We start from the raw sequence: 54,910 nt of genomic DNA on the forward strand, positions 1-54,910 counted from the left end.
CTTCATGGCCCGCGCCGGTGAGCTGGGCGCCGACCAGGCGCTGACCTTCCTCCGCGAGGTCGACTCCATCAACATGCGGCGCCGCGGCCACATGGTGGAGCTGGCCAGGGAGGCCGTCGGCGGCGACTCGTTCCTCGGCAAGCGGGTGGGCGTCCTGGGCGCCACCTTCAAGCCGGACTCGGACGACGTACGCGATTCGCCCGCCCTGAACGTCGCCGGGCAGATCCACCTCCAGGGCGGCCAGGTCACCGTCTTCGACCCGAAGGGCATGGACAACGCCCGCCGCCTCTTCCCCACGCTCGGCTACGCGGACACCGCCCTGGACGCGGTGCGCGGCGCCGATGTGGTGCTGCACCTGACGGAGTGGAGCGAGTTCCGCGAGCTGGACCCGGTGGCGCTGGGCGAGGCCGCGGGCCGCAAGCTCATCCTGGACGGGCGCAACGCGCTGGACCCCGCGGTGTGGCGCGAGGCCGGGTGGACGTTCCGGGCGATGGGACGGCCGAAGGCCTGAGCACCTGAGCCCTCTCAGCCCTGCCTCGCGCGGTACGCGCGCATCTTCGCGCGGGCGCCGCACACCGACATCGAGCACCAGCGGCGGCGTCCCGCCGGGCTGCGGTCGTAATAGGCCCAGCGGCAGTCCGCCGCCTCGCACACCTTGAGCCGGTCCCAGGTCCCGTCCGCAGAGGCGGCGGCGATGGCCGTCGCGACCCGGGCGGTCAGTCCGGGCGGCTCCTCCACCGCGCACAGCACCGCCGCACCCGCCTCGTCCACGCGGACGCGCAGGGGCGCCCGGGCCAGCAGCCGGTCCAGCAGGGACACCGGGCCGCCCTCGGGCGGGCGGTGGCCCGCGTGGGCCAGGCAGACGGCGCGCAGGGCCTCGCGGAGCGCGCGGGCCGCCGGGACGTCCGGCCCTGCCAGGGCGAGTTCGGCGCGCCCCTCCGCCGTGTCGAGGGTGTCCGCGCCGGTCTCCACGTCCAGGGTGTTGACCAGGGCTTCGATCAGCGCGAGTCCGCCGGGCGCGGAGTCCCTCTCATTCATGGTTGCGACGTTACCTCCATTGAGGGAGCATGCAGTAACGGTTACTGGTTGAGGCGCATTGTCGGTAACCACATGCCCGCATCTGCCCAAGGAGGAAGCGTCATGGCCGTAGCCGCACTCGGTGCCGTCGTCCTGGACTGCCCGGATCCCACCGCCCTGGCCCATTTCTACGCCGCGCTGCTCGGCGGGAAGGTCGAGCAGCAGGAGGACTGGGTGGATCTCACGGGGATCACCGGCACCCCGCTCGCCTTCCAGGCCGCGCCCGACTTCGTACCGCCGCGGTGGCCGAATCCGGACGGTTCTCAGCAGTTCCATCTGGACCTGACCGTGCAGGATCTGGACGCGGCGGAGCGGGAGGTGCTGGCTCTGGGGGCGACGGTGCTCGAAGCGGACGACCGGGAGCGGACCTTCCGGGTGTACGCCGATCCGGCGGGGCACCCGTTCTGTCTCTGCGCCTGCTGACCGCCGGGCTTCAGACCGTCGGCGCGTCCAGCTGTTCGATCGTGGCGTGCGACGGGCCCCGGCGGGCGGACAGCTCGCGCGACACGTCCTCGGCGGCGCGCAGCACCCGTACCGCGTTCTGCCAGGTGAGCCTGGCCAGGTCGGCGGCGGACCAGCCCCGGCCGAGCAGCTCCGCGATCAGGTTCGGGTACCCCGCGACGTCCTCCAGGCCCTGCGGGAGGAACGCGGTGCCGTCGTAGTCGCCGCCGATGCCGATGTGGTCGATCCCGGCGACCTCGCGCATGTGGTCGAGGTGGTCCGCGATCGTCGCCACGGTCGCCATCGGGCGGGGGTTCGCCGCCTCGAACGCGGCGTGGACCTTCATGCCCCGCTCGGTGGTGTCCAGGTGGTGCAGGCCCTGGGCGCGCATGTTCTCGTCGGCGGCCTGCGTCCAGGCGACGGCCGCCGGCAGGACGAACTTCGGTACGAAGGTCGCCATGGCGATGCCGCCGTTGGCCGGGAGCTGCGCCAGGACGTCGTCGGGGATGTTGCGCGGGTGGTCGCAGATCGCCCGCGCGGAGGAGTGCGAGAACATCACCGGCGCGGTGGACGTGGCGAGCGCGTCGCGCATCGTCGTGGCCGCCACGTGCGAGAGGTCGACCAGCATCCCGGTGCGGTTCATCTCCCGTACGACCTCGTGGCCGAACGGGGAGAGCCCGCCGACGCCCGGCTCGTCGGTCGCGGAGTCCGCCCAGGCGATGTTGTCGTTGTGGGTCAGCGTCATGTAGCGGACGCCGAGCGTGTGCAGGGCGCGCAGGGTGCCCAGCGAGTTGTTGATGGAGTGGCCGCCCTCGGCGCCCATCAGGGAGGCGATGCGGCCCTCGGCGCGGGCCGTCTCCATGTCGTCGGCGGTCAGCGCGCGGCGCAGGTCGGCGGGGTACCGGGCCAGCAGCTCGGCGACCGCGTCGATCTGCTCCAGGGTGGCGCTGACGGCGTCCTCGCCCGCCATGTCGGACCGTACGTAGACGGACCAGAACTGGGCCCCGACGCCGCCCGCGCGCAGCCGGGGGATGTCGGTGTGCAGATGGGCCGACTGGTCGGTGGCGATGTCGCGGGCGTCCAGGTCGTAGCCGACCTGTTCGCGCAGCGCCCACGGCAGGTCGTTGTGGCCGTCGACCACGGGGTGCTCCGCGAGGAGTTCCCCGGCCTTCTCCAGCTGGTCCATCGCTGCCTACTTTCCGAAGCCGAAGGAGTCCGCGCCCCGCACCTTGGTGCGCAGCCGCTTGCCCTTCTCGGTGGCCTGGTCGTTGAGCTCCTTCTGGAATTCGACCATGCGGGCCTGGAGCTCGCTGTCGTGGGCGGCGAGGATGCGGGCCGCCAGCAGGCCCGCGTTGCGCGCGCCGGCGACCGAGACGGTGGCGACGGGCACCCCCGCGGGCATCTGCACGATGGAGAGCAGGCTGTCCATGCCGTCCAGGTACTTCAGCGGCACCGGTACGCCGATGACCGGCAGCGGGGTGACGGAGGCGAGCATGCCGGGCAGGTGGGCGGCGCCGCCCGCTCCGGCGATGACGGCCTTCAGGCCGCGGCCCGCGGCGTTCTCGCCGTACGCGATCATCTCGCGCGGCATGCGGTGGGCGGAGACGACGTCGACCTCGTAGGGGATCTCGAACTCGTCGAGGGCCTTGGCCGCCGCTTCCATGACGGGCCAGTCGGAGTCCGAGCCCATGACGATGCCGACGACCGGTGCGGCGGAGGCGGGGGAAGTCATTCGGTGATCGTTCCTCGCAGGTAGTCGGCCGCGTGCCGGGCGCGCTCCCGCACGTCCGCCAGATCGTCGCCGTAGGTGTTGACGTGGCCGACCTTGCGGCCGGGCTTCACGTCCTTTCCGTACATGTGGATCTTGAGCTGCGGGTCGCGGGCCATGCAGTGCAGGTACGCCTGGTACATGTCCGGGAAGTCGCCGCCCAGGACGTTGCTCATGACCGTCCAGGTGGCGCGCGGGCGCGGGTCGCCGAGCGGGAGGTCCAGGACGGCCCGGACGTGGTTGGCGAACTGCGAGGTGATCGCGCCGTCCTGCGTCCAGTGCCCGGAGTTGTGCGGGCGCATCGCCAGCTCGTTGACGAGGATGTGACCGTCGCGGGTCTCGAAGAGTTCGACGGCGAGGTGTCCGACCACGCCCAGCTCGGCCGCGATCCGCAGCGCGAGCTGCTGGGCCTCGCCGGCGAGCCGCTCGTCCAGCTCGGGGGCCGGGGCGATGACCGTGTCGCAGACGCCGTCCACCTGGATGGACTCGACGACCGGGTAGGCGACCGCCTGGCCGTGCGGCGAGCGGACGATGTTGGCCGCCAGCTCCCGTACGAAGTCGACCTTCTCCTCCGCGAGGACCGGGACACCGGCCCGGAAGGGGTCGGCCGCCTCCGCCTCCGAGCGGACCACCCAGACGCCCTTGCCGTCGTAGCCGCCGCGCACGGTCTTGAGGATGACGGGGAAGCCTCCCGACCCGTCGCCCGGCCACCGCCCCTCACCGAGGCGCTGCGCGCCGCCCCCGCTGATTTCGTGCGCGAAGGCCGCGGCGTCGGCCGGGTCCTTCACGATGCGGTGGCGGGGGCAGGGCGCGCCGATCTCGGTGAGCTTGGCGCGCATCACCCCCTTGTCCTGGGCGTGCACCAGCGCGGCGGGGCCGGGGCGCACGGGGATGCCGTCCGCCTCCAGGGCCCGCAGGTGCTCGGTCGGCACGTGCTCGTGATCGAAGGTGATCACGTCACAGCCGCGCGCGAAGGCACGCAGCGTGTCCAGGTCGCGATAGTCGCCCACGACGACTTCGCTCACGACCTGGGCCGCCGAGTCCTGAGCGGTGTCGCTGAGGAGCTTGAACTTGATGCCGAGGGGGATGCCCGCCTCGTGGGTCATACGGGCGAGCTGACCGCCACCGACCATGCCGACTACCGGGAACGTCACTCCTCCAGGGTATCCGCACGCCTCGGGGGCTCCCGACGACGGCCCGAGGTGTCCGGCCCGCCACACCCGTACCCGTACTCATGGGCGGCCGACGGGCGGGCTGGTTAGCATGGCCGGGTTGACGGAACCTGAAGACGAACCGACAGACGGGCTGAGCAATCACCATGAGTGAACGGGGCGCACTGCGGGCCCGGCTGGATGTGCTGGCCCGGGAGATCGCCAAGTTCGGCGTGGTCGGCGCGGTCGGTCTGGTCGTCAATATCGCGGTATCCAACCTGCTGTGGCGCTACACGGACATCCCGACGGTCCGGGCGGGCCTGCTGGCCACGTTCGTCGCCATCCTCTGCAACTACGTCGGGTTCCGGTACTGGACGTACCGGGACCGCGACAAGAGCGGGCGGACGCGGGAACTCACGCTGTTCCTGCTGTTCAGCGCGGTGGGGGCGGTCATCGAGAACGGGATCCTGTACGCGGCGACGTACGGGTTGGGCTGGAACAGCCCGGTCCAGAGCAATGTCTTCAAGATCGTCGGGATCGGTGTCGCGACGCTGTTCCGCTTCTGGTCGTACCGGAGCTGGGTGTTCAAGGCGCTGCCTGACAAAGAGGGCGTGCTGAGCGAGGCGGAGGCGCCTGTGCCGCCTGCGGTCTCCGTGCCGGTACCGGTGCCCGCGCCCGCGTCCCCGCCCGCGGTGCGGGTCGAGGCGGATACGGCTCAGCGGTAGCCCCGGGTGCGTCCGGGGGGCGCTTTGCCCTCAATCGCCGGACGGGCTTGATACGGCCGCACGCGGCTTGATGGGCCGTACCCGGTTGACCGAGCTCGGCCTGTCCGGTCACCTCACCGGGCGTTCCGGTTCTTTTCTGTTCAGGGCCACCCGGCTGAGGAACAGGGCGAAGACCGGGGGCTGCTGCTGGAGCAGTTCGAGGCGGCCGCCGTCCGCCTCCGCCAGGTCCCGGGCGACCGCGAGGCCGATCCCCGTGGAGTTGCGGCCGCTGATGGTCCGCTCGAAGATCCGCGCGCCCAGGTCCGCGGGGACTCCGGCGCCCTCGTCCGTCACCTCGATGACCGCCTGGTTGCCGGTGACCCGGGTCCGCAGGGCGACCGTGCCGCCACCGTGCATCAGGGAGTTCTCGATCAGCGCGGCCAGCACCTGCGCCACCGCGCCCGGGGTGCCGACGGCCCGCAGTCCCTGCTTGCCCGAGCGGACGATGGCGCGGCCCTCGCCCCGGTAGGCCGGGCGCCACTCCTCGATCTGCTGCTTGACCACCTCGTCGAGGTCGAAGACGACGGCCGAGCCGGTCCGCGGGTCGCGGGCGTTGGTCAGCAGCCGCTGGACCACGTCGGTGAGGCGCTCGACCTGGGTGAGGGCGATGTTCGCCTCCTCCTTGACCGTATCCGGGTCGTCGGTGACCGAGATCTCCTCGATCCGCATGGAGAGCGCGGTCAGCGGCGTACGGAGCTGGTGGGAGGCGTCGGCGGCGAGCCGGCGCTCCGCCGTCAGCATCCGGGCGATCCGTTCGGCGGAGGAGTCGAGCACATCGGCGACCCGGTCCAGCTCCGGCACCCCGTACCGCTTGTGGCGCGGGCGCGGGTCACCCGAGCCGAGGCGCTCCGCGGTCTCGGCCAGGTCGGTGAGCGGCGAGGTCAGCTTGTTGGCCTGGCGCACCGCGAGCAGGACGGCGGAGACGATGGCCAGCAGCGCCACCGCACCGATGATCATCAGGGTGCGGCCGACCTCGCGGGTGACTGCGGAGCGGGACTCCTCGATGGTGACCCGCTCGCCGTGCTCCCCCACCTCGGTGGCGCTGATCACACTGCCGCTGGGGCGCTCCCCGACCTCGATCGGTTCGCGGCCGACCATCTTCACCAGGGCGTAGCGCTTGTCGTCGACCTGTTCGGCCAGCACTCCGGGGTTGATCCGCTCGGAGCCCAGGAGCCGGCTCTCGATGACGCTGATCACGCGCAGCGCCTCCGAGTCGACGCTCTCCTGGGCGCTACTGCTGATGGTGCGGGCCTCGACGATGACGAGGGAGACGCCGAAGACGGCGATCACCACGAGCACCACGGCGAGGGTGGAGTTGATCAGTCTTCGGCGCATGACTGTTTCTGTACGTCAGCTCTTCTCGAAGCGGAAGCCGACGCCCCGGACGGTGGCGATGTAGCGCGGATTGGCCGCGTCGTCCCCGAGCTTCTTGCGGAGCCAGGAGATGTGCATGTCGAGGGTCTTGGTGGACGACCACCAGGTGGTGTCCCAGACCTCGCGCATCAGCTGGTCGCGGGTGACGACCCGGCCCGCGTCGCGCACCAGGACCCGCAGCAGGTCGAATTCCTTGGCGGTGAGCTGGAGTTCCTCCTCGCCCATCCAGGCCCTGTGCGACTCGACGTCGATCCTGACGCCGTGGGTGGCGGGCTGCGGGGCGGGCTCGGTGGCCCCGCGGCGCAGCAGCGCCCGGACCCGGGCCAGGAGTTCGGCCAGCCGGAAGGGCTTGGTGACGTAGTCGTCGGCGCCGGCGTCGAGGCCGACGACCGTGTCGACCTCGTCGGCGCGGGCGGTCAGCACCAGCACCGGCACGGTGTGGCCCTCGGCGCGGAGCCTGCGGGCGACTTCGAGGCCGTCCATCCCGGGCAGCCCCAGGTCGAGTACGACCAGGTCGATGCCGCCCTGGAGGCCGGCGTCGAGAGCGGTCGGACCGTCTTCGCGGACCTCGACCTCGTAACCCTCCCGACGCAGGGCGCGGGCCAATGGCTCCGAGATGGATGCGTCGTCCTCGGCGAGCAGTACACGGGTCATGGGGTGATGGTAGTCCGCGCAGCGGACAAGGAGTGCGGTGATCCAAAAGCCCTTCGGGTCTGCGTCCCGTTCAGGTCCAGACCTTCGAATGTGGGAGTGTGGTTGCACTCCTACCTGTGATCCATGTCTCAAGTCCTTTCATATCCACTTCTGTCGTGTCGTATGGTGTCTCAACGCCTGTTGCACTACTCAAAGACCTTTGGGCAGCTATTAGCGCCCAGGGTCTCTTTTGTGTGCGGGGTCGGTACCCGCCGGCCCGGAAGTCGAAGTCCCCAGTGAACGACCCAGTGAATGACCTGCGGGCCGGGCCCGGAACGCCAATGAAGGCACCGGGCGTGGATCCCGACGCGGTGGGCGTACCCGCGTCGGTGCCGGCCTCCCCCCACCGGGCGCGTACCGCTTCACGAGGCGCCGCGTCCCGAGCAAGCAAGGATCGACCATGGCGTCCAGCCTGACGAAGGACCCTGCCAGCCCGCCTGGCACAGAGAAGACCTTCTTCGGCCACCCCCGCGGCCTGGCCACGCTCTTCATGACCGAGATGTGGGAGCGTTACAGCTTCTACGGGATGAAGGCACTGCTCCCGCTGTACCTGATCGCGCCCGGCGGCCTGCACATGAACGCCGCCACAGCGACGACGATCTACTCCGCCTACATGGCGATGGTCTACCTGCTCACCATGCCGGGCGGCTGGCTCGCCGACCGCTTCTGGGGGCCGCGCAAGACGGTCGCCATCGGTGGCGGTGTCGTCATCCTCGGCCACATCACGCTCGCCGTGCCCAACTCGGCGACGTTCTTCGCGGGCCTCGCCCTCGTGGCGCTCGGTTCCGGCCTGCTGAAGGCGAACATCTCCACGATGGTCGGCCACCTCTACAAGGGCCCGAAGGATCCTCGGCGCGACGGTGGCTTCACGCTCTTCTACGTCGGCATCAACGTCGGCGCCTTCCTCGCCCCGCTGACCATCGGCACCGTCGGCGAGAACGTCAACTGGCACTTCGGCTTCGCGCTCGCCGCGGTCGGTATGGCGCTGGGCCTCGCCCAGTTCATGCTCGGCAGCCGCCACCTGAGCCCGCAGAGCGATGTCGTCGCCACCCCGGCGACGGAGGAGGAGAAGCGCTCGGCCCTGCGCAAGGGCCTGATCTGGCTGATCGTCGCGGTCGTCTTCTACGGCCTGCTCGCCGCCACCGGCAACTTCGTCGACTGGGCGGTGCTGCCGATCACCATCGCCGGTCTGGTCATCCCGGTCGCCGTCCTGGTCCGCATGAAGCGCGACAAGGAACTGACGAAGACCGAGCAGTCCAAGCTGTCGGGCTACATCTGGTTCTTCGTGGTCGCCGCCGTCTTCTGGATGATCTACGACCAGAACGGCTCGACCCTGTCGATCTTCGGTGAGAACTCGACGACGAACAGCCTCCTCGGCTTCGACTTCCCCACGTCCTGGTACCAGTCGCTGAACCCGATCTTCGTCATGGCGGCGGCCCCCGTGATGGCCTCGGGCTGGCTGTGGCTGAACAAGCGCGGCAAGGAGCCCAGCACCGCCGTCAAGTTCGCCTCCAGCCTCGTGCTGATCGGGGTGTCCTTCGTCGTCTTCCTGATCCCGCTGATCGACACCGCCGCCAACGGCGGCCGGGTCAGCCCGATGTGGCTGGTGGCGATCTACTTCATCCAGACCGTCGCGGAGCTCTGCCTCTCCCCGGTCGGCCTGTCGGTCACCACGAAGATGGCCCCGGCGAAGTACAGCTCCCAGATGATGGGCGTCTGGTTCCTCGCGGTCACCGCGGGCGACTCGGTGACCGGTCTCCTGACGTCCCCGCAGCTCGGGGTCGATCTGAACACCTCGGGCGCCGTCGCGGTCGAGGCGGTCCTCGCCGTCATCGCCGGTGTCGGCATCTGGATGTACCGCAGGAAGGTCACCCAGCACATGAGCGACGAGAGCTGATCGCGCCGCACGCACCGGACAGGGGCCGCCGCACCGGGAAATCGGTGCGGCGGCCCCTGCCGTACGCGTACGCTCCTCGGCTCAGCGGCCGGAACGCAGCCTGCGCCACGGGGTGAACGTGAACACCGCGCCGCCCAGCAGGATCGCCGTACCGGCGACCAGGCCGAGTGCGCGCAGGGCGCCGTTGTCCTCGGCACCGGTGGCCGCGAGTCCGCCGCCGGAGGCCGTACCGCCGCCCGCCGCGGCCGCCGCTCCGCCGGAGCCCGAGGTGTCGCCGCCGCCGGACGCGCCGCCCTGCTGGGCGGTGGTGTCGAGTTCGAGCGACGCCTTGACGGCACCCTTCACCGTGCACGGGATGTTGATCTTCGAACCGCCGAGCGTGACGTCGATCGTCAGGGTGCCCGGAGTGAGGGTGGACTTGCCGGAGGCACCCGGCTTGTACGTGCCGGTCATGTCGGGCAGGTCGACCGGCTTGCCCGTCTTCAGCGGATCGGGGTTCCCCGGCCCGGTGACGGCGACGGAGCCCTTGTCGGCGCCGCCGATGACGATCTGCATGGACGGCTTGAGCGCACCCGCGGGCAGGTCGGCCGGGCTGTCCATCACGCCCTTGGCCGTCTTGACCGTGAGCCCGTAGCTGCCGCCGTTCTTCTTGGCGTTGACCGTCACCTTGGACTCGATGGAGGCGGGTCCGGGCGACTTGCAGGCGAAGTTGACGGCGACCTCCTTGCCCGGGAAGTCGGTGGCACCGCCGGTGCCGCCCGAACCCGCGGTGGCGCCCCCGGCGTCCGTACCTCCGGTGTCACCCCCGGTGGCAGTGCCTCCGGTGTCGGTGCCGCCCGCGTCCGTACCGCCGTCGGTCGTACCGCCTGCGTCGGTGCCTCCGTCGGTCGTACCGCCCGCGTCCGTACCACCGTCGGTCGTGCCGCCGGCCGTGGTTCCGCCGCCGTCCGTGACCTTGATCGTCGCGCCCGGCTTCACCGTCTCCTTCGGGGTGCACTTGGTGTCCGTGGAGATCGGCTTGGAGACGTTGATGTTGTACGCGTCCGGCGTCAGCGTCAGGTCACCGGCCTTCTCCAGCTTCAGCGATCCCTTCATGTCCGAGAGGAGCATCGCGGAGTTCTTGGGGATCGGCGGGTTCTGCCGGGGTCCCTCCATCTTCAGGTCACCGGTGGCGGCGCCGCCCAGCTTGATGGTGCCGGTCGGCTGGACCGTGTCCTTGCTCAGGTCCAGGACATCGGGGTTCTTGGAGGCGGCCGCGACCGTCTTCCACACCACCTCGACGGTGTCCCCGACCTTCGCCTGGGCGGGTGCGGTCAGCTGCACCTGGGTGGTGCCCTCCACGGGCGGCAGTCCGGAGATGGCCGGGGGTATGCACTCCGTCTTGTACGAGATGTCGGCGGCCTGGGCAGGGCTCGCGGCCAGCAGCATGCCCGCCCCGCCGATCATCATCGCGACTCCCGCCGCGACCGTCCTGCGTTGCGTACTCACGAATGTCCCTTCGTCGTCGGTCTGTGCTCTGACGGTGCGGAATCAGGGGTGAACCACGGCAGCGCGGCCGTGGTGGTGCTGCCCGTGCCCGCCGCGGGCGCGGGGCCCTCGGACGGCGCGGGTGTCCGCCGCAGCTTCGGCAGCCGGGCCGTCACGTCGGCGAACCGGTCGGGGCGCCGGCGCGGCCGGGCCGCCGCGTGCGCGGAGCGCGGCCGCACCTTGTCGACGACCGCCATGCCGATACGGAACACGGCGGCGGGCACGACGAGGCAGAGCAGGATCCAGAAGAGCGTCACGCCCCACGGGCGGCCGACCCCCCACGGCTGTTCGGCCAGCACCTTGGTGCCGTACTTCAGCGAGACCTGGTAGTCGCCGTGGGCACCCGCCGTCAGCTCGACGGGCAGTTCGATCCGCGCCTTGCGGCCGGGCTCGACGGTGCCGCGCCACTGCCGCTCCTCCCACTGCGGGGCGTAGACGCCGTGGGCGGTGCCGACCTGGAAGACCGGGTCCTTGACCGGGGCGGAGCCCAGATTGCCCACGGTGAGGACGAGCCGGCGGGACGGCGGGGCGCCGAACCAGGTGAGAATCCCGCTGTCGCCCTCCAGCCGGGTGGTGGCGAGGACGGCGAGCTTCCCATCACCGTCCTCCTTGGGCAGTGCGGCGACGGGATGTCCGGCGACGACGAACGCGGCGTCGGCCACGGACTGGTCCCCGGTGACCGTCGCGACGTGCACCACGCAGGGGCACGGTACGGGCGGCTCCGCGACCGGCAGCTTCTTGCTGAACGCGCCCTTGGAGTCGGTGGTGACGGCCCTGCCGTCCGCGTTGGCGCAGGAGTTGGTGCCGCCGATCACCCCCCGGTCCGGGCTGGACCGCCCGCAGACCAGCATCATCAGCAGGGTGTCCGGCCGCCAGCCGGTGCCCTTGACGGTGATCTCGCCGCCCTTGCCCGCCTGCTTCCCGGAGAGCGTGACCGCCGGTTTCGGGTCCGCCGCGCTGCGGCCGGTGGCGTGCGCGCCGGTCGCGGTCAGCAGCAGGGCGGGCAGTATCGCGGTCAGCAGGGCGGCTAGGACGTGTTTCGAGAGGAGCGCCGTCCGCCCGCGGCCGTCGCTCCGGAGTGCCGCCGGTCCGGTCCGTCCCGTCACGATTCCGCTCCCGCCTTCACCAAGTGCCTCTCGTCGGAGTGCTGTTGCAGGTCCGGGGACGGGGCGACCCCGGTACCGGTGGAGCCGTGCCCGTCGCGCCGTGCCGCTCGCCGCCTCCGGTGGGCGTAGGTGCCCGCGGCGGCCCCGGCCAGGAGCAGCAGCGCGCCCCCGGTGAGCGGCAGCCACGGGACGAAGAGCGCGGAGGCAGTCGCCTCGCTGTGCGCGCCGCCCGCGGCACTCACGCGCAGCCGGACGGTGGCGGAGTCGAGGGCGGGGGTGTCCCGCCACGGTTCGGTGAGCCGGACCCGCTGTCCGGGCAGCAGCTCGACGGGCAGCGTGCGGGCGTCGCGGCGCAGCAGCGTGCCGAACACCCCGTCGGCGCTGACGGCGAGCCGGGGTGCGAGGACCGCGTTGCCCCGGTTGACCAGCGTGTAGTGGATGGTGCCCCCGGCCACCTCGACGTCCTCGACCGTGAGCGCGGCCAGCGTCGGCCCGCCGACCCGCAGCTGGATCCGGACGCCTACGGAACGGCCGCCGCTCTCCGCGACGATCGCGCCCGGGTGGTCACCGGGCAGCGCGTCGTTGGGCACCGTGACGGACACGGGCACCTCCGCGCGGGTACGGGCGGGCACGGTCACCTTGTCCGTGGCCGTCCGCAGCCAGGCCCCGGTACCGGTGGAGCCGTGCGCGCCGCGTACCGCGAAGCCGCCCTTCGCGGTGTTGTACGCGTCGGCGCCGCGCAGCCGTACGGTCAGCGGGTCCGGGCCCGGGTTGGTGACCGAGAGCCGGTCCTGGAGGACGCTGCCGGGCAGGCCCTCCAGGTAGAAGTACGGTCTGCCGCCGTCCCGGCCCGCACCGTTCGCCGCGGGCTGCGCCGTCCACGCCGGGGCGGCCGGGTGCTCGGTGGCACCGGCCGCCGCGGTCATGGCGGCGGCCCACCACAGGGCGGCGAGCAGCGGTACGGCAAGGGCGAAGCGGGTGAGGTGACCGGTCAACGGCGGCATGGGCGGCTCCCTGGTGCGTGACGGCGGCTGCGCTGCGGTTCGCGGGGAGTCAGCCCGTGGCCCGCTGCCCCCGCCGGGTGAGCCACAGCACCCCGGCCGCGCCGGACAGCAGCACCGTCCCGCCGAGCGTGCCGAGTGCGACCGCCGAGTCGAGCGGGCCGGTCTTGGGCAGCGAGGACCCGCCGTCCGGCGTGCTCTGACCACCGCCGCTCGTGCTTCCGCCGCCGCTCGCGCTTCCGCCCGCGGCCGTGACGTCGAGGGAGAGCGAGGGGCCCGGGTTGTTGGACGGGGTGCAGGTCGTCGTCGTACCGAGTGCCTTGATGGTGAGCACTCCGGCGGTGAAGTCGACCTTGCCGCTCTTCTTCGGGGTGTACGTCCCCGACAGATCACTGATCTTGATCGGGCTGTTGGCGGGGATCGCGGCGGAGTTGGCGGCTCCGGCCACCTGGACCTGACCCGGGTCCGCGCCGCCCACCTTGATCACCGCGCTGGGGTTCATCGCGCCCTTGCCCAGTTCGACCGGGCTGGAGGAGACGCCCTTCTGGAAGGACATCGTGAGCTTGTAGCCGCCGCCGCTCTTGACGCTCTTGATGTCGATGGGCGACACGGCGGCCTTGTCCCCGATCGGGGTCTTGCACTTGTAGTTGACGTCGACGACCGTCGCGTGGGCGGCGGGCGCGACCATCAGCACCACCGCCCCCGCCAGCCCGGACGCCAGCGCGAGAGCTGTTCGCTTCTGGTACGACACCTCGAATTCCCCTCATGCCGGGAGTCGCCGTGCGCCGCTTCCGTGCGGCCCAAATAGCTGACGACACATCAGATTTGGCGCTCAAGGTACGCCCGGGGCCTTGTGGAGGGAAGACAAAGAGCGCGCCGATCCGGCGCGCTCTTCGAGGTGCGTGGGGCCCGAGGGGTACGGCCCCGGGGGCGGGCGGGGAGAGACCCCGGGCTATACGGGGGCGGCCAGCTCCGCCCAGACGGTCTTGCCGGGTTCGCCCGGCACCCGTACGACTCCCCAGTCCAGGCAGAGCCGCTGCACGATGAACATGCCGTGTCCGCCGGGCCGGCCGGCCCGGTGCGGGGTACGCGGCGCGGGCTGTCCCGCGCCACCGTCGACGACCTCGACCCGCAGCGCCTTCGACGTGCGCCCGATACGCAGCTCGTCGGGGCCCTCCGCGTGCAGGCACGCGTTGGTGACCAGCTCGGAGACGACCAGCAGGACGTCCTCTGCGGCTGCCCGGCGGTCGGCGGTCGAGGCGGGCAGCCAGCCCCATTCCTGGAGCGCCGTACGGGCGAAATCACGCGCCGTCGGCACGATGCCGCTCACCTGCCGCAAGGACAGCGTGCGCCACTGCCGCTCGCCCGGACCCGCCGGGCCGTCGGAGGAAGCGCCGGGGCCCGCGTCCGCGCCGGGGCCCGCGTCGGCATGTGCACCCACGCCCGCGCCCTCCGGCTCGCGGCCGAGGTCGCCCGGCGGATGCTGCCGGGTGGTGCTCATCAGCGCTTCACCTCACCGATTCACCATGTCGCCATTGAACAGATACAGATACACATACGCATTACGGACAGGGACGCCGGTACGGGCATCGGGCGGATACGGAGCGTGCGGTTCGCCGCGAGGGCTCACCGGGGTGTCTCCTGCCCGGCGGAATCGTGACAACACCCACTTCGGCTACGCAGATCGCGTGACACGAGCAACACACGAGACGTACGGGGTGGCAGAACGCGCCACGATCAGTCTTCCAGGGCCTCTTCGAGGGAGCCGTGAACGGTGAAAACCGCTTCGGCCCCGGTGATCTCGAACACCCGCGCCACCACCGGCAGCATTCCGGCCAAATGGACCCCTCCCCCGGCCGCCTCCGCCTTGAGGCGGGCACCGAGCAGCACGTTCAGCCCGGTGGAATCACAGAAATCGAGTCGCGAGCAGTCCACCACCAGGCGCGCACGCCCTTGCTCGACCGCGCTCTCCAAGGGGCCGCGCAGCAGGTCCGCCGTGTGGTGATCCAGCTCACCCACCGGCGTCACAACCTCACTGCGGCCCACGGTGCGGGCCTCGACCTGAAGCCGACCCCGGTTCGCGCTGCCGACCGTCCCGCGGTCCATGCCCGTTCCTCTTCGCCGATCGTCACTGTCCGCACAGCTATGCGTGCAGATGCGTTGCAGCTGTCGCTGACGTTCTTGAAAGAGTACGCGTTCTGTGCGCCACGCGGTAGCCGAAGACCTCAACAAACCGGACATATAGCGGTAATTGGAGCTTGTAACCAGCCATACGGACCGGGTAAGGGTAGGGGGACACCCAAAACATGGCCGGCTTTGGAGGCGCCGCTTCACCGCAGGAACACGTATAGGCATCGGCAGCCATATGCCGAGAACGATGGAGGAGACCATGTCACCCCGGCTCGACGAACCGCGTACCCACAACGCGACGTCAGCATGTCCTCAGGGACTGACCGAATCAGACTCCCCTGCCGCGGCCGTCCTGGACGGCACGCGCTCAAGCACCACCAGCAGTGATCACGGCGATACCGACAGCACCACCGGCGCACTCGTGGACCTTCCCGAGATCCCGCCCGCCTCCGAGATGGGACCGCTGGACGCCAGGGCGCTCTCCAAGACGCTCTTCGCCCGGCTCGAATCCCTCGAAGAGGGCACCCACGAGTACTCGTACGTGCGCAACACGCTCGTCGAGCTGAACATGGCCCTGGTCAAGTTCGCCTCCTCCCGGTTCCGCTCCCGCAGCGAACCGATGGAGGACATCATCCAGGTCGGCACCATCGGCCTGATCAAGGCGATCGACCGCTTCGAGCTCAGCCGGGGCGTCGAGTTCCCGACCTTCGCGATGCCGACCATCGTCGGTGAGATCAAGCGCTTCTTCCGCGACACCAGCTGGTCCGTGCGCGTGCCGCGCCGCCTGCAGGAGCTGCGGCTCGACCTGGCCAAGGCGGGCGACGAGCTCGCCCAGCAGCTGGACCGCGCGCCCACCGTGGGCGAGCTCGCCGACCGCCTGGGCATCAGCAACGAAGAAGTCGTCGAGGGCATGGCCGCGAGCAACGCGTACACCGCGAGTTCGCTGGACGCCAAGCCCGAGGAGGACGAGAACGACGGCGCGCTGGCCGACCGGATCGGCTACGAGGACCACGGGCTCGAGGGCATCGAGTACGTCGAGTCCCTGAAGCCGCTGATCGCCTCGCTGCCCGGCCGCGACCGGATGATCCTCTCGCTCCGGTTCGTCGCCAACATGACGCAGTCGGAGATCGGCGAGGAGCTCGGCATCTCGCAGATGCACGTCTCCCGGCTGCTCTCGCGCACCCTGGTCAAGCTCCGCAAGGGCCTGACGCTGGACGAGTGAGCGGGCACCTCGCGGCGCGCCCGCGAGGACTGCCGGACAAAGGGCCTGCCCCGCCGAGGGGCAGGCCCTTCCGCGTTGCCGAGCCCGTATCAGCCGGCCATGCCGGTGCGCTCGCCGCGCCGCCAGACCTCGTGCACCAGCGGTACGCCGGGCCGGTAGGCGAGGTGGACGTGGCTGGGTGCGTCCAGGACCACCAGGTCGGCACGGGCGCCGGGGGCGAGGCGCCCGATGTCGGTGCGCCGCAGGGCCGCGGCGCCGCCCGCGGTGGCGGACCAGAGCGCCTCGTCGGGGGTCATGCCCATGTCGCGCACGGCGAGTGCGACGCAGAACGGCATGGACGAGGTGAACGAGGAGCCCGGGTTGCAGTCCGTGGAGAGCGCGACGGTGGCGCCCGCGTCCAGGATGCGGCGGGCGTCCGGCCAGGCGGCGCGGGTGGAGAACTCGGCGCCCGGGAGCAGCGTGGCGACGGTGGCGGACTGGGCCAGGGCGTCGATGTCGGCGTCGGTGAGGTGGGTGCAGTGGTCGGCGGAGGCCGCGTCGAGTTCGACGGCGAGCTGGACGCCGGGGCCGTGGCCGAGCTGGTTGGCGTGGACGCGGGGGTGCAGGCCCTTGGCGCGGCCCGCCGTGAGGACGGCACGGGCCTGGTCGCCGTCGAAGGCGCCGCGTTCGCAGAAGACGTCGATCCAACGGGCGTACGGGGCGCAGGCGTCGAGCATCGGACCGGTGACCAGGTCGACGTACCCGGCCGGGTCGTCCGCGTAGTCCGGGGAGACGATGTGGGCGCCCAGGAAGGTGACCTCTTCGGTGTGGCGGGCGGCGATGCGTAGCGCGCGGGCCTCGTCCTCGACGGTGAGGCCGTAGCCGGACTTGGTCTCGAAGGTCGTGGTGCCCTGGCGCAGCGCCTCGGCGAGGTAGCGGGCGACGTTGGCTTCGAGCTCGTCGTCGGTGGCGGCGCGGGTGGCGGCGACGGTGGTGCGGATGCCGCCCGCGCTGTAGGCCCGCCCCGACATCCGGGCGTTGAACTCCTGGGTGCGGTCGCCCGCGAAGAGCAGGTGCGAGTGGGAGTCGACGAAGCCGGGGATCACGGCCCGGCCCGCCGCGTCGACGGCGTTGTCAGTGGCGGGTGCTTTGCTGGATTCACCGGTCCAGACGACGTGGTCGCCCTCGATGACGACGGCCGCGTCCTGGATCAGTCCGAGGGGGGAACCGTCACCGAGGGAGGGGTCGTTGGTGACCAGTGCGGAGATGTGGGTGATGGCGGTCGTCGTCATCGGGGGACTGCTCTCCTTGCGTCGGGGCGGCGGAGGGTTCGGGGCCGCGCCGGTCAGTGGTGCAGGGCGGCGATGGCCTTGGCGAGTGCCGCCGGGACGTCGGGGACCAGTGCGTGCTGTCCGTCGCGCACGATGTGCCGTCCGGCGACCACGGTATGGCGCACATCGGCCGCGGAGGCGGCGAATACGGCTGTCTCCGCAGCAAGTCGCGGCACCGGCCCGGCTGTTCTGACGGAGTCCAGGGCGACCGTCGCCAGGTCGGCGGGCGCGCCCGGTTCGAGGATGCCCGCCTCGGGCCGGCCGAGTGCGGCGTGGCCGTCGGCGGAGGCGGCCCGCAGCAGGGCCGCCGCGGTCCAGTGGCCGCGGGTCCTGGTGCGCAGGCGCTCGTTGAGCTCCATCGCGCGCGCCTCCTCGAAGAGGTCGATCACGGCGTGGCTGTCGCTGCCCAGCGAGAGCGGGGAGCCGGCGCGCTGGAGGGCGACGGCGGGGCCGATGCCGTCGGCGAGATCGCGCTCGGTGGTCGGGCACATGCAGGTGCCGGTGGCCGTGGAGCCGATCAGCGCGATGTCCTCGGCCGTGAGGTGGGTGTTGTGCACCCCGGTGGTGCGCGGGCCGAGCACCCCGTGGTCGGCGAGGAGCCGGGTGGGGGTGCGGCCGTGGGCTGCGAGGCAGGCGTCGTTCTCCGCGGTCTGTTCGGAGAGGTGGACATGGAGCGGCGCCCGCCTCTCCCGCGCCCAGGCCGCGACGGTGTCGAGCTGCTCTGCGGGCACGGCGCGCACGGAGTGGACGGCCGCACCGATCAGGGCGTGTTCGTCGCCCTTGAGGAGGGAGGCGCGCTCGGCCCAGGCGTCGGCGGTGGTGTCGGAGAAGCGCAGCTGGTGGTGGTCGGGCTTCAGGTACTGGGAGGGGCGGCGGCCGAACCCCGCGGCGAGGTAGGCGGTGTCCAGCAGGGTGATCCGGATGCCCGCCTCGCGCGCGGCCTCGATCAGGGCGGCGCCCATCGCGTTCGGGTCGCTGTACGGGGTGCCGCCGGGCGCGTGGTGCAGATAGTGGAACTCACCGACCGCGGTGATGCCGGCCAGGGCCATTTCGGCGTACACCGCACGGGCCAGTTCGTAGTACGTGTCGGGGGTGAGCCGGGCCGCGACCTGGTACATGGTCTCGCGCCAGGTCCAGAAGGTGCCGGAGCCGACCTGGACGGTGGAGCGCAGGGCGCGGTGGAAGGCGTGCGAGTGGGTATTGGCGAGGCCGGGCAGGGTGAGCCCGCGCAGCACGGTGGCGCCGGGCGGCGGGGAGTCGACGCCGGTCCGCACCCCGGCGATCAGCCCGTCGGACACCTCCAGGACGACGCCCGGCTCGACATGGGTGCCGAGCCAGGCGTGCGAGAGCCAGTACGTCGCGGTGACGGGCTTGCCCGTCAGCTCCGTGGCCGGTTCCGTCGTGGACTCTGTCGGGGGCTCCGTTTTCAGCGGCACGCGAGACCTTCCAGTACATCGGCGAGTGCGATCACCCCGGCCACGCAGTCGTCCTCGGCGGCATGCTCGGCCGGCGAGTGCGAGATCCCGGTGGGGTTCCGGACGAACAGCATGGCGGTAGGGGCCGAAGCGGACAAAATACCCGCATCGTGTCCCGCTCCCGTGCCGAGCACGGGGACGGCGCGGCCGTTGCCCCGGGCGGCGCCCTTCAGGATCGTGCCCAGCTCGTCGCGCAGGGCGTGCTGGAACTCCACGACGGGCGTGAAGGACTCCCGTACGACGTCGAGATCGATTCCGGCCCGTTCGGCGTGTTCCCGGGCGGCCCGCTCGATCCCGGTGACGACGGTGTCCAGGGTGTCCTGGTCGGCGGCCCGGGAGTCGAGCCAGCCGCGCACGAGCGAGGGGATCGCGTTGACGCCGTTCGGCTCGACGGCGATCTTGCCGAAGGTGGCGAGGGCGCCGGCCAGCTCCGCCTCCCGGCGGGCGGCCAGCACCGTCTCGGCGTACGTGAGCATCGGGTCGCGCCGGTCGGCGAGGCGGGTGGTGCCCGCGTGGTTGGCCTCGCCCCGGAAGTCGAACCGCCAGCGGCCGTGCGGCCAGATCGCGGAGGCGATGCCGACGGGGTCGCCACTGAGATCGAGGGCGCGGCCCTGCTCGACGTGCAGCTCGACGAACGCGCCGATACGGGCGAGCCGTTCGGGGTCCGGGCCGATGGCGTCGGGGTCGTACCCGGCCGCCTCCATCGCCTGCGGGAGCGTGACACCGTCACCGTCCCGCAGCCGGTGCGCGGCCTCGACGGTCAGCTGTCCGGCGGCGAGCCGGGAGCCGACGCAGGCCAGGCCGAACCGGGCGCCCTCCTCGTCACCGAAGTTGGTGATGGCCAGCGGTCGGGTGAACTCCACTCCCCTGCGGCGGAGTTCGTCGAGCGCGGCGAAGGAGGAGACGACGCCGAGCGGCCCGTCGAAGGCGCCGCCGTCCGGCACCGAGTCGAGGTGCGAGCCGGTGACGACGGCGTCCTGGGCCAGCGGGTCGCCGAGCCAGGCCCACTGGTTGCCGTTGCGGTCGGTCTCCAGGGCCAGCCCGCGCGCCTCGGCCTGCGCCCGGAACCACGTACGGCAGTCGGTGTCGGCGGCGGTCCAGGCGTAGCGGCGGTAGCCGCCGCTGTCCGGGTGCCGTCCGATGGGAGCGAGCTCCCGCCACATGTCCTGGAAGGACAGGGTGGGCCCCGGTCCGCCCGTGGCCGTCACGCCTCGCCCTCCCGCATCGGCACCCGTACGTCCTTGTCGGAGGCGACCGACTCCGCGATGTCGTAGCCCGCGTCCACGTGCCGGATGACGCCCATGCCCGGGTCGTTCGTCAGCACCCGCCGGATCTTCTCGCCGGCCAGCTTCGTGCCGTCGGCCACCGTCACCTGGCCCGCGTGGATGGAGCGGCCCATGCCGACGCCGCCGCCGTGGTGGATGGAGACCCAGGAGGCCCCCGACGCCACGTTCACCATCGCGTTCAGCAGCGGCCAGTCCGCGATCGCGTCGGAGCCGTCGAGCATGGCCTCGGTCTCCCGGTACGGGGAGGCCACGGAGCCGCAGTCCAGGTGGTCGCGCCCGATGGCCAGCGGCGCGGCCAGCTCACCGCTCGCCACCATGTCGTTGAACCGCTCGCCGGCCCGGTCCCGCTCGCCGTAGCCGAGCCAGCAGATCCGGGCGGGCAGCCCCTGGAACTGGACGCGCTCGCCGGCCATCTTGATCCAGCGGTGCAGCGACTCGTTCTCCGGGAAGAGTTCGAGCAGCGCCTTGTCGGTCTTGCGGATGTCGGACGCCTCGCCGGACAGCGCCGCCCAGCGGAACGGGCCCTTGCCCTCGCAGAAGAGCGGCCGGATGTACGCGGGCACGAAGCCGGGGAAGTCGAAGGCCCGCCCGTAGCCCGCGAGCCGGGCCTCGCCGCGGATCGAGTTGCCGTAGTCGAAGACCTCCGCGCCCGCGTCCATGAAGCCGACCATCGCCTCGACGTGCTTCGCCATCGACTCACGGGCGCGCAGGGTGAAGTCGGCGGGCTTCTCGGTGGCGTAGTCGGCCATGTCGTCGAAGTCGACCCCGACCGGCAGGTAGGCGAGGGGGTCGTGCGCGCTGGTCTGGTCGGTGACGATGTCGACCGGGGCGCCCTCCGCGAGCATCCGGGGCAGCAGCTCCGCGGCGTTGCCGAGCAGGCCGATGGAGAGCGGCTTGCGGGCGTCCCGCGCCTCGACCGCGAGCTGGAGCGCGTGCTCCAGGCTGTCGGCCCGCACGTCCAGGAAGCGGTGCTCGATGCGGCGCTCGATGGCGCGCGGGTCCACGTCGATACAGATCGCGACGCCGTCGTTCATGGTGACGGCGAGCGGCTGGGCGCCGCCCATGCCGCCGAGTCCGGCGGTCAGCGTGATCGTCCCGGCCAGCGTGCCGCCGAACTTCTTCGCGGCGACGGCGGCGAACGTCTCGTAGGTGCCCTGGAGGATGCCCTGGGTGCCGATGTAGATCCACGATCCGGCGGTCATCTGGCCGTACATGGTGAGCCCGAGGGCCTCCAGGCGGCGGAACTCCTCCCAGTTCGCCCAGTCGCCCACCAGGTTGGAGTTGGCGATGAGCACGCGCGGGGCCCACTCGTGCGTCTGCATGACGCCGACCGGCCGCCCGGACTGTACGAGCATCGTCTCGTCCTGCTTGAGGGTGCGCAGCGTGCGGACCATCGCGTCGAACGAGCGCCAGTCGCGGGCCGCCTTGCCGGTGCCGCCGTAGACGACGAGCTTGTCGGGGTGCTCGGCGACCTCGGGGTCCAGGTTGTTCTGCAGCATCCGCAGGGCGGCTTCCTGCTGCCATCCCAGGGCGCTCAGCTCGGTACCGCGCGGTGCCCGTACGGGGCGGGGTCCTGACATGGCAATGCCTCCTCGCGACTGTGAATTTTCTATTCACATCTTGATCGGCTGAATAGCTCCAGTCAACAGGGGGGCGTGGACGGTCTCCGGAGGGCCTCCTTCCGATGTGCGGCGGGGCATTTTCCACCGGCCACCTGCATGTACCTATGGAAAATGCCAGAACCTCCACCAGTCCCGAGCACGTTGCGTAACCTCTGGGTCACAGCCGCACACCGCGTCGGAGGAGAGTCCGCGTGCCCGGAATCGACGAGTGCCTGCTCGACGTCATGAGACTGCCCGGTGCCCGTGGCGCCGCCGTGGTCGACTGGACCAGCGGTCTCGCCCTCGGCACCATCGGTGACTCGCCCAACGGCGATCACGAGGCCACCGCCGCCGAGACGGCGGAGGTGGCACGGATGGCGGCCGAACAGTCCGTCTTCACCTCGGGAGCGGCCCAGCCGCCGGACACCGCGGACGGCAGAGGGGTTACGGGGACGGAGCCGCCGGTCGAGGACGTCATCGTCACCACCCGGGCCGGGTACCACATCCTCCGGTTCGTCGAGACGGACTTCGACAGCAGCGTCTTCCTCCACCTGTGGCTGGACCGCGCGGAGGGGAACCTCGCCCTGGCCCGGATACGGCTGGGCGAGACGGCCGAGCGGCTGGTCCTGGCATGACGACGGCCGCCCCCTTACCCGCCCCCTCCCCCACCACCGTGCTCTCGCCGATGCTCGATCGCCTCGCCGCGGAACGGGCCACCGGCGCCCTGATGCGCGACTGCGGCACCCTCTACCTCGCGGACGGCGAGGTGGTGCACGCCGAGAGCCCGGCGACGCCCGGTATCGACGTCCTGCTCACCCGGGGCGGCGCGCTGCACCGCGACGGCTGGTGGGACGCGGTCTCCCGGGCGGGCGCCCACCGGCGGGTCGGCCGCTACCTGGTGGACAGCGGCCGGGTGGCGGGCGGCGCGCTGGAGCTGTGCCACCTGGGGGTGCTGTACGACGCGGCGTTCTTCGCCCTCGCCCCGACCCGGACCCCGGCCCGCTTCCGTTACGGGGTCGCCCACTGGATCGGCCCGGTCCGCCCCGTGTCCGTGGACGCCGTGCAGCGCGAGACGCTCCGGCGCCGGGAGCTGCTGGACCGGATCTGGCCAGAGGCGGCGGGCGACAGCGCCCCGCTCGCCCGGACCGGCTGCCCGGTCGACGGCCCGGTGCCGCCGCGCCAGCAGCGCGTCCTGGAGTGCGTGGACGGGGTGCGCACCGCGACGGACATCGCCCTGGAGCTGGGCAGATCGGCGTTCCACACCCTGGTCGACCTGCGGCGGCTGGCCGCCGCCGGGCTGGTCGAGGCGGTCCGGCAGCCGACGGGCCCGGCCGCCTCCGCGACCGCCCGGATCGAGCTGCCCGAGATCACGCCCGACCCCGACGTCGCCCTGTTGCGCCGGCTCCGAGACGCATTGGAGGCCCTGTGATACGCGCGCTCAGACAGCGTGCCGGGAGGAGACAGCTGATGGTGCCCGAGGCCGAAGTCCGTGACGTCCTGGCCGAACTCCAGCGGCTGCGGGCGCGGGTGCCGATGCTCGCCGGCGCCCTGGCGGCCAGCACCGACGGTCTCCTTCTCGCCCACGACACCCCGGGGGTGGAGGCCGAAGGCGTCGCCGCACTGACCGCGGCCGCGCTCGGCGTCTCGATCCGGATGACGGAGGCGACCGGCCGGGGCGGCTTCCGCGAACTCCTCGTCCGCGGCGATACGGGCTACATCGCGGCGTATGCCGCGGGCTCCTCCGCCGTACTGACGCTGCTGGCCGAGGACCGGATCAACGTCGGCAGGCTCCATCTGGAGGGCCGCCGGGCCGGGGCCAGGATCGGCCGGCTCGTCGACACCGCGCTGGAACGCGCACCGCAACCCCCGCCGGGCGCACGCCCGCCCGCGCCACGCACTCCGCAGCCGCCGGGCACGTTGCCCCACCGCCCGACCTGACCACCTCTCTGCCTCTCAGACCCAGGAAACGGAACCGGCCGTCGCGGCCGGTCAGGGAAAGGAAACGAGCACTCATGGCGAACACCGAAGCGTCACTGAAGGAAGCGATGACGAACATCGAGGGCACCCTCGGTGTCGCCCTCGTCGACTACACGAGCGGCATGGCGCTGGGCACCCTCGGCGGCGGCAAGGAGTTCAACCTGGAGATCGCGGCGGCCGGCAACACCGACGTCGTACGCGCGAAGCTCCGCACCATGGAACAGCTGGGCATCCAGGACGAGATCGAGGACATCCTGATCACCCTGGGCAGCCAGTACCACCTGATCCGGCTGCTCAGAACCCGTGGCAGCAAGGGCCTGTTCCTCTACCTGGTGCTGGACTCCGGCCGAGCCAACCTGGCGATGGCCCGCCACAAGCTGAAGAAGATCGAGGCCGAGCTGGAGGTCTGACCGGGAGCGGGGTCCTCGGGGCGCGGGGTTCCGTCCTCAATCGCCGGACGGGCTTGGTGTGCGGGTCCCCCGCAGGGCGCCTGCCCGGTGGGTGGGGGTCCGGGGTCCCTCCGGGGCGTCTCCTCGAACGACGAACGTGCGGCGGGTACGCATTGCGTACCCGGGTCTGTGTTCGTCGTCCTGCGGGGACTCCCCTGCACGCCCCCGAACCCGGCCGTCGCGCGGCTGATGCTGGGGTGGGGACGTGCAGGGGAGTCCCCGCAGGAAATGGCGTACGACCCGGGTCCCTCACGTACCCGGGTGAACACGCCATTTTCGAGGAGACGCCCCGGAGGGGCACCACCCCCCACCCACCGGGGCAGGCGCACCCCGCGGGGGACCCGCGCTCAAGCCCGTCCGGCGATTGAGGACGGAACCCTCACTCGATGAACAGGCCCCGCGCCACCGCCCCCGCGTCGAACTCCTCCAGCCTCGCCTGCGCGTCCGGCAGGGCGTCGCACATCGACTCCAGCAGCACCCGCCCGAGCAGCATCGGCGCGCACGCCGTGTCGAAGGCGAGCCCGGTCCCGACCGCGGCCGGGATCAGCAGATCGCTGTGCGCGGCCACCGGGGCGAACGCGGAGTCCGCGACCGAGACCACCGTCAGCCCCCGTTCCCGGGCGTACGCGAGGGCGTCCACGACCTCCCGGGGGTGGCGCGGCAGCGCGAAGCAGATCAGTGCGGTGGCCCCGGCCCGCCGGGCGGCGTCGATCCGGTCGTGCAGCATGCTGCCGCCCTCGTCGAGCACCCGGACATCGGGGTGGACCTTGGCGGCGAAGTACCCGAAGCCCCGGGCCTGGGAGGAGGCGGCGCGCAGCCCGAGCACGGGCAGCGGACGCGAGCCGGCGAGCAGCCGCCCGGCCCGCTCGACGGGGCCCGGGTCCGCGAGCAGCTCCGCGAGGTGGCGCAGGTTCTCGATCTCACCGAGCACCGCCTGCTGGTACTCGTTGTACGTGTCCTCCCCGGCTTCCGCCGAGCTTCCGGCCGGGGAGACCTCGCGCAGGTGCCTGCGCAGCGCGGGGTAGCCGTCGAAACCGAGCGCCACGGCGAACCGGGTGACGGAGGGCTGGCTGACCCCGGCGAGTTCGGCCAGCTCGACGCTGGACAGGAACGGGGCATCACCGGCCCTGCGCACCATCGAGTGCGCGATGCGCCGCTGGGTGGGGGTGAGCCTGCGCCCCTCGAACAGCTGCTGCAACCTCGCGGCCGGGCTGCTCCCGCTCATCCTGTCCCCTCGCTGGATCCTTCGCGCCGCGGTCCGGCGCCGAGGAATCCATTCAGCCAGCAAGGCGTCTGCATGTCCATATGCAGACGCCTTGCCCGCCGTGCGCCGCGCTATCCGGGCAGGCCCGCCCGCGCGGCCAGTACGGCGAGGGTCCGGCGCAGGTTCGCGCGGAACGCGTCGTCGAGACCGGCCGTCAGCTCCTCGTCGATGGCGCTCGCCGTCTCCGTGCAGCGGGCGAGGAGTTCGCGGCCCCGGTCCGTGAGGGCGAGGATCTGGCGGCGGCGGTCGGCGGGGTCGCGCTCCCGGGTGACCGCGCCCAGCTCCTCCAGGTGATCGGCGAGGCCGACCACCAGGCTGGGCGTCACCCGCATGGTGCGGGCGATGTCCTGCTGCGAGGCCGCCGCACCGCTGTCCAGCAGGGCCAGCAGTCCGGCGTGCTTGGGCTTCAGGCCGTGGACGGCGAGCCGTTCGGCGAACAGTTCGGCGGTGATCGCGCCGAGCGTGCCGAGCTGGAAGGCCGCGGTGCCGGTCAGCGTCTCCTGCTTGACATCCTTCACGCTCCGCATCGTATCATCGAGAAATCATTCACAGTGTTAATGATTCAAGAGGTGACGAGATGCGACGCACACTGGCCGGCCTCAACGTGGCCATGGCGGCGGGCTCGGCGGTCGCGGCCGTGATCGCGGTGGCACGCCCCACGCTCCTGCTGCCGGCCGGCACCGAGCCCACGGCCGGTCTCCAGGTGTACGCGCAGGCGTACGCGGTCCGCGCGGTCCCGCTCGCCGCCGCGCTGGTGTACGCGCTGAAGGGGGAACGCCGGGCGCTGGTGCCCGTCCTGGCTGTGGCCGGGGCGGCGCAGGCGGGCGACGCGTACATCGGCGTCAGCCGCGGGGTCACCGGTATGGCCGTCGGCGGGACGCTCGCGGCGGCCACCCACCTCGGCACCGCCTGGTGGCTGATCCGCCGCACCGGCGCGCCCGCCCCGGGCGGCGCGGCATGAAGTCACTCAACCTGCTGGTCATCTTCCTGTCGGAGCTCGCCGTCATCGGATCCGTGGCCACCTGGGGCTTCACTCTCGGTACGGGGTGGGGGCTGCGGCTGCTCGCGGGTATCGGCGGGCCGGCGGTGATGATCGCGCTGTGGGCGCTGTTCGGCTCACCCGAGGCGTCCTACAAGGTGCACGGCGCGATACGGGTGCTCTTCGAAATCGGCTGGTTCGGTGTGGGCGCCGTCGCCCTGGCGCTGGCCGGATACGCCGTTCCGGCCCTCGTCCTCGCCGTCGTCATGGCGGTCGGCAAGGGCCTCGCGGTGGTCTGGCACCAGTAGGCCCGGACGGTGCTCCCACCCCCGCAAACCGGGGGGTTAGCCCCACTGACCCGGCCGACGCGGCTTCGTAACGTAGAAGCATGGACGCTTCCGACACGGAGCTCAAGAAGGAGCTCGACGCCACCCTCAAAGCCCGCAGCGAGCTGGGCGCCGAGTACGAGTCCGCGCTCGTCGAGTCGTTTCTGGAGAAGGTCGAGCAGCGGCTCGACGGCACGCTCGACCGCCGGGTCAGGCGTCATCTCGCGGAGCAGCAGGTCAGGGGGGCGCGCTCGCCGGAGCGGCCCTCCGGGCATTTCGGTGAGCAGTACGGATTCGCGATCGCCTCGCTGGTCCTGGCCATACCGCTGTCCGCCATCGGTGTGGTGAACGCGGGCTTCCAGGGGCTGGTCGTGGCCTGGCTCGGCATCGTCGGCGTCAACGCCTTCCAGGCCTCTCGCGGCGGACGGCTCTTCCGGCGTCGGGACGACGAGCGGCGGGAGTCCGACTGGGAGGGCTGAGCGGCGGACGCTCCTCACGCCTGACGGGTCGGCAGCACGACCAGCTGGCGCAGGTTGATGTGGCGTGCCCGGCTGGTCGTGTAGGCGATCAGGTCGGCGATCTCGTCGCTCGACAGCCCGCCGAGCGCGTCGAACATGCCGTCGAGCTGGCCGCTGAGTTCCGTGTTGTCGACGTGTCCGGCCAGTTCGGAGTCGGTGAGGCCGGGCTCGATGTTCGTGACCCGGACGTCGCGCGGGCCGAGTTCGGTGCGCAGGGAGGCCGAGAGATAGGTGAGCGCGGCCTTCGTCGCCCCGTACACCGCGTAGTTGGGGAACGTGACGTGCGCGCCGATCGAGGAGATGTTGACCAGGTCGGCGGTGCGGCCTTCGGCGGCGGCCGCCACCAGGTCCGCGGTGAAGGCCCGGATGACGCGCAGGGCGCCCGACACGTTGGTGTCCAGCATCCGCTGCCATTCGTCGGTGCGGCCCTCGTCCACCGGGTTCGGCAGCATCACCCCGGCCGCGTTGACCACCAGGTCCACCCGGCCGAACGCGGCGTGCACCCGCTCGGCCGCGGCGTCCACGGACGCCTGGTCCGTGACGTCGGTGACGACGGCGAGTGCCCGGCCGCCGTCGGCGGTGATCTTCCCGGCCAGTTCCTCCAGCCGCTCCGCGCGGCGGGCCAGCAGCGCCACCCGCACCCCCTGGGCGGCGAGCAGCCGGGCGGTCGCGGCCCCCATGCCGCTGGCGGCTCCGGTGATGACGGCGGTGCGGCCTGCGAGTGTCCCGTACGACATGTCCGTACTCCCCGGTGCTGTGGGGCCGGGGCGTTTCCCCGGCCGAGCACCGACTCTGCCGCCACGGGCCGCCGCTACCCAGGGATGCGTCTTTCCTGGGTCCGGCAGTACCAGGCTGGGAAGCGAACGGAGTCTTCTACGATTCGCGGCATGGACGGCGACCTCGGAGAATTCCTCCGCTCACGACGTGCCCGCATACAGCCCGGTGACGTCGGACTGAACTCCTACGGCCGCAGACGCGTTCCGGGTCTGCGGCGCGAGGAGGTGGCACAGCTCGCGGGGGTGAGCGTGGACTACTACATCCGGCTGGAGCAGGGTCGCGGCCCGAGCGTCTCGGACGCCGTGCTGGACGCGGTGGCCCGGGTGCTGGGGCTGGACGAGACGGAGCACGCCCACCTGCGCACGGTGGCCCGCCCCGAGCCGCGCACGGCGGCCCCGGCCGCCGCCCAACGGGTGCGTCCGGGGCTGCGTCTGCTGCTGGACACCCTGGGCGGGGCACCGGCGTTCATCCTGGGCCGCCGGATGGACGTACTGGCGTGGAACGGGGCGGCCGACGCGCTCCTCGGCTTCTCGCGGCTCTCCCCGGATGTGCGCAACGTCCCGCGCCAGGTGTTCCTCGACCCGGCCTCCCCGGAGCTCTACCCGGACTGGGCCTCCGTGGCGGCGGAGACCGTCGCCCACCTTCGCCTGGACGCGGGCCTGCACCCGCACGACAAGCAACTGGCCGCGCTGGTCGGCGAGCTGTCGGTGGAGAGCGAGGACTTCCGCCGGCTGTGGGCGGATCACGAGGTGAAGGCGAAGGCGTACGGCGTCAAGCAGATCAGCCACCCGGTAGCGGGTCCGCTCACGCTCCCGTACGAGACGCTCGATGTGCCCGGGGATCCCGATCAGTGCCTGGTGGTCTACACCCCGGAGCCGGGTACGGAGTCGGCGGAGCGCCTCGCGTTGCTGACGGCGGCGGCGTAACGAGGAGTATCGCGGGGACCGCCGCACCCCCGGTTTCCCGGAGGGCGGGACGACGGCGGTCCCCGCGAGGGACGCGGTCCGGGTCAGGGCCGGTCTCGCATCCTGACGACAGTGGAGGTCCGGGAGCCGCTCCGTAGTCCGTGTCGCCGTATCGGTGCCGGCGGGTTTCCCTGCCGACACCCATCAATCTGCCCGATCCGTGTTAAGCCGGTGCTGCGGGTACGTGTCGCGCTCGTACCGTTTTCGCGAAGCCCCGGGTTCCGGCCGGGGTGGCTACGGCTTGGCGACCGCCGTCGCGTCCTTGGCGAGGAACGCCAGCAGGTCCTGCCTGCTGACCACGCCCTTGGGCTTGCCCTCGACCAGCACGATCGCCGCGTCCGCCGCGCCCGCACCGCCGAGCACCGCCATCAGGTCCTCGACCGGTTCGCCGGAACCGACCTGCGGCAGCGGCGGCGACATGTGCTTCTCCAGCGGGTCGGAGAGCGAGGCGCGCTGGGCGAAGAGCGCGTTCAGCAGCTCCCGCTCGACCACCGAGCCGATGACCTCCGCGGCCATCACGTCCGGGTGGCCTGCGCCCGGCTTCACGATCGGCATCTGCGAGACGCCGTACTCGCGCAGGACGTCGATCGCCTCGCCGACGGTCTCCTCCGGGTGCATGTGGACGAGCGTCGGGATCGGGCCCTCCTTGTAGTCGAGGACGTCCGCGACGCGTGCGGAGGGGCCGGTGTTCTCCAGGAAGCCGTAGTCCGCCATCCACTCGTCGTTGAAGATCTTGCTCAGGTAGCCGCGTCCGCTGTCCGGGAGCAGGACGACGACCACGTCCTCCGGGCCCAGCCGCTTCGCGACCTCCAGGGCGCCCACGACCGCCATCCCGCAGGAGCCGCCGACCAGCAGGCCCTCCTCCTTGGCGAGCCGGCGGGTCATCTGGAAGGAGTCCTTGTCGGACACGGCGACGATCTCGTCGGTGACCGTACGGTCGTACGCCGTCGGCCAGAAGTCCTCGCCAACGCCCTCGACCAGATACGGCCGGCCCGAGCCGCCCGAGTAGACCGAGCCCTCCGGGTCCGCGCCGATGATCTTGACCGCGCCGTCGCTGACGTCCTTCAGGTAGCGGCCGGTGCCGCTGATCGTGCCGCCGGTGCCGACCCCCGCCACGAAATGGGTGATCTTCCCGTCCGTCTGCTCCCACAGTTCGGGACCGGTGGTCTCGTAGTGGGAGCGCGGGTTGTTCGGGTTGGAGTACTGGTCGGGCTTCCAGGCTCCGGGCGTCTCACGGACCAGCCGGTCGGAGACGTTGTAGTAGGAGTCCGGGTGATCGGGGTCGACCGCCGTCGGGCAGACGACGACCTCTGCCCCGTAGGCGCGCAGCACGTTGATCTTGTCCGTGGACACCTTGTCCGGGCAGACGAAGATGCACTTGTAGCCCTTCTGCTGCGCGACGATCGCCAGGCCCACGCCCGTGTTGCCGCTCGTCGGCTCGACGATCGTGCCGCCGGGCTGGAGCGCGCCGCTCTCTTCGGCGGCCTCGATCATGCGAAGGGCGATCCGGTCCTTGACCGAGCCGCCGGGGTTGAAGTACTCGACCTTGGCCAGGACCGTCGCCTGGATGCCGGCCGTCACACTGCGCAGCCTCACCAGCGGGGTGTTGCCTACGAGGCTGATCATCGAATCGTGGAATTGCACCGTGTACTCCGGGGTCTCCGTGATGGTGCGGCAAGAGTATGCGTACGGGGACCGGATTGGGTGAAGCGATTGAACGCTGCCCACTTGGGGGCAGTTAGCTCTGTGTACGGCGGTACGGCACGTACGGCGACGAGGAGGTGGACCGGACTGTGTCGAGGGCAAGGGTGGCACGGCGGATCGCAGCGGGCGCGGCCTACGGTGGCGGCAGCGTCGGGCTGCTGGGGGCCGCGGCGGTAGGCGTCCTGCTGGCGGAGGTCCAGCTGGCGAAGCGGCTGGTGGGCGGCGGGGTCGCCCCGGTCCCGCCGAGCGCGGACGGGCGGTACGGGGTGGCGTTCGCCGGGCCGGCGGACCCGCTGCGGCTGGGGCTGCTGGGGGATTCCACGGCGGCCGGGCAGGGCGTGCGGCGGGCCGGGCAGACACCGGGTGCGCTGCTGGCCTCCGGACTGGCGGCGGTCTCGGAGCGGCCGGTGGATCTGCGCAACGTCGCGCAGCCGGGCGCCAGGTCGGACGATCTGGAGCGGCAGGTCTCGCTGCTGCTGGCGGACCCCTCCGGGGCACCGGACGTCTGCGTGATCATGATCGGGGCCAACGATGTGACGCACCGGATGCCCGCGACCCAGTCGGTGCGCTGCCTGACCACGGCGGTACGCAGGCTGCGGACGGCGGGCGCGGAGGTGGTGGTCGGCACCTGCCCGGACCTGGGCACGATCGAGCCGGTCTACCAGCCGCTGCGGTGGCTGGCCCGGCGGGTGAGCCGGCAGCTGGCGGCGGCGCAGACGATCGGCTCCGTGGAGCAGGGCGGGCGCACGGTGTCGCTGGGCGACCTGCTGGGCCCGGAGTTCGAGGCGAACCCCCGGGAGCTGTTCGGCCCGGACAACTACCACCCCTCGGCGGAGGGGTACGCGACCGCGGCGATGGCGGTCCTGCCGACACTCTGCGCGGTGCTGGGGCTGTGGCCGGAGTCCGATCATCTGGACGGCGCCCGGCGCGAGGACATGCTGCCGGTGGCCAAGGCGGCCTCCCAGGCGGCCAGGGAGGCCGGTACGGAGGTCACCGGGGCGCGGGCACCCTGGGCGCTCCTCAAGCACCGCAGGCGGCGGCGCCTGCCCGCGGCCACGGAGCCGCACCCGCATCCGCACTGGTACCAGCACCGCTCCCCGGGAGCAGCGGTGAAGGAGGAACGCGGTGAACAAGGCGGCTCGACCCGGGTGGACCGGCGTCCGGGCAGCGACACGGGCACCGCCGCCACGGGATGACCGAGCGGCGCCCAGATAGCCGACCGAGCGGTTGCCCGGACAGTTGACTGAGCGGTTGCTTAGAAAAGAGGCCCGCATCACACGCCGGTGCGGGTGACCTCCGCAGTACGTCCGGGTAACTTCCAGAGCAGTCCAGCCAGACAGCCTTCCAGCCCTCATGGAGCCGCGTGATGCCCGAAGCCGTGATCGTCTCTGCTGCCCGTTCCCCCATCGGCCGGGCCTTCAAGGGCTCGCTGAAGGACCTGCGGGCGGACGACCTGACCGCCACGATCATCCAGACCGCACTGGCCAAGGTCCCGGAGCTGGACCCCAGGGACATCGACGACCTGATGCTCGGCTGCGGCCTCCCGGGCGGCGAGCAGGGCAACAACCTGGGCCGCATCATCGCCGTGCAGATGGGGATGGACCACCTTCCCGGCTGTACGGTCACCCGCTACTGCTCCTCCTCCCTGCAGACCAGCCGGATGGCGCTGCACGCCATCAAGGCGGGCGAGGGCGACGTGTTCATCTCGGCGGGCGTCGAGATGGTGTCCCGGTTCGCCAAGGGCAACTCCGACAGCTGGCCGGACACCCACAACCCGCTGTTCGCGGACGCCGAGGCCCGCACCGCGGCCCGCGCGGAGGAGTCCGGTGCGAGCTGGCACGACCCGCGCGAGGACGGCCTGGTGCCGGACGCGTACATCTCGATGGGGCAGACCGCGGAGAACCTGGCCCGGACCAAGGGCGTCACCCGTCAGGACATGGACGAGTTCGGGGTCCGGTCGCAGAACCTCGCGGAGGAAGCCCTCAAGAACGGCTTCTGGGAGCGCGAGATCACTCCGGTGACGACGCCGGACGGCACGGTGGTCGCCAAGGACGACGGTCCGCGTGCGGGCGTCACCCTGGAGGGCGTGCAGGGCCTGAAGCCGGTCTTCCGCCCCGACGGCCTGGTCACCGCGGGCAACTGCTGCCCGCTGAACGACGGTGCCGCGGCGCTCGTGATCATGTCGGACACGAAGGCGCGCGAGCTGGGCCTGACCCCGCTGGCCCGGATCGTCTCCACCGGCGTCTCCGGCCTCTCCCCCGAGATCATGGGCTACGGACCGGTCGAGGCGAGCAAGCAGGCGCTGAAGCGGGCCGGGCTGAGCGTCGGCGACATCGACCTGGCCGAGATCAACGAGGCCTTCGCCGCCCAGGTGATCCCGTCCTACCGGGACCTCGGCCTGCCGCTGGACAAGGTCAACGTCAACGGCGGCGCCATCGCCGTCGGCCACCCCTTCGGCATGACCGGCGCCCGGATCACCGGCACCCTGATCAACAGCCTCCAGTTCCACGACAAGCAGTTCGGCCTGGAGACGATGTGCGTGGGCGGCGGCCAGGGCATGGCGATGGTCATCGAGCGGCTGAGCTGAAGCTGAGCTGAGCTGAAGCTGAGCTGAGCTGACGCGGATCCCGCTCCTGGGCGGGATCCGGCGCCCTCGGAGCGGGCGCGATGGCTGGTTCCGAGCTCCGACCGTGACCGAATCTCCCCCAGGATGTGACCTATGTCCTGGGGGAGACCCATTCCCGCAGGTCACACCAGCATCAGGGTTAAACCCCGGGCACAAAGACCTGTCCAATTCGTGACGTAATGCACTGACACAGGGTGCCGGTACGGGTCAAGCTGATGTAGGAAGTCGGGGGATCGATTGAAACCGGGAGTAAGTCAGTGAGCGCCATGCCTCTTGCCCTGTTGCTGACCACCGCCGCTGCCACGGCCGTGGGCGCTGCTGCTCTGCACGCCGCTCACGGGCTGCGTAAGCAGGTATCGGCCCTTCGAAGGGAGCTGGCCGACGGCCGCGCCCAGGCCGCCACGGTCCCCGCCCAGAGCCGTAACGACGCCACCCCCGCCTCGGAAATACGCGCGGCGGTGGCCGAGGCGCTGGCCGAGGAGCGGGAGCGGGAGCTCGCCGAGGCGCGGGCCTTCTGGGCCACGCAGGAAGCGCGGGACGCCGCCGACGCCCCGTCCCTGCTGGGCGGCCTGGCCGGGATCGGTGAGGACGCCCCGTTCTTCATGCCGCGCCAGGCGGACTTCGCCGGCCTCGAAGCGATGGACCTCGACGCCACGGAGGCGCTGGAGGAGCTGACGGAACTGGCCGAGCTGACCGAGCTGGCCGACATCACCGAGCTCCCCGAGATCGCGGAGTTCGCGGAGGACTCCCCCGAGCTGGCCGCGGCCCGTCGCCGCCACCCCTCGCACCCGGACTTCGTACCGGTGCAGACACCCGTCGTCACCGACCACGAGCGCACGGTGAACCGCCTGGAGGAGCTGGCCGACAGCCGTACGGAACTCTCCGACGTGCGCCCCGGCCCGCTCGGCACGCTCGACGTGTACGTCTTCGCCGACGGCACCACGCTCTGTATGACCCCCGGCCACCGCGAGACGGCCGAGCGGCTGGCCACATCGCTCCGGGACGGTGAGCACCCGGTGCTGCTGGGCGGTTCCGGCGTCTCCGGCGCGTACGCGCTGACGTTCTCGTGCGGACGGGAGAACGTGTACATACTGGCCGACCGCGTCATCGCGAGCTTCTAGCCCGCCCGACCGGTCGTCCGGACCCCCGCGCCCCCGACACAGCGGCCCTCGCCGGCCGCTGCCGCAGCGCACCGCCCGCACCGCGCGCGTATCGCCTAGGCGAAGGCTCGGGCGGCCGCTTCCTCGACGCATCGCACGGCCTCGTCCAGCTCCGCCGACGGGGCCTTTTCCAGTGCCACTGCCAGTTCCCGGCCCGCGACCGCGAGTTGGTCGCCGACCGCGAACATCCCGGCGTCCGGCATGGTCCTCGGCTCCCGGTCCGGCGCCTCGACGCGCTGGGCCCGCACCGCCAACTGCCTGGCCACGGCCAGTCCCTCGGCCGCCGCTCCCCGCCGCAGTCTGCTCTGCGGGGCGGCACGCAGCCGGTCGGCGAATCGGTCCACGGCGATGATCAGGGGCGTCGTATCGAGCACCCCGCGACCCTACGCGCCCCTGCCCGGATGGTTGCCAACGGGCCGACGCTCAGGCACGGTGTCGGGAAGGACCAGTACCGCGCACAACGCGTCGGAGGCGCCGATGTCCCAAGTCCTGTCCGAAGAGACCCATCGCAATCTGCTCTCCAGAATCCCGCAGTGCACCGGTCGTGAGATCTCCGACTGGCTCCGCACCGTCGAGGACGGCCCCGCTCTCCGCTTCGAGGAGAAGGTCAGCTGGCTGCGGGGCGAGCACGACCTCGCCTATGGACACGCGAAGGCGCTCATCCACGAGTACGACCTGCGCAGAGCAGCCCGCAAGCTCATGTAGCCCCCGTCCCCACGGAACAGAACACGGCACAGAAACGGCCCGCAGGCTCCTGCGAAGGAGCCTGCGGGCCGATCGGTCGCTGTGCGGTCCGGCGGCTGTCTAGTCGTCGCCGCTCAGGATGGAGAGCAGGCGCAGCATCTCCAGGTAGATCCACACCAGGGTCATGGTGAGGCCGAAGGCCGCCAGCCAGGACTCCTCGCGCGGAGCGCCGTACGCGACGCCGTCCTCGACCTGCTTGAAGTCCAGGGCCAGGAAGCACGCGCCGAGGATGATGCCGACGACACCGAACAGGATGCCGAGGCCGCCGCTGCGGAAGCCGAGGCCGTCACCGCCACCGAAGGCGGCGAACAGCAGGTTGACCACCATCAGGAGCATGAAGCCCATGGCCGCGGCCATCACGAAGCCGTAGAACCGGCGGGTGACCCGGATCCAGCGCATCTTGTACGCGAAGAGCACACCGGCGAAGACACACATGGTGCCCATCACCGCCTGCATCACGACGCCCGGTCCGATGTACGTGCTGACCGCGCTGGAGATGACCCCGAGGAAGACGCCCTCGAAGGCCGCGTACGCGATGATCAGCGCGGGGACCGGGGTGCGCTTGAAGGACTGGACGAGCGACAGCACGAAGGCGATCAGCGCGGCGCCGATCGCGATGCCGTACGACTTGTTGAGGTTCGCCTCGTCGACCGGGAGCAGGGCCCAGGCGACGGCGGCACCGGCCACGACCGTGCCCAGCGTCAGCGCCGTACGGGTGACGACATCGTCGATCGTCATCGCACCGGAACGCGCGGGCGCCTGCGGGGCGCCGTACTGGGCGTCCGGCTGGGCATAGGGGTTGGTGGCGTACGGGTTGGCACCCGCTACGGGGGCCCCGGCCTGCGGCGCCGCGTTGACGTTCGCGTAACCGTTGTCGCGGCTGAAGCCCCGTCGCGAGAAGACCGGGTTGCTGCTCCTCATCTCACTCCTCCATGGCCACCCAGCGCGGCCTTGCGACAAGAGTAATGGGTAGGCAAAACAAACTCTCTAGTGCCAGGGGAGGATCTTTCCGTGTGATCGTCACTGATCGCACTGATCGCACTGATCGCCCGATCACACCGATTCCGCTCATCGCGCCGGTCACCCGTCGGCCGGAGCGCCCCCGGCGAGGGCGTCACCGGCCTCGGTGCGCCGGTAGACGACACGCCGGCCGACTCTCGTGCCCGCGACCAGGCCCGCTTCGCGCAGGACGGCCAGATGCCCGCCGACGGTGCCGAGCGACTGGCCGAAGTGGTGGGCGAGTTCTGTACTGGTGGCGGGGCGTTCCAGTTCGTGGAGCACGGCGGCGCGGCCGGTGCCGATCAGCCGCTCCAGGGCGAGGTCCGGCCTCGGCGGACCGGTGGCGGCGGCAGCGGACCCGCGGGCCGGATAGACCAGGGCGTACCGGGCGGGCGGTTCCTCGCAGAGCCAGGTGCCGCTCGTCACACAGACCGGCACGAACAGCATGCCGTCCGCACCGACGACGCGGTCCGGTCCCGGCTGGTGGCTGAAGCGGATCGCGTCCGCGCCGACCCAGGCGCTGCGCCGGTTCATCCGCTGGAGGGCGCGGGGCCATCCGTAGGCGGCCAGCAGCCCGGCCCGGTGGCTGACGTCCCGTTCCAGCAGCGCCCGGCGGCGCGGCCAGTCCGCGAGGATGTGCGCCTCCCACGCGTTCCGGAACAGACCGGCCGTACGGGCTCCCCATCCGTGCCCGGTCAGCCACCGCAGGTCGTGCCGCTTCCAGCTGTGCGCCACCGCCGCTTCGAGGTCGGCGCGCACGGCCGCGTCGGACGCCGCGGCGACCGGGGCCAGCTCCTCGTCCAGGGTGGTGCGCATCCCGCCCGGCGGCGGGAGGGTGATGAAGCCGGGGAGGTACTTGGTCGAGCCGATCAGCTCGACCAGCCCCCCGGCGAAGGGATCGGCGTCGAGGACGGCGCGGAAGGCGTCGTGGTGCCGGGTGTACCAGGGGCCGAGCCACGGATCGGCGCACGGCTTGGTCAGCACGCTCATCGACCCCAGCGTCTCGGCCAGCGGCGACAGCGCGAACCTGGACCGGGACAGGGCCAACGGGCTCAGCCGCAGCAGCACCATCTTTCGCCTCCTGCCGAAACGTTAGCGCGCGCCGGGGCGGGCTCCGCAGAATCCTGCCGGTGCAGCCACCTCCCGCCCCGCCTTCCCCTCCCTTTCCCGCTTCGAGTTCTCTGCTCAGGCAGCCTCGGTTCCGCGTGTTCTACGCCGGGCGTCTGGTGTCCCTGCTCGGCAGCTCGATGGCCCCGGTCGCGCTGGCCTTCGCGGTCCTGGACGCCTCCGGCAGCTCCCAGGACCTCGGCGTCGTGCTGGCCGCCCACATGCTGCCGCTGCTGGCGCTGCTCCTGGTGGGCGGGGCCGTAGCCGACCGCTCCTCGCGCCGCGATGTGCTGGTCGCCGTCCATCTGGGCTCGGCGCTCACCCAGGGCGGCGTCGCGGCGCTGCTGCTGACCGGCCACTACTCACTGGCCCCGGTGGCCGTGCTGGAGTTCCTGAACGGCGCGCTCGGCGCGTTCACCGCCCCCGCCCTGCGCGGAGTCCTGCCGCAGCTCGTCGACCGGACCCGGCTCCAGCAGGCGAACTCCCTGCTGGGTACGGCCCGCAACGCCACCAAGATCCTCGGGCCGAGCCTGTCCGGGGTGCTCGTCGTGGCGGTGGGCAGCGGCCCGGCCATCGCCTTCGACGCGTTCACGTACCTGCTGGCGGCGGGGTTCCTCGCGCGGCTCACGTTCACCGGCGCCGCGGACCCGCCCCGGCGGCGGTCGGGCCTGGCCGCCGATATCCGCGACGGGTGGACGGAGTTCCGCGCGATCCGCTGGGTGTGGATCGGCACGCTGGCGTTCTGCCTGGTGAATCTGGCCCAGACCGGCACCTGGCAGATCCTGGGCCCCCAGCTCACCCGGCGGCTGAGCGGTGAGGAGACCTGGGGTCTCGTGCTCAGCGTCCGGGGCGTCGGGCTGCTGGTGTCGGGCCTGCTGATGTACCGGCTGGTGGTCCGGCACCTGCTGCGCCTCGGACAGCTGACGAGCGTCCTCGCCGCGCTCCCCCTGCTCGCCCTGGGCGCCCGGCTGCACGCCCCGTGGCTGCTGGGCGCCGCGTTCGTCGCGGGGCTGGGCTCCGCCGTCACGGCCGTCGCCTGGGACACCTCGCTGCAGGAGCACGTGCCGCCCCAGGTGCTCTCGCGCGTCGCCTCGTACGACGAACTGCTCTCGTACGTCGCGATCCCGGTCGGCCAGCTGTGCGTCGGCCCGCTGGCCGAGGCGTACGGGGCCTTCCGCGTCGCCTCGGTCGCCGGCGTCGTCTCGGCGGCGGCAGCGGCCCTCCCCCTGGCATCCCGCGCCGTACGCCGGCTGCCCCACGCCGCAGTCCCCGCTTCCGGTCCCGGTCCTGGTCCCGGTCCTGGTCCTGGTCCCGCAGCAGAACCGGCACCGGCACCGGGCCAGGCCGGTGCGGCGTAGTTCAGGCCTTCGGCGCGTCCGGGTCCGGGACGTCCTGGGCCTGCGCGTCCGGGGCCTGCCGGGCCGCGCGCTCCACCCGGTCGCGGTGGTCCGCCCACCACGCCGCGTCGCCGGAAGCCATGTTGTCGCCCCCGGCCCGCAGGCCCGTGGTCCCGTCGACGAGTTCCCGGACGATGTCGGCGTGCCCTGCGTGCCGCTGGGTCTCGGCGACCATGTGGACGAGAATCCGGTGGAGCGTCAGCTCGGTTCGCGCTTCCCCGGGGAGCCGGCCGACGGCGTCCAGTTCCAGTGAGTCGATCGTCGCGTCCGAGTGGGCCCACACCCGGCGGTAGCCCGCGACGATCTCCGCACGCGACTCGTCGGCGGTGGCCCACAGATCCGCGTTCGGCTCGGCGTCACCCGCGATCCAGAGCTCCGGCGCCTCGACGGGCCGGCCGAAGGCGGCACCGAAGTAGAACGCCTCGGCCCCGGTCACATGCTTGACCAGCCCCAGCAGGTTGGTGCCGGTCGGGGTCAGCGGGCGCCGGATGTCGTATTCGCAGGCCCCTTCGAGCTTCCACAGGAAGGTGTCGCGGGCGTCCTGCAGATACAGGTGGAGGTCTCGCTTGTGGCCGGTCGCGTTCATGGGCCCAATCTGCCAGGAGCGCGACCCGCGTCCAACGGCTTATTCGCGCGGGCCACCAGCAGCGGCTGGAAGATGCCGAGATGGTGAGACGTAGGTCACAACCGCTGCTGTCACATCGTGCCGGGCTGATCGGTCAGAGAGGTACAGGCACCAAAACACCGCAAGGGAGTGCACCATGAACGCCCGTTTGAAGCTCCTCGAAAGCCCGGTCGCGGGCAAGGCCCTCAAGCACATCATCGCGGCAGGCGGCGCGCTCGCGGAGTCGACGCTGCCGCTCGCCACGCAGGAGCTGGTCAAGCTCCGTGCCAGCCAGATCAACGGCTGCGCCGGCTGCCTCGACATGCACACCAAGGAGGCCGCGCACGCCGGGGAGACCGCGGTGCGCCTCAATCTGGTCGCGGCCTGGCGGGAGGCCACCGTCTTCACCGACGCCGAGCGCGCCGCCCTGGAGCTGGCCGAGCAGGGCACCCGCATCGCGGACGCGGCCGGTGGCGTCCCGGACGAGGTCTGGGCGAACGCCGCCAAGTACTACGACGACGAACAGCTCGCCGCCCTGGTCTGCGTCATCGCCGTGATCAACGCCTTCAACCGGCTGAACGTGATCGTCCAGCAGCCCGCCGGCGACTACCAGGTCGGCATGTACGGATAACAGGAGGGACCACTGACCGCGCGGGCTGCCGGCCAGGATGGCGGTGCGCTTCGGACCGACGGGGACCTGGCGCACCGTCACCCCTCGGTCAGCACCCACCGCAGGGGCGGTGGCTCACATCCGCGGGCGCGGCTCGGTGCTGCGCGCCGCCATCGCCAGCGCCACGACCCAGCCGACCAGGGTCCAGCCGAGGAACAGGTTCAGCACGAACACGGAGCCGCTGTTCGACACCCCTCGCGTGAAAGCGACGACAGTCGGCACGAAATAGGCCAGCACGATGACAACTATCAGCACTAACCCACTGATTGACATAACGCTCACGTGACCCCCCAGTACGTCCGTATGAGGAGGTCCATTCTCCACAGCCCCGACCTGATGTCCACAGTGCGTCAGTCATGATCATCGGAGGGTGACCGGGCGGGCCGTGGAGCCGTCACCGGCCCCCCGACTCGTCGAGCCCCCGGATTCCGGCGCAGAGCAGTCGCACGCTGCGGACGAACTTCTCGTCCTGGTCCCCGCCGGCCGCCGCCGCCACGGTCAGCGGGAAGCGCCGGTGGAGTTCGGCGACATCCTCGGGGCCGACCTCGACGGCGGGCGGCTCGCCCTGCTCCTGGAGGACGTACCCGGTGAGGTGACTGAGCACCGCGTCACCGGCGATGCCCAGGTCCTCGTCCCGGATACCGGCGTCCTTCAGGGTCCGCAGCAGCCGCTCCATGAGGGAGAGCGCTCCGGTGCTGAGCACCTTGGGGCTGTCCGCGAACATGACCGCGCCACCGGGGTGCCTCAGCAGGCTCTGCCGGAGCGAGACGGCCTGGGCCTCGACCCGCTCCGGCCAGCCGGCCCCTTCGGGCAGTGCGGCCAGGGCGGCGGTGCCCGCGTCGTACGCCTGCTGAGCCAGCCGGTCGGCCATCAGCTGGAGCAGGGCGCTCTTGTTGGGCACGTGGTAGTACATGCTGCCGGCGTGCACGTCGAGCCGCTTCGCCACCTGCCGCATGGACAGCCCGTGGTAGCCGGCTTCGGCGAACACCGCCATGCCCGCGTCGATGATCCGGTCCGCGCTCAGCTTCATGGGACCCACTGTAACCGACTTTCGAACATTGTTTGAAAAGTGCCGGAGACACGTCTACTGTCATCACCGACGGGAATCAAACAGCGTTTGAAGGGGGGTGGTGACGATGGGCGGACTGCTGTTCAACGTGACCACGGCGGCACTGATGATGTTGATGCTCAACGGCGGACTGACCCTGCTGGGCCAGGGCACCCTGCGGGGACGCCGCATCCCGTGGGCGGCGGTGGGGCTCACCTCGGTCGCCGTCGCCGGGGTGATCACCCAGCTCTGCTGGTCCGGCGCGATGGACGCACTCGACAGCGACCCGGCCAGGTCCGGCTGGTGGCGGGTCGTCACCTCGACGTTCATGCAGAACGGCGGCCTGCTCGGCGGGGCGTGGAACATCGCCACCCTCGCCGTCATCGCCGCCCTGGCCGACTGGTTCTGGGGCACGCCCCTCACGCTGGGCCTGTTCCTCGCCGGCATCCTGCTGCCCGGGTACGTCGACACCCTGTTCGGCGAGAGCGGCCACAGCACCGACCCCCGCAACTTCGCCGGCAGCTCCGGCGCCACGTACTTCCTCGCCGCGACCCTGTCCGCGGCGCTGCTCCTGCGCGTCCTGCACACCGGCCGCAGCACCGGCCGCAGCGCCGAACGCGGCCCCGGCCGGGAGCGCCTGAAGGAAGCTCTGCTGGCGGCCGGCGTACCGGTGCTCGGCCTGGCGGTCTGGTTCGCCCAGTCCAACGGCCACGGCCTGGTGGCCGTCTACGGCTTCGCCCTGGGCGCCGCGGTCCGCGCCGTCACCCGCCGCGCGTGGGACCGTCCGGCACCGGCCGCCCGCGCCGCGACGGTCGAGTAGCCCTACTCCGCCCGGTGCGGCGCACGGCGTACCGCGAGGACCGCCAGATCGTCCTGCTGCACCCCCGCGGTGAAGTCCCGCACGTCGTCGACGAGCGAACCGATCAGCCGGCCGGCGGTGATGTCGACGTGGCCGCCGAGACGCTCCTCCAGCGGATAGAAGGCACCGTCGCGCGAACGCGCCTCGGTCAGGCCGTCGGTGCACAGCAGCAGCGTGGCCCCGGCGGGGAAGGCGAACCACGCCACCGTGCGCGGTTCGCCGACCAGGCTCGCCAGGCCCAGGGGTACGTGTTCGTCCCCCGCGCCGACGACGGTGACGACGCCCTCGTGCAGCAGGTAGGGCGGGATGTGGCCGCACCCGACGACCTGGGTGTCGGCGCCCTCGTCCACCCCCAGGACGAGCGCGGTGACGAACCGTTCGGGCTCGCCGCGCTGTCCGGCGTAGTCGTTGTGCCGGACCACCGCCGCCTCCAGCGCGTCGACCAGCGCGGTCACCGTCGGCTCCCGGTGGGCGGCCTCCCGGAACGCCCCCACCACGTCGATGGCCATCCCGATGGCGGCCAGCCCCTTCCCCTGGACATCACCGATCAGGACCCGGGTACCCCAGGGAGTGGCCGCCACGTCGTAGATGTCGCCGCCGACGAGCTTGTCCTCCTGCAGCGGCTCGTACACACCGTCCACCAGCACGTCGTCGGTGAGCAGCGGCAACGGCCGCAGGATCTGGCGCTGCATCGCGGCCGCGGTCGACCGCAGCCGCACCAGTGCGCCCTCACGCGTGAGGCGCATCCGGGCGCCGAAGACGGCGAGCGCGCCGAAGCCGACGGCGAACAGCGCCAGGATCACCCGGTCGAGGATCCGTTCCCCGGGCTGGAAGACCACCGGCTCGACGACGACGAGGCTCACCCAGCCGGAGACCAGCGCCGTCTGACCCGGGCTGCACAGGGCAGCGGCGAACGCCGGCAGGAACACCAGCAGCCCGAGGAGGAGAATCGCGGTCCCGGTCAGCAGACCGAGGACGACCACCACGGCCGTCGCCGCCAGGGTCGCCAGGACGACGTGGCGGGTGGCGGGCGTGCGGATGGCGGTGACGCCGTCGTGGTCCGCCGAACCCGGTGCCGAGGACATCGCGGCGCGCAGCGGACGGAACATGCGGGCATCCTCCAGCGGCGATGTGATCGCGCACGCGCGTGCCGCTCGTGGCAACGGACCGGAAGGCCATGATCATCCATGGTCGTCCCGGAACCGCCGGGAGGCTGGCCGCCGTCCCGCTGAAGTGGGTCCGTAAGAGTGGTGCCCCGTACCGGTGGCGCGGAGTGTGGTCGGCGACGGCCGTACGCTCGCCCCGACGCCGGAATCCTCGAACGGATCGTCGCCGGCCGGCTCCCCAGGGATGAGATCGCGGTGGTGCCCGGAACCGGACTTGAACCGGTACGCCCCCGAGGGGCAGCGAGGTTTAAGCTCGCCGTGTCTGCATTCCACCATCCGGGCTTGGCGCGGCTCTGCGTTGGCACATGACCCTATCCGGGGGGCTCCCCCGATCAGCCGAACAGTGGCTCGATGTTGTCTTATTTTATTGACCGCTTGAGGGTGCGTCAGCACACCCGAGAGGCATAGTCACACGCCTGGACGGGTTGTGAGCGCGGCGACCGGCAATCCGAATTGACGTGAATTCGCCGCACCCACACAGCCGATTCGCCAGGGGCGCGCCACGGATCGCCAGGGGCGCGCCACCCCGGCCGGCCGGCGGGGTCGTTCGGGCGGCCCGGGACCGGGTGCCCGCCTTGGGACTCCGGGTCCGCCGGGGCCGCCTCCGTGATCGTGAACACCGTGCCGCACCCCCTCCGTCGGCGCACCCGTCTCGGGGGCGGTGTCATACCGCAGGAGGACGCGGACGCTCTTCGGTGCGACTCAAGGCGGCCCCGGGAACGGGCACCGGGAGTGACGATCCGCGGCGGAACGGCGGAGACGATGGAGCTGTGCCTCCGAGGAGGGCGCCGCGTCACTCGGTGCCTGCCTCACAGCCCCGGACCGACGTCCCCCGGACCGAGCGTCCCCCGTCCCGTACGCACCCCACCCTGGAGCCTCCCGTGACCACCATGACCACCGCTCACCGCGCCACCGCGGTGGCTGCCCGCGCCACGGAACTGTCGAAGGTCTACGGAGAGGGCGAGACCAAGGTGACCGCGCTGGACCGGGTCACCGTGGACTTCCCGCAGGGCGAGTTCACCGCGATCATGGGCCCGTCGGGTTCCGGCAAGTCGACGCTGATGCACTGCGTGGCCGGCCTCGACAGCTTCAGCAGCGGATCGGTCCGGATCGGGGAGACGGAGCTGGGGTCCCTCAAGGACAAGCAGCTCACCCAGTTGCGACGGGACAAGATCGGGTTCATCTTCCAGGCGTTCAACCTGCTGCCGACGCTGACGGCGCTGGAGAACATCACGCTGCCGATGGACATCGCCGGCCGCAAGCCCGACCAGGACTGGCTCCACAAGGTCATCGAGATGGTGGGGCTCTCCGACCGCCTCAAGCACCGGCCCACCGAGCTCTCCGGCGGCCAGCAGCAGCGCGTCGCGGTGGCCCGCGCCCTGGCCTCGCAGCCGGAGATCATCTTCGGTGACGAGCCGACCGGCAACCTGGACTCGCGCTCCGGCGCCGAGGTCCTCGGCTTCCTCCGCAACTCGGTGCGCGAGCTGGGCCAGACCGTGGTCATGGTGACCCACGACCCGGCCGCCGCCTCCTACGCGGACCGGGTCATCTTCCTCGCGGACGGGGCGATCGTCGACCAGATGATGCACCCCACCGCGGACGGGGTGCTGGACCGGATGAAGGCGTTCGACGCCAAGGGGCGCACCAGCTGAGCTGAGCCCCCGGGCCGCAGCCCCGGCCCCGACGTCGCACCGCCTCGCACCACCCGGTGCCGTGCGGCGCCCGAACCGTGCCCCTTTCCGGAACCCCTCCCCTCCAGGACACAGCCATGTTCCGTACCGCCCTGCGCAATGTGCTCTCGCACAAGGCCAGGCTGCTGATGACCGTCCTCGCCGTGATGCTCGGCGTGGCCTTCGTCTCCGGCACCCTGGTCTTCACCGACACCCTCGGAAACGCCTTCCGCAACCAGTCGGCCAAGAACTACGACGACGTCGCCGTCGCGGTCACCACCTACGCCAACCAGCGTGACGAGAAGGCCCCCTCCATCGACGCCGCCGCCCTGAAGAAGATCCAGGCCCTGGACGGTGTGAAGAGCGCGACCGGCCGGGTCGACGGCTTCGCGGGGGTCGCCGACCCCGACGGCAAGCTGATCGGCAACGGCTGGACCAACTCCGGTGGCAACTTCGCCCCGGGCAAGGACGGCAAGGACGCCCAGTACACCTTCACCGACGGCTCCGGCCCGGTCGCGGCGGGCAGCATCGCCCTGGACAAGGACACCGCGAAGAAGGGCGAGTACAAGGTCGGCGACAAGGTACGGGTCGCCACGAACGGGCCGGTGAAGGAGTACACCCTCTCCGGTGTCTTCACCACCGAGGACGGCGCGGTCAATGCCGGCGGCAGCCTGGTCCTCTTCGACACCGCCGTCGCCCAGAAGCTCTTCCTGCGGCCGGGCGAGTTCCGGGACGTCTCCGTCACCGCCGCACCCGGCACCTCCGACCAGCAGGTGCTGGCCGCGGTGAAGCCGCTGCTGCCCAAGGACGCCGAGGCCAAGACCGGCAAGGTGGTCGCGAACGAGGAGGCCGAGCAGACCGAGCGCAGCCTGAGCAGCCTCAACAGGCTGCTGCTCGGCTTCGCGGGCATCGCCCTCTTCGTCGGCATCTTCCTGATCGCCAACACCTTCACCATGCTGGTCGCCCAGCGCACCAAGGAGCTGGCGCTGCTGCGTGCTGTCGGCGCCTCGCGCCGCCAGGTCAAGCGCTCGGTGCTGCTCGAAGCGGCCGTGGTCGGTGTGATCGCGTCCGTCATCGGCTTCGCACTGGGCATCGGTCTCGCCACCGGGCTGCGCTCCGCGATGAGCCTGATCGGCGGCAAGATCCCGGCCGGTCCGCTGGTGGTCGCCCCGAGCACGGTCGTCGCCACCTTCGCCGTCGGCGTCCTGATCACCGTGCTGGCCGCCTGGCTGCCCGCCCGACGGGCCGCGAAGATCCCGCCGGTCGCGGCGATGAACAGCCAGTACGCGGTGGCCACCGTGAAGTCCCTGGTGCTGCGCAACTCGATCGGCGCGGTCATCACCCTGCTCGGCGCGGCCGCGGTCGTGGCCGGTTCGACGCAGTCCGGTACGAACGCCCAGCTCGCCATCGCGGCCGGCGCCTTCCTGGCGCTGATCGGCGTCATCATCCTCATTCCCCTGCTGTCCCGACCGGTGATCGCCCTGGTCCGCCCGCTGCTGCGGCGGCTGTTCGGGGTCTCCGGCAAGCTCGCCACGCAGAACGCGGTCCGCAACCCGCGGCGCACCGGCGCCACCGCCTCCGCTCTGGCGATCGGTCTCACCCTCGTCACCGGCATCTCGGTGCTCGGCGTCACCCTCGGCCAGGCGGTCGACCGGATGACGACGGACAACATCAAGGCCGACTACATGATCTCCATGGCGAGCGGGGACTCCCTCGACGAGTCGGCGCTCACCGCTCTGGAGAAGGCCGACGGCGTCACCGCGGTCTCGCCCCAGCAGTCCATCTGGCTGACGATCGGCGACGACGGGCTCTCGGCGTCCGGCGTGACCCCCGGCGATGTGCAGAAGGTCCTCAACGTCGACACCGTCTCCGGCTCGGTGGACTCGCTCGGCAGGGGCGAGATCGCCGTCTCGGACAAGACCGCGAAGTCGCACGGCTGGAAGACCGGGGACAGCGTCACGGTGACGTACGACGACGACAAGAAGGAGACCCTGAAGGTCGGCGCCCTCTACAAGGACAACGAGTTCCTGTCGCCGGTCCTGATGCCCCGCGAGAAGGTGGCCCCGCACGAGGGCAGTGCGGACATCCGCGAGATCTACGTGAAGACGGACGGCGGCGCGAGCGCGGCCAACGAGAAGTCGGTGGTGAACGCGCTGGGTGACAACCCCGCCATGAGCATCATGGACCGCCAGGACATCCGGGACATGTTCGGCGGCTCCATCAACCTCATGATGAACATCATGTACGGGCTGCTGGCGATGGCCCTGATCATCGCGGTGCTCGGGGTCGTCAACACCCTGGCCATGTCGGTCTTCGAGCGTCAGCAGGAGATCGGCATGCTGCGGGCGATCGGCCTGGACCGGCGCAAGGTCAAGCGCATGATCCGGCTGGAGGCGGTCGTCATCTCGCTGTTCGGCGCGGTGGTCGGCATCGGACTCGGCATGTTCCTCGGCTGGGCGATCGGTCAGTCCGCGTCGTCGAGCATCCCGCAGTACGAACTGGTCGTGCCGTGGGGCCGGATCGCGCTCTTCCTGCTGCTGGCCGGACTGGTGGGGGTGCTGGCCGCGATGTGGCCGGCCCGCAACGCCGCGAAGCTCAACATGCTGACGGCCATCAAGACCGAGTAGCGCCGGACGGCGCACGCGTGAGGGCCGGTATCCGCAACTGCGGATACCGGCCCTCACGCGTGTGCACGGCTCAGCCGGTCGCGGACGCCTTCCAGTCGCGGGCGCGCAGCGGCATCCGGGCGGCTCCGCCCTCCGCCGGCCGCACGGCCAGGATCTGGTTGACGCCGATCTTGTTGTGCTCGAAGGAGAGCGCGGAGGCGGCCATGTACAGGCGCCAGACCCTGGCCCGGCCGGGCGAGGTCATCTTCACCGCGCGCGGCCACTCCTTCTCCAGGTTGGCGACCCAGCGGCGCAGGGTCAGCGCGTAGTGCTCGCGGAGCGACTCGACGTCGCGGGCCTCGAAGCCGGCTTCCTCGAGGGTCGCGACGGTCCGGCCCAGCGGGGCCAGCTCACCGTCCGGGAAGACATAGGCGTCGATGAACTCGTCCACGTGGTAGGCGGACTCGTCCTTCTCCGGGCGGCGGGCGATCTGGTGGTTGAGGAGGCGCCCGCCGGGCTTGAGGAGTGCGTAGACGTCGTCGGCGTACTCGCGGTAGCGGACCGAGCCGACGTGTTCCGCCATTCCGATGGAGGAGATGGCGTCGTACGGGCCGTCCCTGACGTCCCGGTAGTCCTGGACCCGGATCTCGATCCGGTCGGTCAGCCCCTCCTCCGCGATGCGCTTGCGGGCGAAGGCGGCCTGTTCGGTGGAGAGGGTCACGCCGGTGACCCGGGCGCCGTACTCGCGGGCCGCGTGGATCGCCATGGAGCCCCAGCCGCAGCCGACGTCCAGGAGGCGGTCCCCCTCCTTCAGGGCGAGCTTGCGGCAGACCAGGTCGAGCTTGTCGCGCTGGGCGTCCTCAAGGGTGCCGCCGTCCTCCCAGTAGGCGCAGGAGTAGACCATGGACGGGCCGAGGACCAGTTCGTAGAAGTCATTGCCCACGTCGTAGTGGTGGCTGATGGCCTCCTTGTCGCGGCGCTTGGTGTGCAGGGCACCGGTGCGGCGGCGTACCTCCTCCGGCGGCGGCGGGGGCGGCGGCCACGGACCGGCGAGTTGCAGCAGCCCCTTGGCGGCCGCCCGCACCTTCGGGTCGCGGACCGGGTGGACGCTGTCCTTCGCCTCCGCTCCGCGTTCCCAGATCAGCCCGGCCACCAGGTCCAGGGCCTCGTACAGATCGCCTTCGATATCGAGTTCCCCGGCCACCCAGGCGCGGGCGAGGCCCAGTTCGCCCGGTTTCCACAGCAGCCGGCGCAGGGCGCGACGGCTCCTGAAGACGAGGGCGGGGGCCTCGGGCGGTCCGGATTCGCTGCCGTCCCAGGCCCGGATCCGGACCGGTAGGGGTTCTCCCAGCAACTCCTGGGCGAGAGCGGTCAGCCGCAACGCGGCGTCTGCCATGGCGCACACCTCCGTGATGGTGTTTCCCAACGTGCCCAGACATGCCCACACATGTCTCGGACCACGCCCCGGCACCCATTGGCGCCGCGGCGAGGTACACCCCCCTCAACAGTTTCCGGCGGCCTGGCCATCCCGCTACTGCGCAATGGAACGGCAAAATACCTGTATGAACCATGCATCCGCCGGGCCACTGGCCCCGCTCCCCCTGTACCGTGCCCCGCTCCACCCCGCGCCGATACGCCGAAGGGGCCGCCCGCACCACGGATGGCGGACGGCCCCTTCGGGCGTCGTGCGACTGCTGTACGCGGATACGGACATCCGCGGGCGGACCGGGAGGTGTTGGCCCCCGGCCCGGGGTGCGCTAGGAGGCCTTGGCCTTCTCCGCCACCGGCTGGGCGGCGGCGGGGGCCGGAGCCGGCTTGGCGGCCTCGTAGAACTCCTCGCGCGGCGTCTCCATGGCGCCGAGCGAGACGACCTCGCGCTTGAGGAACATCGCGAGCGTCCAGTCGGCGAAGATCCGGATCTTGCGGTTCCAGGTCGGCATCGCCATGCCGTGGTAGCCACGGTGCATGTACCAGGCGAGGCGGCCCTTGAACTTGATCTTCATCTTGCCGACGACGATCATCGCGACGCCCTTGTGCAGGCCCAGACCGGCGACCGCACCCTTGTTGGCGTGGCTGTAGTCGGCCTGCGGGAAGCCGCGCATCCCGGAGATGACGTTGTCACCGAGGACCTTGGCCTGACGCAGCGCGTGCTGGGCGTTCGGCGGGCACCAGGCGTTCGGGTTGCCGGCCTTGCGGCCGACCAGGTCCGGAACCTGGGCGTTGTCGCCCGCGGCCCAGATGTAGTCGGTGCCCTGCACCTGGAGCTTCTCCGAGGTGTCCACGTGACCGCGCGGACCGAGCGGCAGGCCGAAGCGGGCCAGCGCCGGGTTCGGCTTCACGCCGGCCGTCCACACGATGGTGTTGGAGTCGACCTCGAGGCCGTTCTTCAGCACCACGTGACCGTCGACGCAGGAGTCCATGGAGGTCGAGAGGAAGACCTCGACACCGCGGGACTCCAGGTGCTCCCGGCCCCAGGTGCCCAGCTTCGGGCCGACCTCGGGAAGGATCTTGTCGGCGGCGTCGACGAGCACGAAGCGCATGTCCTCGCGCTTCACGTTCGTGTAGTACTTCGCCGCGTCGCGGGCCATGTCCTCGACCTCGCCGATGGTCTCCGCACCGGCGAACCCGCCGCCCACGAAGACGAAGGTGAGCGCCCTGCGGCGGACATCCTCATCGGTCGTCGAGTCAGCCTTGTCCAGCTGCTCCAGTACATGGTTGCGCAGGCCGATGGCCTCCTCGATGCCCTTCATACCGATGCCCTGTTCGGCCAGGCCGGGGATCGGGAAGGTGCGCGAGACGGCGCCCATCGCGATGACCAGGTAGTCGAAGGGCAGCTCGTAGGCCTCGCCGACGAGCGGCGCGACCGTGGCGACCTTGCGGTCCTGGTCAATGGTCGTGACACGGCCGGTGAGAACCTCGGCCTTCGGCAGCACGCGTCGCAGCGGGACGACGACGTGCCGGGGCGAGATGCTGCCGGCAGCAGCTTCGGGGAGGAAGGGCTGGTAGGTCATGTACGACCGGGGGTCGACGACCGTGACGGTCGCCTCTCCGTAGCGCATCTTCTTGAGGATGCGCCGAGCTGCGTACAGGCCTACGTACCCACCGCCTACTACGAGGATCCTGGGACGCTCCGTGGTGCTCATGCCATCGAGTATCCACCCCTCCCCGGGGGTGAGCTCGTGAGCCCCTTCACAAGGTATGGCCCACCCTCTGCTACACTTCGCCGCCCACGTGACCCAGGTCATGGCCCCGGAAGGGAACCACGACACCGTGGCGAACGTTGTTCACCGCTTGTGAGCTGGCCCTTGAGCCGCAGGGCGAGAAGAACCACCCTCTCTGTTCACACGCATGCAACACCCCCGGAACCACCCCGTTCACGCCGCGAGTGACCCCGCACACGCTCCCGGGGGCCCGTCCGGAGCAGAAGTCCGCCCCCAGGGACCCAATTCCTTGTGAAGAAGTTCACGAACTTCGTCGCGGCGTGTCCCACAAGGACTCCCCCGGGTGGCCCTGAGCGTCTCAAAGGTGCAGGCAGGAATGCGTATGAGCGACGTTTCCGCGCCCACCCGCACCCGGCCACCGGGGCCTCGCCGGCAGGCCTCAGGAGGGCGCTGAGCGGCGCCGCCCCGGAGGACCGCGCTACGCGATGGACCAGCCGATCCCGTCGAGGATGTCGTGCTCGCTGACGACCACCTCACGGGCCCCGGTCCGCTCCATGACGGCCAGCAGGATCAGCGCCCCTGAGGCGATCACATCGACCCGTCCCGGATGCATCGAGCCGATCGCGGCACGCTCCGCGTGGGTCGAGGACAGCAGCCGCCCGGTGATCTCCCGGACCCGCTCCAGGGAGACCCGGGAGTGGTGGATCGCCGCGGAGTCGTACTCCTCCAGGCCCAGCGCGATCGCGGCCACCGTGGTGACCGTGCCGGCGAGACCGACCAGCGTGCCCGCCCCGGTGAGCGGGACGCTGCGCCCGGCCAGGTCCAGGGCGGCGGCGACGTCCGCGCGGATCGCGTCGGCCGCGTCCCGCGTGGGCGGGTCGATGACCGCGCCGTCCCGCGAGAGATGGCGCTCGGTCATCCGGACACAGCCGATGTCCACGGACCGGGCGGCCCGCACCCGGTCGTCGCCGACGACGAACTCGGTCGAGCCACCGCCGATGTCCACCACGAGGTACGGCTTCGCGAGGTCGTCGCGCCCGGCGAGCTCCTTGGTGGCCCCGGCGAAGGAGAACTCCGCCTCCTGGTCACCGCTGATCACCTCGGGCTCGACGCCCAGGATGTCCAGCACCCCCCGGACGAAGTCGTCCCGGTTCTCCGCGTCCCGGGAGGCGGAGGTCGCGACGAAGCGGACCTTCTCCGCACCGTGCTCCTTGATCACCGCCGCGTACCGCCGGCACGCGGCGAACGTCCGCTCCAGCGCCTCGGGTGCGAGCCGCCCGGTCCGGTCGACGCCCTGGCCGAGCCGGACGATCTCCATCCGCCGGTCGAGCTCGGTGAACTCCCCGGTGGCGGGGTCGGCATCCGCCACCAGCAGCCGGATCGAGTTGGTACCGCAGTCAATGGCGGCCACACGCGTCATACCTTCAAGCCTCTCTTCATCAAGCCCCGCCGCCTCACGTCTCCAGCCCCTGCAACGCGTCACGTCTCCAGCCCCTCCGACGCGTCACGTCTCCAGCCCCTCCGACGCGTCATGCCTCCCAGCCCCTCCGGCGATTGAGGAGCGGGGGTCCGGGGGCGGAGCCCCCGAGGGGGGAACCTCAGCCCCCGAGAGGGGAACCTCAGCCCTCGTCCCCGTCAGGCACACCGCACGGCGAAACGCACGGACCCTTGCGCCACCACTCCGGCAGCATCGCGATCGCCTCGTCCCCCAGCGGGTTCACCCCGGGCCCCGCCGCCAGCGAGTGCCCCACGAGCACGTGCAGGCACTTCACCCGGTCCGGCATGCCGCCCGCGCTCGGGAAGCCCTCCAGCACCTCGATCGCGTCGCGCCGCGCGATGTAGTCCTCGTGCGCGGCCCGGTACGCGGCCGCCAGCTCGGGGTCCGTACCGAGGCGCTCGGTCATCTCCCGCATGACCCCGTTCGCCTCCAGCGTGCCGATCGCGGACGCCGCACGCGGGCACGTCAGGTAGTACGTCGTCGGGAACGGCGTACCGTCCTCCAGCCGGGGCTGCGTCTCGACCACGTCCGGGTTGCCGCACGGACAGCGGTGCGCGATGGCACGCAGCCCGCGCGGCGGGCGCCCCAGCTGCTGCTGGAACGCGGCGATGTCCGCGTCGGTGGGCGCGGTGGACTCGGTCTGGGGAGGGGGCGTTTCCATGCCTGCCTAGGTTCTGATCGGGCCGCCCGGACCGCGGTGCCGCAGCCGGACGGTGCAATGCGAAATGACGGACCGCGGGTCAGCCCCGGTCGGCGCTGTCGACGCCGTCCCACAGGTTGGAGTGCCACGGCCGGCCGGACTCGTCCGGTACTCCGTTGCGCTCCTTGACCGCGTCGGGATCGACCACGGTGTAGCTGGTCTCTCCCGGAAGAAGGTAGTGCAGGTGCTCGCGGGCCAGCCGCTTGATGTACGCGTCGTCCTGGAGGCGCGCCTTCTCGTCGCGCAGCTCCTCGGTGCGTGCCTCGGCCTCCTGCGCGAGCCGCTCCTGGTCCGCGATCTCGTCACGCTGCGACACGTACTGCCGCATCGGATACGCGAGGGCGACGACCAGGGAGCAGACGACCAGGGCGAGGAAGGCCGCCCGGCCGGTGAGGCGGGAGCGGCGGGCCTGGCGCTTGCTCTGGGACCGGTAGACGCGGGCTGCGGTCTGCTCACCGAGCAGCCTCAGCCGGGTCGCGGTGGAGAACCGGTCCCGGTCCTTCGCGGCCATGTCTCCGCCTCCCCATTACGCACGTCCGTCCCCGCACACGGTACGGGACCGAGTGCGGGGACGGACGGAGGCCGGGTCGCTGGACCCGGTCGGGCTTGTCAGCCCTTGAACCGCGGGAACGCCGAGCGGCCCGCGTACACCGCGGCGTCGTCGAGGATCTCCTCGATGCGCAGCAGCTGGTTGTACTTGGCGACGCGGTCCGAGCGGGCCGGGGCGCCGGTCTTGATCTGGCCGCAGTTCACGGCGACCGCGAGGTCGGCGATGGTGACGTCCTCGGTCTCGCCGGAGCGGTGGGACATCATGCACTTGAAGCCGTTGCGCTGGGCCAGCTCGACGGCGTCCAGGGTCTCGGTCAGCGAACCGATCTGGTTGACCTTGACGAGCAGGGCGTTGGCCGAGCCCTCCTCGATGCCGCGGGCCAGGCGCTCCGGGTTGGTGACGAAGAGGTCGTCGCCGACGATCTGCACCTTGGCGCCGATCTTGTCCGTGATGACCTTCCAGCCGGCCCAGTCGTCCTCGTACAGCGGGTCCTCGATGGAGACCAGCGGGTACGCGTCGACGAGCTCCTCGTAGTACTCGGTCATCTCGGCGGCCGAGCGGGACTTGCCCTCGAACTCGTACTTGCCGTCCTTGTAGAACTCCGAGGCGGCGACGTCGAGCGCGAGCGCGATGTCCTTGCCGGGGGCGTAGCCGGCTTCCTTGATGGCCTCGACGATGAGGTCGAGCGCGGCGCGGTTGGACTCCAGGTTCGGCGCGAAGCCGCCCTCGTCACCGAGACCGGTGGACAGGCCCTTGGTCTTCAGGACCTTCTTCAGCGTGTGGTAGACCTCGGCGCCCCAGCGCAGGGCCTCGGAGAAGGACTCCGCGCCGATCGGGGCGATCATGAACTCCTGGATGTCCACGTTGGAGTCGGCGTGCGACCCACCGTTGAGGATGTTCATCATCGGGACGGGCAGCAGGTGCGCGTTCGGGCCACCGAGGTAGCGGAACAGCGGCAGGTCCGAGGCCTCGGACGCGGCGTGGGCGACGGCGAGCGAGACGCCGAGGATGGCGTTGGCGCCGAGCGAGCCCTTGTTCTCCGTGGCGTCCAGGTCGAACATGGCCTGGTCGATCAGCCGCTGCTCGGTCGCGTCGTAGCCGACGAGCTCCGGGCCGATCTGCTCGATCACGGCGAGGACCGCCTTCTCGACGCCCTTCCCGTGGTAGCGGTTGGGGTCACCGTCGCGAAGCTCAATGGCCTCGAACGCACCGGTGGAGGCTCCGGACGGAACGGCAGCACGGCCCGTGCTGCCGTCGTCGAGGCCAACCTCGACCTCGACCGTGGGGTTGCCCCGGGAGTCGAGGATTTCCCGGGCTACGACGACGTCGATGGACGGCACGAGGCATCTCCTTCTGGGATATGACGCTGGTTGTGCAGGGTCGCTTTGGCCTTGCGACAAGAGCCTAACCGGCCCGGCCGTCTCAGTCGGCCGCCCGCCCGTCCCCTGGGACGAAAAAGGACCCAAGAGCAGTCATAGCGGGATGAAAGGCCAGAAATTTACTGACCAGTAACAACAACAGTTGAACAATCAACACGCAATCCCACGAGCCGCGCCACGGGCC

Annotated in this window: 55 protein-coding genes and 1 tRNA gene (1 of these 56 only partly in view); 22 read left to right on the forward strand and 34 right to left on the reverse strand. The window is 71.3% G+C overall.

Annotation, left to right across the window (positions count from 1 at the left end; translation table 11 throughout):
• A protein-coding gene (locus OG892_RS15020) for a UDP-glucose/GDP-mannose dehydrogenase family protein (protein ID WP_073738581.1) crosses the window boundary here: on the forward strand, positions 1-511 show its 3' end. 833 nt of this gene lie to the left of the window's left edge; 511 of the gene's 1,344 nt are visible here — the last part of the coding sequence; the start codon falls outside the window, past its left edge; it ends in the stop codon at positions 509-511.
• A 14-nt stretch (positions 512-525) separates the two neighbouring features.
• Here OG892_RS15020 and OG892_RS15025 read toward each other — a convergent pair whose 3' ends face one another.
• Positions 526-1,038, reverse strand: a complete 513-nt coding sequence (locus OG892_RS15025) for a CGNR zinc finger domain-containing protein (protein WP_371629414.1) — start codon at positions 1,036-1,038, stop codon at positions 526-528.
• Between the two features lie 102 nt (positions 1,039-1,140).
• Here OG892_RS15025 and OG892_RS15030 point away from each other — a divergent pair, with 102 nt between their 5' ends.
• Positions 1,141-1,500, forward strand: a complete 360-nt coding sequence (locus tag OG892_RS15030) for a VOC family protein (RefSeq protein WP_073738526.1) — start codon at positions 1,141-1,143, stop codon at positions 1,498-1,500.
• Positions 1,501-1,510: 10 nt separating this feature from the next.
• Here OG892_RS15030 and OG892_RS15035 read toward each other — a convergent pair whose 3' ends face one another.
• The 3 genes from OG892_RS15035 to OG892_RS15045 are packed head-to-tail and all read right to left on the reverse strand — an operon-like array spanning position 1,511 to position 4,440.
• Entirely contained in the window at positions 1,511-2,704 is a 1,194-nt protein-coding gene (locus OG892_RS15035) for a dipeptidase (protein ID WP_073738525.1), read from the reverse strand.
• Positions 2,705-2,710: 6 nt separating this feature from the next.
• Complete coding sequence (gene purE, locus OG892_RS15040; RefSeq protein ID WP_073738524.1) at positions 2,711-3,250, reverse strand: 5-(carboxyamino)imidazole ribonucleotide mutase; 540 nt, start codon at positions 3,248-3,250, stop codon at positions 2,711-2,713.
• The gene (locus tag OG892_RS15045) at positions 3,247-4,440 is read right to left on the reverse strand and encodes a 5-(carboxyamino)imidazole ribonucleotide synthase (protein WP_371629415.1); all 1,194 of its coding nucleotides are present in this window, start codon (positions 4,438-4,440) and stop codon (positions 3,247-3,249) included. The genes purE and OG892_RS15045 overlap by 4 nt, the downstream gene beginning before the upstream one ends.
• Positions 4,441-4,604: 164 nt before the next feature.
• Here OG892_RS15045 and OG892_RS15050 point away from each other — a divergent pair, with 164 nt between their 5' ends.
• On the forward strand, positions 4,605-5,162 hold the full coding sequence (locus OG892_RS15050; RefSeq protein ID WP_073738522.1) for a GtrA family protein: 558 nt from the start codon (positions 4,605-4,607) through the stop codon (positions 5,160-5,162).
• Between the two features lie 108 nt (positions 5,163-5,270).
• On the opposite strand, the gene OG892_RS15055 is transcribed toward OG892_RS15050, so the two are convergent.
• Both OG892_RS15055 and OG892_RS15060 read right to left on the reverse strand, forming a co-directional pair.
• A complete protein-coding gene (locus OG892_RS15055; RefSeq protein ID WP_328866825.1) occupies positions 5,271-6,536 on the reverse strand; it encodes an ATP-binding protein in 1,266 nt (421 codons plus the stop codon).
• Between the two features lie 15 nt (positions 6,537-6,551).
• The gene (locus tag OG892_RS15060; protein WP_018104033.1) at positions 6,552-7,229 is read right to left on the reverse strand and encodes a response regulator transcription factor; all 678 of its coding nucleotides are present in this window, start codon (positions 7,227-7,229) and stop codon (positions 6,552-6,554) included.
• Between the two features lie 439 nt (positions 7,230-7,668).
• Between OG892_RS15060 and OG892_RS15065 the strand changes: the two genes are divergently transcribed.
• Positions 7,669-9,165 (forward strand): peptide MFS transporter, encoded by a 1,497-nt coding sequence (locus OG892_RS15065; RefSeq protein WP_073738520.1) that lies wholly within the window; start codon positions 7,669-7,671, stop codon positions 9,163-9,165.
• An 81-nt stretch (positions 9,166-9,246) separates the two neighbouring features.
• Here the strand turns inward: OG892_RS15065 and OG892_RS15070 are convergent, their stop codons facing one another.
• The 6 genes from OG892_RS15070 to OG892_RS15095 all read right to left on the reverse strand — a co-directional run bounded on the left by OG892_RS15070 (position 9,247) and on the right by OG892_RS15095 (position 14,905).
• Complete coding sequence (locus tag OG892_RS15070; RefSeq protein WP_073738580.1) at positions 9,247-10,611, reverse strand: hypothetical protein; 1,365 nt, start codon at positions 10,609-10,611, stop codon at positions 9,247-9,249.
• Positions 10,612-10,649: 38 nt separating this feature from the next.
• A complete protein-coding gene (locus OG892_RS15075) occupies positions 10,650-11,798 on the reverse strand; it encodes a hypothetical protein (protein ID WP_371629416.1) in 1,149 nt (382 codons plus the stop codon).
• On the reverse strand, positions 11,795-12,802 hold the full coding sequence (locus tag OG892_RS15080; protein ID WP_371629417.1) for a hypothetical protein: 1,008 nt from the start codon (positions 12,800-12,802) through the stop codon (positions 11,795-11,797). The genes OG892_RS15075 and OG892_RS15080 overlap by 4 nt, the downstream gene beginning before the upstream one ends.
• A gap of 49 nt (positions 12,803-12,851) precedes the next feature.
• Entirely contained in the window at positions 12,852-13,550 is a 699-nt protein-coding gene (locus OG892_RS15085) for a peptidase (protein ID WP_371629418.1), read from the reverse strand.
• Positions 13,551-13,751: 201 nt separating this feature from the next.
• Positions 13,752-14,300 carry an ATP-binding protein gene (locus OG892_RS15090; RefSeq protein WP_327337204.1) on the reverse strand — a complete coding sequence of 183 codons (549 nt, stop codon included), beginning with the start codon at positions 14,298-14,300 and terminating at the stop codon, positions 13,752-13,754.
• A 236-nt stretch (positions 14,301-14,536) separates the two neighbouring features.
• Complete coding sequence (locus OG892_RS15095) at positions 14,537-14,905, reverse strand: STAS domain-containing protein (RefSeq protein ID WP_073738515.1); 369 nt, start codon at positions 14,903-14,905, stop codon at positions 14,537-14,539.
• A 283-nt stretch (positions 14,906-15,188) separates the two neighbouring features.
• On the opposite strand from OG892_RS15095, the gene OG892_RS15100 reads away from it, so the two are divergent.
• The gene (locus tag OG892_RS15100; RefSeq protein ID WP_328868453.1) at positions 15,189-16,151 is read left to right on the forward strand and encodes an RNA polymerase sigma factor SigF; all 963 of its coding nucleotides are present in this window, start codon (positions 15,189-15,191) and stop codon (positions 16,149-16,151) included.
• An 89-nt stretch (positions 16,152-16,240) separates the two neighbouring features.
• On the opposite strand, the gene hutI is transcribed toward OG892_RS15100, so the two are convergent.
• Genes hutI through hutU form a run of 4 tightly spaced genes read right to left on the reverse strand, consistent with a single transcriptional unit; the run spans position 16,241 to position 21,802 of the window.
• On the reverse strand, positions 16,241-17,422 hold the full coding sequence (hutI, locus tag OG892_RS15105; protein WP_371629419.1) for an imidazolonepropionase: 1,182 nt from the start codon (positions 17,420-17,422) through the stop codon (positions 16,241-16,243).
• A gap of 53 nt (positions 17,423-17,475) precedes the next feature.
• On the reverse strand, positions 17,476-18,897 hold the full coding sequence (locus tag OG892_RS15110; protein ID WP_371629420.1) for a formimidoylglutamate deiminase: 1,422 nt from the start codon (positions 18,895-18,897) through the stop codon (positions 17,476-17,478).
• Positions 18,888-20,099 carry an allantoate amidohydrolase gene (locus OG892_RS15115; RefSeq protein WP_328868451.1) on the reverse strand — a complete coding sequence of 404 codons (1,212 nt, stop codon included), beginning with the start codon at positions 20,097-20,099 and terminating at the stop codon, positions 18,888-18,890. Before OG892_RS15115 ends, OG892_RS15110 begins: the two co-directional genes overlap by 10 nt.
• Before the next feature lie 41 nt (positions 20,100-20,140).
• Positions 20,141-21,802 (reverse strand): urocanate hydratase, encoded by a 1,662-nt coding sequence (gene hutU / locus OG892_RS15120; protein ID WP_073738513.1) that lies wholly within the window; start codon positions 21,800-21,802, stop codon positions 20,141-20,143.
• Between the two features lie 233 nt (positions 21,803-22,035).
• Between hutU and OG892_RS15125 the strand changes: the two genes are divergently transcribed.
• The 4 genes from OG892_RS15125 (at position 22,036) to OG892_RS15140 (ending at position 24,210) form a co-directional block, all read left to right on the forward strand.
• On the forward strand, positions 22,036-22,458 hold the full coding sequence (locus tag OG892_RS15125) for a hypothetical protein (RefSeq protein ID WP_073738512.1): 423 nt from the start codon (positions 22,036-22,038) through the stop codon (positions 22,456-22,458).
• Positions 22,455-23,252, forward strand: a complete 798-nt coding sequence (locus OG892_RS15130) for a transcriptional regulator (RefSeq protein WP_328866821.1) — start codon at positions 22,455-22,457, stop codon at positions 23,250-23,252. Before OG892_RS15125 ends, OG892_RS15130 begins: the two co-directional genes overlap by 4 nt.
• A gap of 38 nt (positions 23,253-23,290) precedes the next feature.
• Positions 23,291-23,761 carry a roadblock/LC7 domain-containing protein gene (locus tag OG892_RS15135; protein WP_327337208.1) on the forward strand — a complete coding sequence of 157 codons (471 nt, stop codon included), beginning with the start codon at positions 23,291-23,293 and terminating at the stop codon, positions 23,759-23,761.
• A gap of 74 nt (positions 23,762-23,835) precedes the next feature.
• Entirely contained in the window at positions 23,836-24,210 is a 375-nt protein-coding gene (locus OG892_RS15140) for a hypothetical protein (protein ID WP_073738509.1), read from the forward strand.
• 418 nt (positions 24,211-24,628) lie between these two features.
• Here the strand turns inward: OG892_RS15140 and OG892_RS15145 are convergent, their stop codons facing one another.
• Positions 24,629-25,474, reverse strand: coding sequence for a MurR/RpiR family transcriptional regulator (locus OG892_RS15145; RefSeq protein WP_371629421.1), 846 nt, complete (start codon positions 25,472-25,474; stop codon positions 24,629-24,631).
• Positions 25,475-25,584: 110 nt separating this feature from the next.
• On the reverse strand, positions 25,585-26,040 hold the full coding sequence (locus tag OG892_RS15150) for a MarR family winged helix-turn-helix transcriptional regulator (protein WP_073738507.1): 456 nt from the start codon (positions 26,038-26,040) through the stop codon (positions 25,585-25,587).
• 50 nt (positions 26,041-26,090) lie between these two features.
• Here OG892_RS15150 and OG892_RS15155 point away from each other — a divergent pair, with 50 nt between their 5' ends.
• The 3 genes from OG892_RS15155 to OG892_RS15165 all read left to right on the forward strand — a co-directional run bounded on the left by OG892_RS15155 (position 26,091) and on the right by OG892_RS15165 (position 27,297).
• Complete coding sequence (locus tag OG892_RS15155) at positions 26,091-26,474, forward strand: hypothetical protein (protein ID WP_371629422.1); 384 nt, start codon at positions 26,091-26,093, stop codon at positions 26,472-26,474.
• On the forward strand, positions 26,471-26,800 hold the full coding sequence (locus tag OG892_RS15160; protein WP_073738576.1) for a YrdB family protein: 330 nt from the start codon (positions 26,471-26,473) through the stop codon (positions 26,798-26,800). The genes OG892_RS15155 and OG892_RS15160 overlap by 4 nt, the downstream gene beginning before the upstream one ends.
• Before the next feature lie 80 nt (positions 26,801-26,880).
• Entirely contained in the window at positions 26,881-27,297 is a 417-nt protein-coding gene (locus OG892_RS15165; protein ID WP_073738505.1) for a hypothetical protein, read from the forward strand.
• Between the two features lie 14 nt (positions 27,298-27,311).
• On the opposite strand, the gene OG892_RS15170 is transcribed toward OG892_RS15165, so the two are convergent.
• Positions 27,312-28,073: an SDR family oxidoreductase gene (locus tag OG892_RS15170; protein ID WP_371629423.1), complete on the reverse strand. Its 762-nt coding sequence runs from the start codon at positions 28,071-28,073 to the stop codon at positions 27,312-27,314.
• A 150-nt stretch (positions 28,074-28,223) separates the two neighbouring features.
• Between OG892_RS15170 and OG892_RS15175 the strand changes: the two genes are divergently transcribed.
• Complete coding sequence (locus OG892_RS15175) at positions 28,224-29,039, forward strand: helix-turn-helix transcriptional regulator (RefSeq protein WP_371629424.1); 816 nt, start codon at positions 28,224-28,226, stop codon at positions 29,037-29,039.
• 273 nt (positions 29,040-29,312) lie between these two features.
• Here OG892_RS15175 and OG892_RS15180 read toward each other — a convergent pair whose 3' ends face one another.
• Positions 29,313-30,722 carry a cystathionine beta-synthase gene (locus OG892_RS15180; RefSeq protein ID WP_073738502.1) on the reverse strand — a complete coding sequence of 470 codons (1,410 nt, stop codon included), beginning with the start codon at positions 30,720-30,722 and terminating at the stop codon, positions 29,313-29,315.
• Between the two features lie 164 nt (positions 30,723-30,886).
• On the opposite strand from OG892_RS15180, the gene OG892_RS15185 reads away from it, so the two are divergent.
• The 3 genes from OG892_RS15185 to OG892_RS15195 all read left to right on the forward strand — a co-directional run bounded on the left by OG892_RS15185 (position 30,887) and on the right by OG892_RS15195 (position 34,529).
• Complete coding sequence (locus OG892_RS15185; RefSeq protein ID WP_073738501.1) at positions 30,887-31,978, forward strand: SGNH/GDSL hydrolase family protein; 1,092 nt, start codon at positions 30,887-30,889, stop codon at positions 31,976-31,978.
• Positions 31,979-32,148: 170 nt separating this feature from the next.
• Positions 32,149-33,369 (forward strand): acetyl-CoA C-acetyltransferase, encoded by a 1,221-nt coding sequence (locus OG892_RS15190; RefSeq protein WP_073738500.1) that lies wholly within the window; start codon positions 32,149-32,151, stop codon positions 33,367-33,369.
• Between the two features lie 305 nt (positions 33,370-33,674).
• A complete protein-coding gene (locus tag OG892_RS15195) occupies positions 33,675-34,529 on the forward strand; it encodes a hypothetical protein (RefSeq protein ID WP_242436870.1) in 855 nt (284 codons plus the stop codon).
• Between the two features lie 95 nt (positions 34,530-34,624).
• On the opposite strand, the gene OG892_RS15200 is transcribed toward OG892_RS15195, so the two are convergent.
• Positions 34,625-34,942: a hypothetical protein gene (locus OG892_RS15200; protein ID WP_371629425.1), complete on the reverse strand. Its 318-nt coding sequence runs from the start codon at positions 34,940-34,942 to the stop codon at positions 34,625-34,627.
• Positions 34,943-35,045: 103 nt separating this feature from the next.
• Between OG892_RS15200 and OG892_RS15205 the strand changes: the two genes are divergently transcribed.
• The gene (locus tag OG892_RS15205) at positions 35,046-35,273 is read left to right on the forward strand and encodes a DUF4287 domain-containing protein (RefSeq protein WP_371629426.1); all 228 of its coding nucleotides are present in this window, start codon (positions 35,046-35,048) and stop codon (positions 35,271-35,273) included.
• Positions 35,274-35,372: 99 nt separating this feature from the next.
• Here OG892_RS15205 and OG892_RS15210 read toward each other — a convergent pair whose 3' ends face one another.
• Together OG892_RS15210 and OG892_RS15215 are read right to left on the reverse strand one after the other, a co-directional pair.
• Positions 35,373-36,233: a Bax inhibitor-1/YccA family protein gene (locus tag OG892_RS15210; protein ID WP_327337218.1), complete on the reverse strand. Its 861-nt coding sequence runs from the start codon at positions 36,231-36,233 to the stop codon at positions 35,373-35,375.
• A 159-nt stretch (positions 36,234-36,392) separates the two neighbouring features.
• Entirely contained in the window at positions 36,393-37,382 is a 990-nt protein-coding gene (locus tag OG892_RS15215) for an ArsR/SmtB family transcription factor (protein ID WP_371629427.1), read from the reverse strand.
• A gap of 59 nt (positions 37,383-37,441) precedes the next feature.
• On the opposite strand from OG892_RS15215, the gene OG892_RS15220 reads away from it, so the two are divergent.
• Entirely contained in the window at positions 37,442-38,776 is a 1,335-nt protein-coding gene (locus tag OG892_RS15220) for an MFS transporter (protein WP_371629428.1), read from the forward strand.
• Position 38,777: 1 nt separating this feature from the next.
• On the opposite strand, the gene OG892_RS15225 is transcribed toward OG892_RS15220, so the two are convergent.
• Positions 38,778-39,401 (reverse strand): DinB family protein, encoded by a 624-nt coding sequence (locus tag OG892_RS15225; protein ID WP_371629429.1) that lies wholly within the window; start codon positions 39,399-39,401, stop codon positions 38,778-38,780.
• 175 nt (positions 39,402-39,576) lie between these two features.
• Here OG892_RS15225 and OG892_RS15230 point away from each other — a divergent pair, with 175 nt between their 5' ends.
• Positions 39,577-40,050: a carboxymuconolactone decarboxylase family protein gene (locus OG892_RS15230; protein ID WP_371629430.1), complete on the forward strand. Its 474-nt coding sequence runs from the start codon at positions 39,577-39,579 to the stop codon at positions 40,048-40,050.
• Positions 40,051-40,164: 114 nt separating this feature from the next.
• Here the strand turns inward: OG892_RS15230 and OG892_RS15235 are convergent, their stop codons facing one another.
• Both OG892_RS15235 and OG892_RS15240 read right to left on the reverse strand, forming a co-directional pair.
• Entirely contained in the window at positions 40,165-40,326 is a 162-nt protein-coding gene (locus OG892_RS15235) for a superinfection immunity protein (protein ID WP_328866808.1), read from the reverse strand.
• A 157-nt stretch (positions 40,327-40,483) separates the two neighbouring features.
• Entirely contained in the window at positions 40,484-41,119 is a 636-nt protein-coding gene (locus tag OG892_RS15240; protein ID WP_328866807.1) for a TetR/AcrR family transcriptional regulator, read from the reverse strand.
• A gap of 106 nt (positions 41,120-41,225) precedes the next feature.
• Between OG892_RS15240 and OG892_RS15245 the strand changes: the two genes are divergently transcribed.
• Entirely contained in the window at positions 41,226-41,957 is a 732-nt protein-coding gene (locus OG892_RS15245) for a hypothetical protein (protein ID WP_371629431.1), read from the forward strand.
• A 2-nt stretch (positions 41,958-41,959) separates the two neighbouring features.
• Here the strand turns inward: OG892_RS15245 and OG892_RS15250 are convergent, their stop codons facing one another.
• Together OG892_RS15250 and OG892_RS15255 are read right to left on the reverse strand one after the other, a co-directional pair.
• Positions 41,960-43,105: a PP2C family protein-serine/threonine phosphatase gene (locus tag OG892_RS15250; RefSeq protein WP_371629432.1), complete on the reverse strand. Its 1,146-nt coding sequence runs from the start codon at positions 43,103-43,105 to the stop codon at positions 41,960-41,962.
• A 253-nt stretch (positions 43,106-43,358) separates the two neighbouring features.
• Positions 43,359-43,444: transfer RNA gene (locus OG892_RS15255), tRNA-Leu, on the reverse strand.
• A 599-nt stretch (positions 43,445-44,043) separates the two neighbouring features.
• Between OG892_RS15255 and OG892_RS15260 the strand changes: the two genes are divergently transcribed.
• Positions 44,044-44,814 (forward strand): ABC transporter ATP-binding protein, encoded by a 771-nt coding sequence (locus OG892_RS15260; protein ID WP_024491442.1) that lies wholly within the window; start codon positions 44,044-44,046, stop codon positions 44,812-44,814.
• A 116-nt stretch (positions 44,815-44,930) separates the two neighbouring features.
• Entirely contained in the window at positions 44,931-47,459 is a 2,529-nt protein-coding gene (locus OG892_RS15265; RefSeq protein WP_371629433.1) for an ABC transporter permease, read from the forward strand.
• A 70-nt stretch (positions 47,460-47,529) separates the two neighbouring features.
• Here OG892_RS15265 and OG892_RS15270 read toward each other — a convergent pair whose 3' ends face one another.
• The 6 genes from OG892_RS15270 to eno all read right to left on the reverse strand — a co-directional run bounded on the left by OG892_RS15270 (position 47,530) and on the right by eno (position 54,687).
• Positions 47,530-48,834 carry a cyclopropane-fatty-acyl-phospholipid synthase family protein gene (locus tag OG892_RS15270; RefSeq protein WP_073738487.1) on the reverse strand — a complete coding sequence of 435 codons (1,305 nt, stop codon included), beginning with the start codon at positions 48,832-48,834 and terminating at the stop codon, positions 47,530-47,532.
• A gap of 361 nt (positions 48,835-49,195) precedes the next feature.
• Positions 49,196-50,581 carry an NAD(P)/FAD-dependent oxidoreductase gene (locus OG892_RS15275; RefSeq protein WP_073738486.1) on the reverse strand — a complete coding sequence of 462 codons (1,386 nt, stop codon included), beginning with the start codon at positions 50,579-50,581 and terminating at the stop codon, positions 49,196-49,198.
• Positions 50,582-51,077: 496 nt separating this feature from the next.
• Positions 51,078-52,019, reverse strand: coding sequence for an exopolyphosphatase (locus OG892_RS15280; protein ID WP_371629434.1), 942 nt, complete (start codon positions 52,017-52,019; stop codon positions 51,078-51,080).
• A 199-nt stretch (positions 52,020-52,218) separates the two neighbouring features.
• Entirely contained in the window at positions 52,219-52,758 is a 540-nt protein-coding gene (locus OG892_RS15285) for a DUF501 domain-containing protein (RefSeq protein ID WP_073738484.1), read from the reverse strand.
• 79 nt (positions 52,759-52,837) lie between these two features.
• Positions 52,838-53,308 (reverse strand): septum formation initiator family protein, encoded by a 471-nt coding sequence (locus tag OG892_RS15290; RefSeq protein ID WP_073738483.1) that lies wholly within the window; start codon positions 53,306-53,308, stop codon positions 52,838-52,840.
• A 98-nt stretch (positions 53,309-53,406) separates the two neighbouring features.
• Positions 53,407-54,687 carry a phosphopyruvate hydratase gene (eno, locus tag OG892_RS15295; RefSeq protein ID WP_328866802.1) on the reverse strand — a complete coding sequence of 427 codons (1,281 nt, stop codon included), beginning with the start codon at positions 54,685-54,687 and terminating at the stop codon, positions 53,407-53,409.
• Between the last annotated feature and the right edge of the window lie 223 nt (positions 54,688-54,910).

Origin of the sequence: Streptomyces sp. NBC_00341, from assembly GCF_041435055.1 — a bacterium.
Taxonomy (GTDB): Bacteria; Actinomycetota; Actinomycetes; order Streptomycetales; family Streptomycetaceae; genus Streptomyces.

Excerpts from the sequence above, each read along its gene's own strand:
- OG892_RS15240 (WP_328866807.1), bottom strand. The coding sequence starts at position 41,119 with ATGAAGCTGAGCGCGGACCGGATCATCGACGCGGGCATGGCGGTGTTC.
- OG892_RS15215 (WP_371629427.1), bottom strand. The coding sequence starts at position 37,382 with ATGGTGCTGCTGCGGCTGAGCCCGTTGGCCCTGTCCCGGTCCAGGTTC.
- OG892_RS15165 (WP_073738505.1), top strand. The coding sequence starts at position 26,881 with ATGGACGCTTCCGACACGGAGCTCAAGAAGGAGCTCGACGCCACCCTC.
- OG892_RS15025 (WP_371629414.1), bottom strand. The coding sequence starts at position 1,038 with ATGAATGAGAGGGACTCCGCGCCCGGCGGACTCGCGCTGATCGAAGCC.
- OG892_RS15050 (WP_073738522.1), top strand. The coding sequence starts at position 4,605 with ATGAGTGAACGGGGCGCACTGCGGGCCCGGCTGGATGTGCTGGCCCGG.
- OG892_RS15060 (WP_018104033.1), bottom strand. The coding sequence starts at position 7,229 with ATGACCCGTGTACTGCTCGCCGAGGACGACGCATCCATCTCGGAGCCA.
- OG892_RS15210 (WP_327337218.1), bottom strand. The coding sequence starts at position 36,233 with ATGAGGAGCAGCAACCCGGTCTTCTCGCGACGGGGCTTCAGCCGCGAC.
- OG892_RS15080 (WP_371629417.1), bottom strand. The coding sequence starts at position 12,802 with ATGCCGCCGTTGACCGGTCACCTCACCCGCTTCGCCCTTGCCGTACCG.
- OG892_RS15065 (WP_073738520.1), top strand. The coding sequence starts at position 7,669 with ATGGCGTCCAGCCTGACGAAGGACCCTGCCAGCCCGCCTGGCACAGAG.
- hutU (WP_073738513.1), bottom strand. The coding sequence starts at position 21,802 with ATGTCAGGACCCCGCCCCGTACGGGCACCGCGCGGTACCGAGCTGAGC.
- OG892_RS15205 (WP_371629426.1), top strand. The coding sequence starts at position 35,046 with ATGTCCCAAGTCCTGTCCGAAGAGACCCATCGCAATCTGCTCTCCAGA.
- OG892_RS15095 (WP_073738515.1), bottom strand. The coding sequence starts at position 14,905 with ATGGACCGCGGGACGGTCGGCAGCGCGAACCGGGGTCGGCTTCAGGTC.
- OG892_RS15115 (WP_328868451.1), bottom strand. The coding sequence starts at position 20,099 with ATGTGGCGGGAGCTCGCTCCCATCGGACGGCACCCGGACAGCGGCGGC.
- OG892_RS15225 (WP_371629429.1), bottom strand. The coding sequence starts at position 39,401 with ATGAACGCGACCGGCCACAAGCGAGACCTCCACCTGTATCTGCAGGAC.
- OG892_RS15130 (WP_328866821.1), top strand. The coding sequence starts at position 22,455 with ATGACGACGGCCGCCCCCTTACCCGCCCCCTCCCCCACCACCGTGCTC.
- OG892_RS15145 (WP_371629421.1), bottom strand. The coding sequence starts at position 25,474 with ATGAGCGGGAGCAGCCCGGCCGCGAGGTTGCAGCAGCTGTTCGAGGGG.
- OG892_RS15245 (WP_371629431.1), top strand. The coding sequence starts at position 41,226 with ATGGGCGGACTGCTGTTCAACGTGACCACGGCGGCACTGATGATGTTG.
- OG892_RS15035 (WP_073738525.1), bottom strand. The coding sequence starts at position 2,704 with ATGGACCAGCTGGAGAAGGCCGGGGAACTCCTCGCGGAGCACCCCGTG.
- OG892_RS15280 (WP_371629434.1), bottom strand. The coding sequence starts at position 52,019 with ATGACGCGTGTGGCCGCCATTGACTGCGGTACCAACTCGATCCGGCTG.
- OG892_RS15175 (WP_371629424.1), top strand. The coding sequence starts at position 28,224 with ATGGACGGCGACCTCGGAGAATTCCTCCGCTCACGACGTGCCCGCATA.
- OG892_RS15195 (WP_242436870.1), top strand. The coding sequence starts at position 33,675 with ATGCCTCTTGCCCTGTTGCTGACCACCGCCGCTGCCACGGCCGTGGGC.
- OG892_RS15290 (WP_073738483.1), bottom strand. The coding sequence starts at position 53,308 with ATGGCCGCGAAGGACCGGGACCGGTTCTCCACCGCGACCCGGCTGAGG.
- OG892_RS15285 (WP_073738484.1), bottom strand. The coding sequence starts at position 52,758 with ATGGAAACGCCCCCTCCCCAGACCGAGTCCACCGCGCCCACCGACGCG.
- OG892_RS15030 (WP_073738526.1), top strand. The coding sequence starts at position 1,141 with ATGGCCGTAGCCGCACTCGGTGCCGTCGTCCTGGACTGCCCGGATCCC.
- OG892_RS15190 (WP_073738500.1), top strand. The coding sequence starts at position 32,149 with ATGCCCGAAGCCGTGATCGTCTCTGCTGCCCGTTCCCCCATCGGCCGG.
- OG892_RS15070 (WP_073738580.1), bottom strand. The coding sequence starts at position 10,611 with ATGATCGGCGGGGCGGGCATGCTGCTGGCCGCGAGCCCTGCCCAGGCC.
- OG892_RS15100 (WP_328868453.1), top strand. The coding sequence starts at position 15,189 with ATGTCACCCCGGCTCGACGAACCGCGTACCCACAACGCGACGTCAGCA.
- OG892_RS15135 (WP_327337208.1), top strand. The coding sequence starts at position 23,291 with ATGGTGCCCGAGGCCGAAGTCCGTGACGTCCTGGCCGAACTCCAGCGG.
- OG892_RS15160 (WP_073738576.1), top strand. The coding sequence starts at position 26,471 with ATGAAGTCACTCAACCTGCTGGTCATCTTCCTGTCGGAGCTCGCCGTC.
- OG892_RS15155 (WP_371629422.1), top strand. The coding sequence starts at position 26,091 with ATGCGACGCACACTGGCCGGCCTCAACGTGGCCATGGCGGCGGGCTCG.
- OG892_RS15140 (WP_073738509.1), top strand. The coding sequence starts at position 23,836 with ATGGCGAACACCGAAGCGTCACTGAAGGAAGCGATGACGAACATCGAG.
- OG892_RS15270 (WP_073738487.1), bottom strand. The coding sequence starts at position 48,834 with ATGGCAGACGCCGCGTTGCGGCTGACCGCTCTCGCCCAGGAGTTGCTG.
- OG892_RS15275 (WP_073738486.1), bottom strand. The coding sequence starts at position 50,581 with ATGAGCACCACGGAGCGTCCCAGGATCCTCGTAGTAGGCGGTGGGTAC.
- OG892_RS15265 (WP_371629433.1), top strand. The coding sequence starts at position 44,931 with ATGTTCCGTACCGCCCTGCGCAATGTGCTCTCGCACAAGGCCAGGCTG.
- OG892_RS15090 (WP_327337204.1), bottom strand. The coding sequence starts at position 14,300 with ATGAGCACCACCCGGCAGCATCCGCCGGGCGACCTCGGCCGCGAGCCG.
- hutI (WP_371629419.1), bottom strand. The coding sequence starts at position 17,422 with ATGACGACGACCGCCATCACCCACATCTCCGCACTGGTCACCAACGAC.
- OG892_RS15230 (WP_371629430.1), top strand. The coding sequence starts at position 39,577 with ATGAACGCCCGTTTGAAGCTCCTCGAAAGCCCGGTCGCGGGCAAGGCC.
- OG892_RS15170 (WP_371629423.1), bottom strand. The coding sequence starts at position 28,073 with ATGTCGTACGGGACACTCGCAGGCCGCACCGCCGTCATCACCGGAGCC.
- OG892_RS15150 (WP_073738507.1), bottom strand. The coding sequence starts at position 26,040 with ATGCGGAGCGTGAAGGATGTCAAGCAGGAGACGCTGACCGGCACCGCG.
- purE (WP_073738524.1), bottom strand. The coding sequence starts at position 3,250 with ATGACTTCCCCCGCCTCCGCCGCACCGGTCGTCGGCATCGTCATGGGC.
- OG892_RS15055 (WP_328866825.1), bottom strand. The coding sequence starts at position 6,536 with ATGCGCCGAAGACTGATCAACTCCACCCTCGCCGTGGTGCTCGTGGTG.
- OG892_RS15250 (WP_371629432.1), bottom strand. The coding sequence starts at position 43,105 with ATGTTCCGTCCGCTGCGCGCCGCGATGTCCTCGGCACCGGGTTCGGCG.